Source organism: Dryocola boscaweniae, from assembly GCF_025215095.1.
Taxonomy (GTDB): Bacteria; Pseudomonadota; Gammaproteobacteria; order Enterobacterales; family Enterobacteriaceae; genus Dryocola; species Dryocola boscaweniae.
In genome coordinates this window covers 1-57,671 of the sequence record NZ_JALHAP010000065.1, presented here as the reverse complement: position 1 = coordinate 57,671, position 57,671 = coordinate 1, and the positions used below count along the sequence as shown (strand labels likewise).

Here is a 57,671-nt window from a genome sequence, read left to right as displayed (position 1 = left end):
GCTGATTTATCCGGTGCAGCGTCAACGCCTGGATATCTGGCGGCATTTCCTGCAGCCGGCGGGCGTTAGCCCATCGCTGAAAAGCGTCGATAACACGCTATTGCTGATTCAAATGGTGTCGGCGCGCATGGGAATTGCCGCGCTGCCGCATTGGGTGGTGGAGAGTTTTGAACGCCAGGGCCTCGTAGTAACCAAAACCCTGGGCGAAGGATTATGGAGCCGGTTGTACGCCGCCGTACGCGATGGCGAGCAGCGTCAACCGGTAACTGAAGCGTTTATTCGCTCGACGCGCTTACATGCTTGCGAGCATCTTCCGTTTGTGCGGAACGCGGAGCGACCCAATGGCGATGTACCCATAGCGAGGCCATTATCACCGTCCCACCAATGATAAAGCTCGGCCAGTGGGGCTGCTCCTGCCAGATGGCGAGGTTAACCAGCAGCCCCGCGGGAACATGCACGTTATTCATGATGCCGAGCGTACCGGCATCTACCTGCGTCGCCCCGTAGTTCCACATAAAGTAGCCAAGCCCGGAAGCCACCACGCCCAGCCAGACCAGAATGCCCCATTGCAGGTTAGTGGTTGGCAGCTTCTGCGGATTACCCAATACAAACCAGGCGCTCACCGCCACCACTGCCGCCCCGAGGTAAAACCAGGAAAAGGCACACTTCTGCGGCATTGGACGGGTTTCCATCAGACGCTTGTAACCCACCATGCCGATTGCAAAGCAAATGTTCGCCGCCTGCACCAGCAGCAGACCAATCCAGAAGTGATCGCTTACTTTGTCGTAGCGAATAATTGCCGCACCAACTACCGCAAGCCCTGCGCTTAACGCGTAGCCCCAGCGCAAAGGCCTGTGGCTGAGCAAATCGTAAATCAGCGTGATGTAGAGCGGCGTGAGCACCGTAAACAGCAGGAATTCAGATACGGTGAGATAGAGATAGGCCTGGAAGCTGAACAGGTACATCACGCCCAACTGTAGCGCCCCCACCAGCATATACAACAATAACGTTTTCATGCTGTAGCCCTTAAATCGCAGAAACGGCAGAAATACCAGCGCCGCTAACCCTACGCGCATCAGCACGGAAAAATAACTGTCGACATGTCCGGCAAGGTATTCACCAATCAGGCTAAAGGAGAAGGCCCACAGAATGGTGGTGATGATAAGTAACGGCACGATGTTATCTCTACAACAGGCAATTTATTCGCCATTGTAGCGAAGCTTGTTGGCGGGATCTGAATTATTTGGTTGACGAGTGATTGATTAATGTACGGATACGTAGTGGATGGCGCCGATGCTTATCCACCCTACAATGCCGCAAATCCTGGAATCGTAGGGCGGGTAAGCACAGCGTCACCCGCCGAAAAATAAAGTATGGCGCTGACGCTTATGCGTTCGCCAAAGATCAATCCGCGCCGAGGAACATTTTGCGCAGGTAATGCGGCACAGCGTTGTCGGCGTTGGTGCCGATAACTTCCAGCTCCGGCAGCAGGTCTTTCAGGCGCTGGTGAGCGTTGCCCATAATACAACCTTTGCCCGCCATAGAGAGCATTTCAGCATCGTTCATGCCGTCGCCAAAGGAGATACATTCTTTCAGGCTATAACCCATAGCTTTGGATACGGCTTCCAGAGCGTGGCCTTTGGAAACGCCGCCCGCCATCACTTCCAGACAGGTGAGCGTAGAGAAACTGACGTTCACGCGATCGCCCCAGCGAGCGTTGATGGCCTGCTCCAGCGGCAGCAGCTTGTCATGGTCGTCGCAGGTAAAGAACACTTTGCTCACGCCGTCTGTTTCAAGCAGACCCGGCTCATAAAGCGAATAGTTAAATACTGCTTCTTTAAAATATTTCATCTCTTCCGGGCGATGGCGGTTCATAAACCATTCGTCGCCGCGGTAGACGTTGGTGACGATATCCGGGCTGGTGTGCATCACGCCAAACAGATCGGCTGCGATATCTCGGTCCAGATCGTGTGTGAACACCAGATTACCGTCGGTATCATGCACGCGCGCGCCGTTGGAGGTGATCATGTAGGCTTTGATTTCGAGGTTATCGCGGATCTGCGCAACGTCGATGTGGTGGCGTCCCGTAGCAAACACGAAATGAACGCCCTGAGCGGTGAGCAGTTTTAGCGTTTCTTTGGCATACGGAGAGAGCAGGTGATCGGGGGACAGCAACGTGCCATCTAAATCAGACGCAACGACATGGTACATAGGATTAGTAAACCTCTGGTGAAGAAAATTAACGATGCCGGTCGAAAAACTCGATGATGGCATTCAACGCTTCGGCTCGCATATCGTCCTTTTCGAACAGGATCTCATGATACGCGCCTTTTATGACGTAAGGTGTTTCCCCCTCACATGGATGGCCCGCCGCGGCACGAAGTTCGCAGAAGCGCTGGTGCGCGCGGTTATCCACCACTCGCTCCTCTTCTGCCTGGAGTATAAATATCGGCGTGGTAATGGCGGTGGCTCCCGCTAATACCTGAACTCCCGCTTGTATCCCTTCGCGTACCCAGTGCCATGTTGGCCCGCCTACCCGCAATGCCGGCTCATCAGCATAAAAACGCAGGTTGCGACGGTAACGCTCGCGGCTATGGGTCAGGACATTAACGCTAAACGGTAAAGCGCGCCAGCGGCCTGTTCCTATTGCATAACCTTCACGAATACGTTGATGGCCTTCGGCCCAGTCCAGAATATGGCGCACCATCCATTCCGGCCAGCGCAGCGTGATACCGAACATCGGCGCACAAAGGGCTACGGCATCAAACGCCTGTGAGTTTTTTTCCAGCCACAAAGAGGTAATTGCGCCTCCCATGGAATGGGCCAACACGTAGCGTTTTCGCCACGGACCCGGCGCGACCTCTTGCTGATAAAAACGGTCGAAATCATCAACGTAATCGCTAAATTTCACGACATGACCACGATGGGTGTCTGACAGCAAACGGCCCGAACGCCCCTGCCCACGATGATCGATAATCAGGATATCAAAGCCGCAATGGAACAAATCCCAGGCAAGTTCGGCATACTTCACGTAGCTTTCGATGCGCCCAGGACAGACGACTATCACGCGGTCATGATTTTTGGCGCGGAATCTGGCGTAGCGCACCGGTATATCGTCGACGCCCAGGAATTCACGTTCTTCACGCTCACGCCAGAAGTCCGTCAGCGGACCCATGGTGAAAGCAGCAAATGCGCCTTCACGCGCTAACCATCCATTTTTATGCTGAGTCATATGCTGTTTTTGCACCGTCTGACTGATTATTTGTGACCCATAGCACACCTATAAACAATAGCGTATTGTGGCACAAAAGTGTTCACTCGGGAATTTCGCATGACCTTCGAATGGTGGTTTACCTATCTTCTAACGACGCTGATTTTGAGCCTCTCGCCCGGGTCCGGAGCCATCAACACCATGACCACCGCCATCAGCCACGGCTATCGGGGCGCTGCGGCATCCATTGCCGGTTTGCAAACCGGGCTGGCGATTCATATCGTTCTGGTTGGCGTTGGCCTTGGCGCGTTATTTTCACGTTCGCTGCTGGCGTTTGAGGTGCTGAAATGGGCGGGGGTTGCTTATCTGATTTGGCTTGGCATCCAGCAATGGCGCGCCGCAGGCGCGATTGACCTTAATACGCTGGCGACCAGCCAGCCGCGCAGCCGTCTGTTTAAACGCGCCATATTTGTAAACCTCACTAACCCGAAAAGTATCGTCTTTCTCGCAGCACTTTTCCCGCAGTTTATCGCGCCACATCAGCCACTGGCGATGCAGTATTTGATTCTTGGCGTGACGACCGTGGTGGTCGATATCATGGTGATGATTGGCTATGCGACGCTTGCGACAAGGATTGCCGGCTGGATTAAGGGACCGCGTCAGATGAAAGCGTTAAACCGGGTGTTTGGTTCGCTGTTTGTGCTGGTAGGCGCGCTCCTTGCGGGAGCGCGACCTGGCTAATTAGCGAGAGATAATCAGGTGAATGCCGAAACCGGTGAACAAGGCGCCCGCCATGCCGTCAATCCATTTGGCGAGGCGCTGATAACCGCGACGCATTTTCGGTAAAGCAAACAGGCTGGCAACCACGGTAAACCAGGCAAAGGTTTCCAGCGCGATCATCACAAATAATCCCCATCGTTCGGCGCTGCCTACGTTATCGCCCACGAACAGCGAGAATACGCTCCCAAAGTAAATAATAGCTTTCGGGTTCGACAGGTTTGTCAGCAGGCCTTTCAGGAAGCTGCGCCCGCCGTGCGCCAGTTCCACCGCTGGCGACTCCTGCGTAACCGGCTCTTTTTTTAGCGCGCCGCGCAGCATCTGGTAGCCCATCCAGCACAAATATAATCCACCGCTGACCATGATGATGCTGTGCAGCCACGCCATTTTTTCAAGGATCAGATTCAGACCAAGCAGCGCCACGCCGGACCAGACCATAACGCCGCCGGTAATACCCAGTACGCCCATCATAGCTTCTTTGCGGGAGCGGCTAACGGCGGTCTGCGAAACGAAGAAAAAGTCGGGGCCGGGCGTGACCAGCGCAACGATATGCAGTACCGCTACGGTCAGAAAAAGCATCAACATAAGAAATAACTCGCGGGAAAATTATTCAGTGAGTGATTATCCTGCCACGTTCGGGCAGGACTGGCTACTACTCATCTTCGCCGTCGACGTGGCTGCGAATAAGCGACATAAATTCGCGACCAAAACGCTCCAGCTTGCGGGTGCCCACGCCGTTAATGCCAAGCATTTCGCCTGGAGAGATGGGCATCTGCTCGGCCATTTCGATAAGCGTCGCGTCGTTGAACACCACATACGGCGGGATATTTTCTTCGTCGGCAATCGCTTTACGCAGCTTGCGCAGCCTGGCGAACAGTTTACGGTCGTAATTACCGCCAAAGACTTTCTGATTAGCGCGAGGCTTGATAGCCACAACACGCGGCACCGCCAGCATCAGTGGCACTTCAGCTCGCAAATAAGGGCGCGCGGCTTCGGTAAGCTGCAAGGCGGAATGCTGAGCGATATTTTGCGTGACCACGCCGAGGTGGATCAATTGGCGAATCACGCTTACCCAGTGTTCCGTGGTGTGGTCGCGCCCTTCGCCGTAAATTTTGAGTTTGTCATGCCCCAGGTCGCGAATACGCTGGTTGTTCGCCCCGCGCAGCACTTCCACGACGTAGCCCATACCGAAACGCTGCCCTACGCGATAAATGCAGGAAAGCGCTTTTTGCGCGTCCACCAGCCCGTCGTAACGACGCGGCGGATCGAGGCACACATCGCAGTTGCCGCACGGCTGCTGACGGCCTTCACCGAAATAGTTCAGCAGTACCAGACGACGGCAGGTCTGCGCTTCGGCAAAGGCGCCCATCGCGTTGAGTTTATGGCGCTCAATATCCTGTAGCTGGCCGGCCGGCTTCTCTTCCAGGCATTTGCGCAGCCAGGCCATGTCCGCCGGATCGTAAAACAGCATCGCTTCCGCAGGCAGGCCATCGCGCCCGGCGCGCCCTGTTTCCTGATAGTAGGATTCGATGTTACGCGGGATATCAAAGTGCGCCACAAACCGCACGTTAGGCTTGTTGATGCCCATGCCAAACGCCACGGTAGCGACCACGATTTGCAGATCGTCGCGCTGGAATTTTTCCTGCACATCGGCGCGCACGTTATGCTCCAGACCCGCGTGATAAGCACCGGCGCTGATGCCTTTACTCTGCAAACGCGCAGCGGTGTCTTCCACTTTGGCGCGGCTGTTACAGTAAATAATGCCGGATTTGCCGCGCTGTTCCTGAATGTAGCGCATTAACTGATCGAGCGGTTTAAACTTCTCCATCAGCATGTAGCGGATGTTTGGGCGGTCAAAGCTGCTGATTTGAATCAGCGGGTCCTGCAAACCAAGCAAACGGACGATATCCAGCCGCGTGGTGTCATCGGCGGTGGCGGTAAGGGCGATAAACGGCACGGTTGGCAAGCGCTGGCGCAGTTGGCCTAGTGCGGCGTATTCCGGGCGGAAATCGTGCCCCCACTGGGAAATACAGTGCGCTTCGTCCACGGCCACCATTGAGAGATGCCAGTGGCTGATTTGGTCGATGAAGTTGTCCATCATCAACCTTTCCGGAGCGATATACAGCAGGCGGATTTGCCCGTTACGGCAGCCGGCCATTACTTCCTGTTGCTGCTCGCGGCTTTGGGTGGAATTAAGACAGGCCGCAGCGACGCCGTTCGCCAGTAGCTGATCGACCTGATCTTTCATCAGAGAAATCAGCGGCGAAACGACAACCGTCAGCCCGCCGAAGACCAGAGCGGGGATTTGATAACACAGGGATTTACCGCCGCCGGTAGGCATCACGACCAGGCAGTCGCGCCCGTCAAGCACCGTTTCGATGATGGTTTCCTGGCCCGGACGGAACTGCTGGTAGCCAAAGGTTTCTTGCAAAACCTGCCTTGCCAGCGCTGTCTGATTGATTACTTCCGCCTGTGTCACGCTCACTCCACCACCAAAAATTCAGGCGCCATTTTCAGCGCCTGCGTCAGAAACTGCAACTTTTTAGAACAGATCGTTGAGCATAACGCCTACGCCGAAGCGTGTCTGGTTAAAGTTGTAATCAATTAACGACTCACCGTAGCCGCTGTAGAGCTGAGTATACAGACGTACATGTTTGGTGACCGGATAGCTAAAGCCCATTTCTGCCCCACCGTAGCCGGTGTTCCAGTTGTACTGGCCTTTCACGCTCAGCACTGCGTCACCCAGCGAGTAACCAATTTTTAGCTGGTAATAACCCATATACTTGGTGATGTCCGGGTTGTCGTCGGTGCTGCCAAGTACGTACCACGGTTTCGCTTCAACCAGCCAGTTGCCGTTTTCCGCCATCAGACGAGCATACAGGCGGTTCCAGCTACGGGAAGTTGGATCGGATCGACCATTGGAGTTGTGATTATAGCCAAACTCCACGTCTCGCAGCGTCCAGCCTGCAAATGTATCGTCCATAGCAAACCCGAGAAAGAGCTGCGGCTCATAGTTGGTTTCGCGGAACGGAGAAGACTCACCGCGGTTAGAAAGCTGCCACCAGGATTTCTGCGTGTAAGACGCACCCAGCACAGAATTAGAACCAAGGATGCCGCGCCACAGCGGGAAAGCGAGGCTTAGCTGAAATTTCACTTCATCTTTGCGGGCGTTATCTGACCAGTTGTAGGAACCGATGGCTTCTTTGTTCAGGTCATCCGTCACCGTATAGAGCAGGTAGTTAGTATCGTACGGATAAAGCGTGAACGGGTTGTCATGTTCCTGAAGCAGGTTAGCAATGATGCTGCCGCGCACGGCGGGTTTGTCATGAACCTCTTTAATCGTGGCTTCCTGTGCGTAGGCCGTAAAAGGCAGCAAACACGCCGCCATCAAGTATCCCAGAAACTTGCGCATCGACAATGTTCTCCTGAACATGAAAATGAGTATCGAATTATTAGCTGCCGGACATTCTACATAGTTCCTGAGCGTCTCGCGCGGTCAACCTTTCTTAAAGTGGAAAGCAACAAATATGAAGCATAAAATGCACATTCAGTTAACTTATTCAGGCTTTTTTCGATCGAGGAACGATCCATGTCCGGCTCCATACTGACTCCCGAATCCGCACTTCAACTGGTTGGCGAAATTTTTGTGTATCACATGCCGTTTAACCGCGCGCTGGGCCTTGAGCTGGAGCGCTATGAAAAAACCTTTGCCCAGCTTGGATTTAATAATCAGCCGATGATGGTTGGCAACTGGGCGCAGAGCATTTTGCACGGCGGCGTCATTGCCTCCGCGCTGGATGTGGCGGCGGGCCTGGTTTGCGTAGGCAGCACGCTGACGCGCCATGACACCATCAGTGAAGAAGAACTGCGCCAGCGTTTATCGAAAATGGGCACTATCGATTTACGCGTGGACTATTTGCGCCCGGGCCGGGGACAGCGCTTTACCGCAAGCAGCAGTCTGCTGCGGGCCGGGAACAAAGTCGCGGTGGCGCGAGTGGAATTACATAATGAAGAGCAGGTCCATATCGCCAGCGCCACGGCCACCTATATGGTGGGGTGAGAAGATAAATCCTGAAACGGCTGACAAAGAAGGAAAAAGCGTGGTTTTTCCTCCTTTGTAGCTAAGTGGCGAAAATCAATTAATTGATTTTCCTTATTATTTTCTGGGGATCTTTTCGTCTCTCAATTTTGTGTGCTTTGTCATCAATCTGTAAATCCTGTTACTATTCGCTCACTATTCTTTCGACGAGTTTTTACATGGATGCGAAACAAACCCGCCAGGGCGTGCTGCTTGCCCTCGCGGCGTATTTAATTTGGGGCATCGCGCCTGCTTATTTCAAGCTGATTCACTACGTTCCAGCGGATGAAATCCTCACCCATCGCGTTATCTGGTCGTTCTTTTTTATGGTGGTGCTGATTAGCCTTAGCCGTCAGTGGCCGCAGGTGAAAAAGGCCTGTAAGAATCGCAAAAAGGTATGTGCGATGGCGCTCTCTGCGGTGCTTATCGGCGGCAACTGGCTGCTTTTCATCTGGGCGGTGAATAACAACCACATGCTCGAAGCGAGCCTCGGTTATTTCATTAACCCGCTGGTGAACGTCGTCTTAGGCATGATTTTCCTCGGCGAACGCTTTCGCGCAATGCAGTGGGTCGCGGTGGCGCTTGCCGCCTGCGGCGTACTGGTACAGCTTTGGACGTTCGGTTCGCTGCCGATAATCGCGCTGGGCCTGGCGTTCAGCTTTGCGTTCTACGGGCTGGTGCGTAAGAAAATCGCCGTGGACGCGCAAAGAAGATTGCGGAAAATCGGCTAGCGGTGGGTGTGATGATGTCGGGTGGCGCTACGCTTACCCGACCTACAATCATCACCAAAGAGATGTAGGTCGGATAAGCGCAGCGCCTCCGGCAAAGCTGCCGGCAAACTACAACCAGTTCTTGCGCTTAAAGTAGAGATAAGGCGCAAGCCCGGCAAGGATCATCACGATAATCGCCGCCGGATAACCGAAGCTCAGTTTCAGCTCGGGCATAAATTCGAAGTTCATCCCATAGCTTGACGCCACAAGCGTAGGCGGCAGGAACACAACCGAGACCACCGAGAAGATTTTGATGATGCGGTTCTGCTCGATGTTAATGAAGCCCATCGCCGCCTGCATCAGGAAGTTAACCTTCTGGAACAGGGATTCGTTGTGCGGCAGCAGGGATTCGATATCTCGCAGGATTTCACGCGCCTGCTCAAGCTGGCCGCCAGGCAAACGCGCTTTACGCACCAGGAAGTTCAACGCACGCTGGGTATCCATCAGGCACAGGCGAACCTTCCAGCCAATATCTTCCAGTTCGGCAAGCGTTGAGAGCGCGGCGTCATACTCATCGCCCTGTTGCCCTTCCATGATCACCCGGCTTAGCTTTTCCAGATCGCTATAGATGTTTTCGATTTCATCTGCCAGTTGCTCAATTTTGGTTTCAAACAGATCAAGCAGCAGTTCATAGGCGTTGCCGTCCACCATATTCTGGCTGCGGGCGCGCATACGATAGAGCCGAAAAGCAGGCAGTTCGCGTTCGCGCAGCGTATAAAGGCGGCCTTCGCGGATGGTAAACGCGACGGTGCTGTTGCCGGCGTGATCGTCTGCATCTTCGAAGAAGAAAAAGGAGTGAATGTGCAAACCGTCTTCGTCTTCAAAAAAACGCGCGGATGCTTCGATGTCTTCCAGCTCTGGTCGGGTTGCCAGGCTCTGGCCAAGTTCCGTTTGCACACGCTGCCGCTCACTCTCTTCGGGCTCGACCAGATCGACCCAGACAGAATTTGTCAGGTCATCGGTCTCATCCACTTCGAGACGGGACAGGCGATTGTTTTCCAGTTGAAATGCGCTCAGCATGACCGGGACTCCCAATGCAAAAAAATATCAGGGACAGCTCGGTTGGCACACAGACAGAAACATTACAGGTTTCAGACCATTAAACAGCCTGACTCATTGCGACGGGATAGAAAGATATGAGGTCGCCGACAACCACTAAGGCCATCAGCATAAGAGGATAGCCTTAGAAGTTGTACCTGGATGACAGGTAATTGAGCCAGTATCTACTGGGTGTGTCCAAGGCGAGTGTCCTCTTAAGCCGTTATCGTGCGCGCATGTTACGCCACCAAAAATATGGCGTCAACACGCAACGGGACACCGCAGACTAATAAATGCCAGTGAGGTTTAAAGGGTAGCAGCGCACGAAAAAATTGCGCGATATTTCTATAACTTACACCGTTTCGAGACGTGCATAAGCGGCCACCAGCCACTTAATTCCCTGCCCGGGGAACGCCACCTGCACGCGGCTATGCTCACCGCTTCCTTCCAGGTTGACGACGGTGCCTTCGCCAAACTTCGCATGGCGAACACGCTGCCCAAGACTGAAACCTGAATCGTTCTCAGAGATCGGCGTTCCCATACGCTGGTGGCTGACAGGCCGGCTGATGCTGGCTCGCAAACGCACCTCTTCCACGCAGTTTTCCGGCAGTTCGCCAACGAAACGCGACGGGCGATGATAAACTTCTTTACCGTACAGACGGCGGGTCTCCGCGTAGGTTAATGTCAATTTTTGCATCGCTCTCGTGACGCCAACGTAAGCCAGGCGGCGCTCTTCCTCCAGACGACCGCCTTCATCCAGCGACATCTGGCTTGGGAACATGCCCTCTTCCATGCCGACGATAAAGACCTGCGGGAACTCCAGCCCTTTTGCGGAATGCAGCGTCATTAACTGAACCGCGTCCTGCCAGGTATCCGCCTGCCCTTCGCCCGCTTCCAGCGCCGCATGCGACAGGAAAGCCTGCAGCGGCATGAGATCTTCGTCTTCGTCCTGATAGCTGAACTGGCGCGTTGCCGTCACCAGCTCCTCTAAGTTTTCGATACGCGTCTGGCCTTTCTCGCCTTTCTCCTGCTCGTACATCATCTTCAGGCCAGAATCTTTGATAACCCGGTCGGTCTGCACGTGCAGCGGCATATCGATAGTTTCATGGGCCAGCGCGTCGATAAGTTCCATAAAGCGTTGCAGAGCGGAAGCCGCGCGCCCGGCCAGCGCTTTCTCTTGCAGCAGCAGGCGGCAGGACTGCCAGAGCGTTAACTGCTTGTCACGGGAGGTCTGACGCACCACATCCAGCGTGCGATCGCCTATGCCACGCGTGGGCGTATTGACCACGCGTTCAAAAGCGGCATCATCGTTACGATTGGCAATCAGGCGCAGATAGGAGAGCGCGTCTTTGATTTCCTGACGCTCGAAGAAGCGCATTCCGCCGTAAATACGGTACGGCATGCCGACCTGCAGCAGCGCCTCTTCCAGCACACGCGACTGGGCGTTGCTACGGTAGAGAATGGCGCAATGTTCCAGCGCTCCGCCTTTCTCCTGCCAGGTTTTAATGCGGTTAACCACAAACCGCGCTTCATCCAGTTCGTTGAACGCGCAGTAAAGAGAAATGGGTTCGCCGTCGCTGCCGTCGGTCCACAGCTCTTTACCCAGGCGGCCAGCGTTGTTGGCGATCAGGGCATTAGCCGCATTCAGAATATTGTTCGTCGAGCGGTAGTTCTGCTCAAGACGAATGGTTTGCGCGCCGGAAAAGTCCGTCAGGAAGCGCTGAATGTTTTCTACCTGGGCGCCGCGCCAGCCGTAAATGGACTGATCGTCATCGCCCACGATCATCACCTTGCCGGTATCGCCCGCCAGCAGGCGTATCCACGCATACTGAATGCTGTTGGTGTCCTGAAATTCGTCCACCAGGATATTGGTGAAACGCTCGCGGTAATGATTGAGAATATGCGGCTTATTGAGCCAGAGTTCGTGGGCGCGCAGCAGCAGCTCGGCGAAATCCACCAGCCCCGCACGATCGCAGGCTTCCTGATAGGCCTGATACACTTTCTGCCAGGTTTGCTCAACCGGGTTGCCATAACTTTCAATGTGATGCGGGCGCAGGCCTTCGTCTTTTTTGCCGTTGATGTACCACATGGCCTGGCGCGGCGGCCACTGCTTCTCATCAAGGTTCAGCGCCTTAATCAGGCGCTTTAACAGACGCAGTTGATCTTCGCTATCCAGAATCTGAAAATCCTGCGGCAAATTAGCGTCCATATGGTGCGCGCGCAGCAAACGGTGCGCCAGGCCATGGAAGGTGCCGACCCACATGCCGCCCTGACTGGTCCCCATCAACTGGCCAATACGGTGGCGCATTTCTGCCGCAGCTTTGTTGGTAAAGGTCACCGCCATGATGGAGTAAGGCGAGCAGTTTTCAACCGTCATCAGCCACGCGATGCGGTGCACCAACACACGCGTCTTACCACTGCCTGCCCCGGCCAGCACCAGCATGTTGCTGCGCGAGGCCGCGACGGCTTCGCGCTGTTTATCATTGAGGCTATCGAGCAGGTAAGAAACGTCCATTGGCACCGCCATTTAAAGTGTATGAATACTCTAAATAATTCGAGTTACGGGAAGGCGGCAAGCTCGGGAATCCTCAGGAGCTTACATAAAGTAAGTGACTGAGGTGAGCGAGTGCAGCCAACGCATCTGTAGCTCGAAGTATGACGAGTATTTATACCTGGGATTTTATACAGAGTTCTGACGATTATATCAGCGCGGTGAGGGATGCCAACCGCGAAATTTCCAGATGTGGCAATAAGCGGCTGTCATTTATCTGCATCAGGTCGCCATCACGCAGGTTTATCCAGCATGCCTGCAAACCACTGCGCACCGCGCCTGCGACGTCGGTTGTGAGATCGTCTCCCACGTGAAGGATATGCTCCAGCGGCACTTCCAGCTTTTCGGCTGCAAGATAATACATATCGTTAAACGGCTTGGAACGCCCGTGCGGGCCAGCCCGCAGAATAAATTTAAAATACTTATCCAGCCCGAACAGATGCGGCTCCGCATTACCGTTGGTGATAGCCACCAGCGGCCATTTTTGCGCAAGCTTTGCCAGCGTATCGTGCGTTTCCTGCGGCACGTCGATGCGGCTGCGCCACTTAGCGAAATTCGCCATAGAAGCGGTGGCGCCCGTAGCGGCTTCTTCTGCGGTTAAGCCCGCGTCTAACATGGCCTGCTCAACGGCGCGGCGGCGCCATTCGGTCACATCGTGGTAGATGTCCGGCTCCGCCAGGCGGATAGCGTGACGCAGGCGCATAAAGTCTGGTTTTGTTAAGGCGCTAAGGCTCGGATGATAATTCTGCACAAAGCTCAGCGATTCCAGCTCGGTGCGTTCAATTACCGGGCGGTTGTCATACAGCGTATCGTCGAGATCGAAAGTGAGCGCGGCAATCGGCCCAATTGGGCGGTAAAAATGCATTACGATTTCCCCCGTTTGGCGCGTGGATGCGCGGCATCATACACCGAGGCTAAATGTTGAAAGTCTAAGTGAGTATAGATTTGTGTGGTGGACAGGTTCGCATGACCGAGCAGCTCCTGTACGCCGCGTAAATCTCCGCTTGATTCCAGCATATGCGTGGCAAAAGAGTGACGGAGTTTATGCGGATGAACGTGGCTGTTCAGCCCCTGTTTGATTCCCCACTCGCTAAAGCGTTTTTGTACGTTGCGGGCAGAGATACGTTTACCCTGCTTCGAGAGAAACAGCGCGTCGTCATCCGGGCCAAACAGCTCGCGCAGGCTGAGCCAGTGCTCAATCCAGATCACGGCAGATCTACCCACCGGCAAGCGACGCTCTTTGCTGCCTTTACCTGTCACCCATGCTTCACCGGTGGAGAGATCGATATGCCCGCAATCCATATTCACCAGTTCCGAAAGACGCAGGCCTGCGCCGTACATCACTTCAAGCATGGCGCGATCGCGTACGGCGAGCGGATCGTTAAGATCGATATCCAGCAGGCGATTAACATCGTCCACGTCGATATTTTTTGGCAGATGGCGCCCCGCTTTAGGCGCTGAAATTCCTTTTGCAGGATTGGCTTTCAGCTCGCCCTGGCTAATCAGCCAGTCGAAGAAGCTGCGCAAGGCGGAAAGACGCAGCGCAAGGCTTGATGGCCCAAGGCCCGCTTTACGGCTACGAACCGCCAGAGAACGCACGCCTGCCGCATCGCACTCCTGCCAGGCTTTCAGGCCCATCTCATCAAGCAGATGAATAATGGTTTCAAGCTGGCGGCCATAGTTAAGCAGAGTTAAGGGGCTGAGCTGACGCTCAACCTTCAGATATCTGAGAAAGCCATCAACGGACGGTTGCAGCGGTGAAACGGTCATACGCGTTCAATCCAGCGCTCCAGCAAATCCGGCAGCATCAGCGCCAGTTCGTGCAGCAACTGGGTGCCCTGCCCTTCGTGATAATGCTGTGCGTCACGGCTGCTAAAGAGCAGCACGCCAAGATCGGCATCGTTGCCCATCAGCGACATCGCTACCGAACCAATCGCTTTTGCCTGTGGCAACACCACCAGCAGCTCTGGCCCGTTTAACGGCCCCAGGTAGTGCTGATTATCGCCCAACCGCTGAATACGCAGCGCCTCGAAGGCCTGGCGGTTGAGCGCCAGATGGGTGAAATCAGAAGGCGCGCCAATGCGCCAGCGATCGGCAAAAAGACGCACGTTAGCGCCAGCCAACCCCATTTCACGCGCCCAGCGATGCAGTCGATTGAGCATCTCCTGCAAACTGGTGGCTGAGGCGAGGCGGCCCTGTAATTTCAGCAGCCGATAGAACAGCCCTTCATTGGCATTCGCCTGCTCCATCAGCAGGTTCATGTTTTCCTCAAGGCGATTGATGTGGTTACGGCTGCGTGCCATATGCCACTCCACCAGCGATACGGTGCCGCGTATCGGGTGCGGCACCTGCATTTGTTCTACCTGCTGGGCGTTGCGAATAAAGAAGTCGGGGTGGCGCAGCAGATATTCCGCCACGGCGTTATCATTGAGCTCCAGTACGGCTTCTTGCAGTTCCTCGGCGTTCTTCATAGATGTATGAATCCATCATAGACATGGGCCGCCGGGCCGGTCATAAACAACGGATTTCCCGGCCCTTTCCAGGCGATATCAAGGCGACCGCCGGGCAGTTCGACACGAACCTGCTCCGCCAGTAAACCTTGTTGAATGCCAACGGCCACGGCGCCACAGGCACCGCTGCCACAAGCTTGTGTTTCGCCCGCGCCACGCTCAAAGACGCGCAGGCGGATGTGTTCGCGGGTAACAACCTGCATGAAACCGATGTTCGCCCGCTCCGGGAAACGTTCGTGGTTTTCCATAACCGGCCCCAGGGTTTCAACAGCCGCGGTGGCTACGTCGTCCACCTGAATCACGCAATGCGGGTTTCCCATCGATACCACGCCGCACATAATCGTCTGTTCGGCCGCACGCATAATATAAGTTTTTTCCGCTTTGTTTGCGCGGAACGGCACATCTGACGGTTCGAAGTTTGGTTCGCCCATATTGACGCGCACCAGTTCATCATCGGTTACGCTCAGCACCATGCGTCCATTCGCCGTGCTTACGCGGATGTCACGTTTGTTGGTCAATCCTTTCAGGCGCACAAAACGGGCAAAACAGCGTGCGCCGTTACCGCACTGCGAAACTTCGCTGCCGTCGGCGTTGAAGATGCGGTAATGGAAATCGAGATCGGGATCGTAAGGCGGTTCAACCACCAGCAACTGATCGAAACCCACACCGAGATGACGATCCGATAAGCGACGGATCAGCTCGGGGGAGAAATAGACATTCTGTGTCACCGCGTCGACGACCATAAAGTCATTACCGAGGCCATGCATTTTAGAGAACTGCATCTTCTGCTCCATTTCCGCGGTTACTTATCTCTTATTGGCTAATAAATCACCTGAGTCGGCGCATCATCCGTACCGCGATTGTTGCGATCCGGCGTTGTTGATTGCGTCTGCGGTTGAGGCGCAGTGCTCTGGGTAGCAGGTTTGGTTTTACCGTCAGCGGGCGGAAAATAAAGAGGACCTTTCAGGCCGCAACCTGTCAGGCTAAACAGCGCCAGTACCACCGCCAGTGGGCAGAAAATTTTCTTCATTATTGAGTTGCCTGTGATTCAATATTCTGTTGTCTATCATCGCAGGTGAACCCCGAAAAGCAATACTCTTTTCTATTCACTCTGGTTGCTTTTATACTGCCGTGAAGACGGACAACCGGGAAGAAGAGATGAACGACAGCGAATTTCATCGCATATGTGATGGCTTGTGGATGACTATCGAAGAACGCCTGGATAGCTGGGACGGCGAGACGGATATCGATTGTGAGATCAACGGCGGCGTGCTGACGCTGAGTTTTGAAAACGGCAGCAAAATCATTATTAATCGCCAGGAGCCGCTGCATCAGGTATGGCTGGCGACTAAAAGCGGTGGTTATCACTTTGACCTGAAAGGCGATTTGTGGATTTGCGATCGTAGCGGCGCTGAATTCTGGCAGTTACTGGAAGAAGCTTGCACCCAGCAAGCGGGCGAGCCGGTAAGCTTTAGCTAATTACTGATACTGTTGCAGCAGCGGCGTTGCGTTATCGTCATGATTCGCCGACGTCGCAGGCAGAATGGTTTGGGTGCGGAAAGGAATGACCTGCATGCGCCCTTCTACCTTCACAATCTGATAGAACTGCGGCAGGTTGAAGTTGATGAAGCTTGAACCGTAGGTGAAGCGGTCATGAGATGACGAGTAGAAACGGCTGACGTCGCGCACCAGATCTTCTTTGCTTCCTTCGCAGTGGTGATACACCTCGGCCCGGTTGCTCTCATCAAGAATGTAGATGTTAAAGCCCTGCTCTTCGTTGGTCTCTTCGAAGAAGAATTGAATAATCCCTTCGCTGGCAAAACCATCCACCACCGGCGGCAATTGCACCTGGTTCGTTTCTACCTGAACCGACAGGCCGTGCAGCTTGTTATGGGAAATCGCCCCATAGAACTCCACCGCATTTTCCAGCTTCTGCACCGACACGCTCAGACGTTCGAAGAACAGACCCCAGGTTTGACCGGAAACGCGCAGCGCTTTGAAGCGTCCAGGCTCCTGGCGGGTGCTGGATAAACGGAATTCAATACATTCGGAAACCAACTGCTGGACGCGAGTACGGATCAGACCGCGTAAATGCTGGCTGTAGCAGAAGACTTCTACGCTATCCGGCGGCGCGGCATCCTGGTGCATTTTGCCGAGGATAGTCTTCAGCGCTTCGATCATCGCCTGTTCGCCGTTGAAATGCAAAGTACGTACTTCGTTCCACGAGTTGCGATAAAGCAGATCGACGCTGCCGACCAGACACTGCTGCTGCTGCCCGAAGCTGAAAACGTCCAGCTTGCGGAAATCGAAATGCACCACCTGATTGCGGAATGCCGCGGTCGGGTCATATTCGAGATTGACGATAATCGCCAGATGGCGAATTTCGCACGGGCTGTAGAGCGCTTTTGGCGTTGGCGCAGGCAGACGCAGCGGGAAGTGATGGGAAACATCCGCCACCATTTCCTGCAGCTTAGGCAGGTCGCAAATACCGTTGCCCTTAATAAACAGGCGGGTGCGCGAGGTCAGCAGGCCATTAAAATAGGCCCATGCCACCAGCTTATTAAGATAACGGTTATATTCCAGCGGTTGATGGCTGACGATGGAGTCCATGTTTGGCGCGCGGTTGTAAAGATACCAGCCGGAACGGTTGGCACGGCCCGGCGGCACATGGATAAAGGTAAGATTTGTCTCGGAGAGATCCGGCGAAATCTGCGGGTTCACCAGGGTGACTTTACCCGGCAGCGCTTCGAAGGCGGCGTAAAGTTTACGGGTCAACACGCCGATATCCTGCGGGCTGGCGCTGACGCTGAGGTTGTTGCGGCGCGCAAAGCGAATCAGGTTGCGGTAGCTTTGCATCATCGCATCCAGCAGTTCGTTGTGGGCATCGCGTACCTGGTCAATCTTCCAGTTGGCGCGGTTATCCAGCATTGCCAGACGCTCTTCGTCCCAGCCCCACTCTTTTACGAGCTGGCTTAAAACTTCACGGCGCCAGCCGACGCAGGCCCGCTCGCGTGAAAGTTTTTCGCACACTTTCAGATAGAAGCAGCGGCGCACCAGATCCAGACGCGCGGTATCTTCGATTTGCGTCAGATAGTGGGTTACGCGTTCCAGCATCATGCAGTAAGGATCGAGACCAAAGGAGACGATCTCGCCGTCGTGCAGGCGCTGTTTGATGTCTTTCGCCAGCAGGCGCGCGTTCGGATATTCCCAGGAATAGGCTTCCAGCAGCAGGGTTTTCAATACCGCTTTGTAGGGAGAATCGATACTTTTATAGAGCTGCCACAGGCTGGCGCCGAAGTATTCTTCAGCGGAGAGCGAGCTCAAGCCGCCGAGATCTAACCATTCATTTGGCGTCAGCACGCCCTGCGCATAGAGCGACATGACGTAATCGTCATAATGCTCTTCTTCATCGCCTGGCACCATATTCCACAGAATACGTTTGCCCGCGAGGCGCACAGCGGTACGGTAAAATTCGTCCAGCAAAAGAATGTGTTGCGTGGAACCGCAGTCTTCGCCGCCGAGGCTGCCGCTTTCGTTATGACGGAAACGGTTCTCATCGATCAGGAAGAAGCTAACTTCAACGCCCAGCGAGGCGGCCCAGCTTTCCAGCAGGTTACATTTACGCTGTAACAGTTGACGTTCGTCGTTATCAAGCCACGCCTGATGGCAAACCCAGATATCCAGGTCTGAAGAGCAGCTTTGGCCGACGGAGGAGGTACTGCCCATGGAATATAAACCGGTTATAGGCAACTCGCCCGAGACAGTTTCCTGCGGCGGCATGCCGCGCATCAATTCCAGTTCGTTAAGATAGTGGCGTTGGGTTTCATCAGGCGTGTAAATGCAAATGCCGTGTGGGACGTTACCGTCAAGATAACCAGGCATCAGCGGGTGATGATAATGTAACAACGTTGGCAGAAGACTGTAGACCTGTTGGAAAGCAGGCCCCATGGCAGCAAGCGCGCGATCTACACGCAGTTGGTTGATGGCATCCAGTCTCTGTTTAAGAGTCTCAATATAGAGGTACAAGACATATCGCCTGATGGTTTCAGTATTTCGAAAAAACCCGTTTCCTGATTGTTGCCTTTATGATTATAAACGAACGGGCAAACAATTGCTGGAAACGTGATCAATTTAACACCTTGCTGGTTGACCGTAAAGAAAGTTGCGCTATGCGCAAAGTTCAGCCTCGGTAAGCCGCTTTATATTCCATAATACGAGTCACGTCCCTCTTTTGCGCAAAAACCGTTGAAACTGACAGCCTTCCGTGAAGAGTGGTAGGATGGGCAGCAGACGACAATTACGGTAACAAGCATGTTAGACAAAGTATTAAGAATTGCCACTCGCCAAAGTCCATTAGCCCTTTGGCAAGCACAATATGTTAAACAGCGCCTGGAAGCGAGTCATCCTCAGCTCACCGTTGAGCTGGTGCCGATGGTCACGCGCGGCGATGTGATCCTTGATACACCGCTGGCAAAAGTGGGCGGAAAGGGTCTGTTTGTCAAAGAGTTAGAGATGGCTTTGCTTGAGGGGCGTGCGGATATCGCCGTGCATTCGATGAAAGATGTGCCCGTCGAATTCCCTGAAGGACTCGGTCTGGTGACCATCTGTGAGCGTGACGATCCGCGTGATGCTTTTGTCTCTAATCGGTTTGCAAGCCTGGACGATTTGCCTCAGGGCAGCGTCGTTGGCACCTCCAGCCTTCGCCGTCAGTGCCAGATAGCCGAACGCCGTCCGGATCTCATTATCCGTTCGCTGCGTGGCAACGTAGGCACGCGCCTCGGCAAACTCGACAACGGCGAATACGATGCAATCATCCTGGCTGTAGCCGGGCTCAATCGCCTTGGACTGCAGTCCCGTATTCGCTGCGCACTTCCTGCCGAAATTTCGCTGCCGGCCGTAGGCCAGGGCGCGGTTGGCATCGAGTGCCGAATTGACGACAAGCGCACCCGCGAGTTGCTCGCCCCGCTCAATCATGATGAAACGGCGATTCGTGTAGCCGCAGAACGCGCCATGAACATGCGGCTTGAAGGCGGTTGCCAGGTGCCAATCGGAAGCTACGCAGAGCTGAAAGACGGCGAGCTGTGGTTACGAGCGCTGGTCGGTGCTCCGGACGGTTCCTTTATGGTGCGCGGCGAACGTCGCGGAAAACCGGAAGATGCGGAAACGATGGGCGTTTCGCTGGCCGAAGAGCTGCTTAATAACGGCGCTCGTGAAGTGTTGGCCGCAGTCTATGATGGGGATGCACCCGCATGACAATCCTTGTCACCCGCCCCTCTCCCGCCGGGGATGAGTTAGTGAGCCGTCTGCGCGCACTCGGGCAGGTGGCGTACAGTTTTCCTCTTATCGAATTTTCCCCCGGCAGGCAGTTAGCATTACTCCCTGGTCTGCTTGCCGATCTCCGCGCAGGCGATCTGGTTTTCATTTTATCTCAGCATGTCGTGCAGTTCGCAAAGCCGCTGCTTAGCAAAAGCGACATCGGTTGGCCGGAAAAACCGAGCTGGTTTGCTATCGGAAGGACGACCGCTCTGGCATTTCATACGATCAGTCATTTGCCCGTTCGCTACCCGTTGGATCGGGAAACCAGCGAAGTCTTGCTACAATTACCTGAATTACAGAATATTGCCGATAAGCGCGCGCTGATCCTGCGTGGCAACGGCGGGCGCGAGCTGTTAGGCGAAACCCTCACGGCTCGCGGCGCTAAAGTTGAATTTTGCGAATGTTATCAACGCAATGCGAAAATTTATGACGGAACAGAGGAAGCCTTCCGCTGGCGCGAACGCGGGGTAACAGCCCTTGTCGTCACCAGCGGTGAAATGCTGCAACAGCTTTATACGCTGATTCCGGAGTGGTATCGCAATGACTGGTTACTCCACTGCCAACTGGTTGTTGTCAGTGAGCGTTTGGCGATTCTTGCCCGGGATTTGGGCTGGCAGGATATTCGGATCGCCGATAATGCAGACAATGACGCGCTGCTGCGCGCGTTACAATAAACCTAACAATATGGGAAGCCACAATGACGGAACAAAATACTTCCTCCGCCATGGTTGAAGAGACCAAACCCGCGGCGGAAAACACACCGCTACCGGAACAACCACCACAAAAGAATCGTAGCGGCGTGGCAGGGATTGCCCTGGGCGCCATCGCCATCGCTATTGCTCTGGCGTTAGGTGCTGGACTCTACAGCTACGGCAAACATCAAACCTCGGCGCAATCCGCCACCAACGATGCGCTGACCACTGAACTCGCTGCGCTGCAAAAACAGCAGGACCAGCAGAAAACCGAGCTTGAGAATACGATTAAACAGCAGGCAGCCGCGCTTGAAGAAGCCAACCGCCAGCAGGCGAATCTGGCTCGTCAGCTTGATGAAGTGCAGCAAAAAGTGGCAACCATTTCGGGCAGCGATGCGAAAACCTGGCTGCTTGCCCAGGCCGATTTCCTTGTGAAATTAGCCGGACGTAAGCTCTGGAGCGATCAGGATGTCACTACCGCCGCCGCGTTGTTAAAAAGCGCTGATGCAAGCCTTGCGGACATGAACGATCCAAGCCTGATTACCGCTCGTCGCGCTTTGACCGACGATATCGGTTCGCTTTCGGCGGTTACTCAGGTTGATTACGACGGCATCATCCTGAAATTAAATCAGCTTTCCAGCCAGGTCGATAACCTGCGCCTTGCGGATAACGACAACGACGATACGCCGATGGATTCCGATGACAGCGAGCTTTCCAGCACCGTCGCCGAATGGCGTCAGAATCTGGTGAAAAGCTGGCACAACTTTATGGATAGTTTCATTACCATTCGTCGCCGTGATGAAACGGCCGTGCCGCTGCTGGCGCCTAACCAGGATATTTATCTGCGTGAGAATATTCGCTCGCGCCTGCTGGTTGCCGCTCAGGCTGTGCCTCGTCATCAGGATGAAACCTACAAACAGTCGCTTGAAAACGTGTCTACCTGGGTTCGTGCTTATTACGACACCGAGGATGCCACTACCAAAGCTTTCCTGGATGAGTTAGAAGCGCTGAGCCAGCAAAGCATCAATATGGATATCCCGCAAACGCTGCAAAGCCAGCCGTTGCTGGAAAAATTAATGCAAACTCGCGTTCGCAATTTACTTGCTCAGCCGGCCGCTGCCAGCGCCACGCCTGCTGAAGCGCCGCCTGAACAGGCGCCTGCGGCAAATCAGGGAGAATAAGCATGATTAAGGTCTTATTACTCTTCCTGTTGTTGATCGCCGGGATCGTCCTTGGGCCAATGCTCGCGGGACACCAGGGCTACGTCCTGATCCAGACCGATAACTACAACGTGGAAACCAGCGTCACAGGCCTGGTTATCATTCTGATTCTGACTATGGTCGTGCTGTTCGTCATCGAATGGCTACTGCGTCGTATCTTCCACACCGGAGCACGTACTCGTGGTTGGTTCGTAGGACGTAAAAGCAGCCGCGCGCGTAAACAAACAAAAGCCGCATTGCTGAAACTGGCTGAAGGGGATTACCAGCAGGTTGAAAAGCTAATGGCGAAAAATGCCGATCATGCTGAACAACCTGTGGTGAATTACCTGCTGGCGGCCGAAGCGGCGCAACAGCGTGGCGATGAAATCCGCGCCAATCAGCATCTGGAAAGAGCGGCAGAGCTGGCGGATAACGACCAGTTGCCGGTAGAAATTACACGCGTTCGTCTGCAACTGGCACGCAACGAAAATCATGCCGCTCGTCATGGCGTGGACAAACTGCTGGAAATCGCTCCGCGTCATCCGGAAGTGCTGCGTCTCGCAGAGCAAGCATATGTGCGAACCGGCGCCTGGAGCTCCGTGCTGGATATCCTTCCTGCTATGCATAAAGTGCAGGTTGGTGACGAAGCCCATCTTGCAGCGCTGCAAGAACAGGCATGGATTGGGATGATGGATCAGGCGATGGCGGATCAGGGCAATGATGGTCTGAAAACCTGGTGGCGCAACCAGAATCGCAAAACACGCCATGAAACGACATTGCAGGTTGCGATGGCGGAGCATCTTATTGAGTGTGACGATCACGAAGCCGCGCAGGAAGTTGTGCTGGATGGCCTGAAACGGCAGTACGACGAGCGGTTAATTTTGCTGATGCCACGCCTGAAATCCGGTAATCCGGAACAACTGGAAAAAGCGCTGCGTCAGCAAATCAAAACTCAGGGCGACCGCCCTTTGCTGTACAGCACGCTGGGTCAGCTATTGATGAAGCGCGGCGAATGGCAACAGGCGAGCGAGGCTTTCCGTGAAGCGATTAAGCAGCGGCCGGATGCATTTGATTATGCCTGGCTTGCCGACTCGCTGGACAGACTGCATCAGCCGGAAGAAGCTGCGCTGATGCGCCGCGATGGTCTGCTGTTAACCCTGCAAAATAATCCTAATCCTTGAGCCTTCAGGGCGAACTCTTTCGCCCTTTTCCCTTCGCTTCATACATAAAAAAACACCTGCCAATTGGCAGGTGTTAAACAGGTCTGTTTGACAACTAAGTGGTGCTTCACTCAACGTTGTGTCCATGGTGTTGGATGAGGCCTGAGGCGACATCTGTCGGTGGACGATAAGCACCGTAATCGGCTCTGCGTCATTCCTGGGTTTATGAAGCCTAAGCGAACATAAGAAGTGGAATGAGCATCTACAGGTAAATTATTGCACGAAGCGTGCCAGGTTTGAATAAGCATTCCACGAATTAACGCAATATCTACAATTTCAGGTAGTTATTAACGCTTATAGTCCGCTGCGTGCGGGCGACTGAAGCAAGTATTAATCCGCTCCGTTTGTCTCTCACGGGAGACACTAAAACACCACGAATTAAAAATTCCATTTAATCAATAGGTTAAATGTCGCCAAAAAGCGACAAGAAAAAGCTTTTTGTCGCAAAATTACGACATTCAACCAAATAAAAAGAAGAGATGTGCAGGAGTAATAAAAGCAAAAACCCCGCCGAAGCGGGGTTTTCTGAATGTGGTCGGCGAGAGAGGATAACTCGTTTTTATAAAACAAGCCCTTCGGGCCGTTGCCGTAAGCAACGTTGTCTCGCTGCGCTCGGCTCAAACCTCCTTCGGAGGTTCTCATCCTCTTTAAACTCTGGATGCAAAAAGGCCAGCTCAAAGAGCTGGCCTTTTCTGAATGTGGTCGGCGAGAGAGGATTCGAACCTCCGACCCACTGGTCCCAAACCAGTTGCGCTACCAAGCTGCGCTACTCGCCGAAATACTGCTTTTTACTGCTTACTACCCGATTTACTTAACTTAGATGATTGGTGCGAAGAGAGGGACTTGAACCCTCACGTCCGTAAGAACACTAACACCTGAAGCTAGCGCGTCTACCAATTCCGCCACCTTCGCATCATAACCACTAAATTAATGGGGTGGCTAATGGGACTCGAACCCACGACAACTGGAATCACAATCCAGGGCTCTACCAACTGAGCTATAGCCACCACTGTAAAATCTTTCACGCGGTACGTTAATTACCACCGCAGCTCTAGCGCCATTTTTTAAATGGTGCGCCCGACAGGATTCGAACCTGAGACCTCTGCCTCCGGAGGGCAGCGCTCTATCCAGCTGAGCTACGGGCGCGTAGCGCCGTTGCGGGGTCGGATATTACGGGCTTCATGCTCAGCTGTCTAGTGCTTATTTAAATAAAATGCGCGTTTGGTTACGCTTTGTGCAGTCTGCTGCGAATCCATTCATATTTTATTAAGTTGGATGTTTATTCAGGCCAAAAACCTTATAAACCAGCGTCACCAGCAACAGAAATCCCGCCCCAACCGTCAGCGACAGACGCGTCTCTTCATTAAAGCCCATGCCGATTAACACGCAGCCCAGGAACGCCATCGTCAGATAGTTCGCCCAGGGGAACATGATCGACTTAAACGGGTGGCTGGCGATGGCTTCGCGGTGCGCCTTACGGAAACGAATCTGGCTAATCAGAATCACAAACCAGGGCATCATGCCAGGCAAAACGCTTGCGCTATAAACGTATACAAATACGCGCTGCGGATTAGGAATGATGTAGTTCAGACACGAACCCAGCAGCAGAATGGCGATTGAAACAGCAACGCCCGCCACCGGTACGCCATGACGGGAAACTTTTGCCATTGCAGCCGGAAGCTGACGGTTCTTCGCCAGGGCATATAACATACGACCACAGCTATACATGCCGCTGTTACAGCCAGAAAGCGCTGCCGTCAGTACAACAAAATTGATGATTCCTGCCGCCGCCGTGATACCAATTTTTGCGAAGGTCAGCACAAACGGGCTGCCGGCGCTGCCAGGCTGGTTCCACGGAAAGATAGTCACGATAACGAAAATCGCACCCACGTAAAAAATTAGAATTCGCCACAGCACTTTACCAACCGCGCTGCGCAAAGTGACCTGCGGATTTTTTGCTTCCCCGGCGGTAATGCCAATCAGCTCAACGCCTTGATATGACGCCACAACAATGCAGAGCGCGGTTAAGAAACCTTTCCAGCCGCCGGCAAAGAACCCACCGTGTTCGGTAAGATTGCCAAAGCCAATCGGCTGGCCATGATTACCAAAACCGAAGAAAATAACCCCAAGCCCAACCACAATCATCACGATAATGGTGGTGACTTTGATCATCGCAAACCAAAACTCAATCTCACCGTACAGCCGAACCGCGGCCAGATTTGCCATCGCCACCAGCCCGACGGCAAGCAGCGCCGGCAGCCACTGCGGCAAATCGGGGAACCAGTACTGAACGTAAAGCCCTATCGCGGTAATTTCCGATATTCCTACCGCCATCCACATAAACCAGTAAGACCAGGCGGTGAGATAGCCAAAAAATGGACTCATATAGCGGTGCGCATAGACGGCAAACGAGCCGGCTACCGGTTCCAGAAATAGCATTTCGCCCATGGAACGCATAATAAAGAACACGAACAGGCCTGCGATGATGTAAGCCAGCAATACTGAAGGTCCCGCCCATTTGAGCGTGCTTGCCGCGCCCATAAACAGACCGACGCCGATAGTACCGCCCAACGCGATAAGTTCGATGTGTCGAGCCTCCAACCCACGCTGAAGCTCCGCTTGTTTCTCCGCCATATAACCTCTGTATTGTCTTCGCAAAATGCCCGGTTTATACCGTTTCTTATTGTGGTATTAACCACTTAAAACCCCTGCATGCCATCGGGCGGGCGCAATGGTTTCGTATTTTTTGCGAAATTACAAATCAACCGTTAACAAATTTCGGCAGGCTGGCTGGAGATAAAAACAAAAACGCGCCCATTTGAGCGCGTTTGTTACTGATTACAGGCGGCCTGTGTAATGCCAGCTCAGGTAGCGCAGCAGCTTAAGCTGCCGGCCAAGGCGGCTTGGCTGGGATAGCAATCGATAAAGCCATTCCAGGCCCAGATTTTGCCAGATCTTCGGCGCACGTTTAACGTGACCGGTGAAGACATCATAGGTACCGCCAACGCCCATATACAGCGCCTGCGGGTAAACTTTACGGCAGTCGCGCATCAGGATCTCCTGGCGCGGCGACCCCATCGCCACGGTCACAATCGCCGCGCCGCTGTCACGAATACGTTCAAACATTGCCTGCCGCGCTTCCGGTTTGAAGTAACCGTCCTGGCTGCCCACGATGTTTAGGTTCCAGAGCTTGCGCAGTTTCGCTTCCGTCTGGGCCAGAATTTCAGGCTTACCGCCGACCAGAAATACCGGCGTACCTTCACGCCCGGCTTTTTCCATCAGCGCTTCCCAAAGGTCTGCTCCGGGCACGCGCGACACTTTCGCCGCAGGATATTTTTTACGAATTGAACGCACGACGCTTATGCCATCAGCATATTTAAACTCTGCCGCTTCAATAAGCTCGCGAACTTCGCGATCGCGTTCTGCCGTCAGGACTTTCTCGGCGTTGATCGCAACAAGCGTACCCGACCTCAGCGAGCCGCCAGCATAGAGATAATCCAGCGCATGCTGCATATCACGCCAGCCCAGCAACGCCAGGCCACGAATGGTATACGTAGGTGCAGTGATCGACTCGTTCATGTTGTTCCTTGTCATGCGTTTTAAGCTCCAGCTTCCACGCGCGGTATGCGACGCAGACGCTGATGTATCAGACCCGCACTGTCAAATAACCAGTAAAGAAGCTTAGCCAGCAGAAGGCAAATGCCGAACACCACAAGGAAGAAAACGACACGGGAAACAAAGGAATCCACGCCTTCGCGGGCCAGAACTATCATGTTAAAAATCGCACCGAAGCAGAAGCTGTGCAGAATAGCGGCTTTATAGCGATTGGTTTCCTGATTACCCAGTTCATAAAGCCAGTCAAACCATTTAATAATCAGCCCAACCACAACGGCGCCCAGCGGAATAAACCACACGCCGCCCATCACCACCAGCGAGCCGATAAGCGTCGGTGATATCGCAAGCCCCGAGTGGTTATTCAGGACTTCCCAGGTGAAGTAGTTAGCGCTGTTAAGCACAATACCTGGACGATCCGGCCATAGCCAGGTTGGAATGAACACATAGAAATCACGCACCACAGGCGCCAGACCCTGGAACTCGATTTTGTCGTAGTTTTGCAGCAGTAAGGCCAGGTTTTCCCACGGCGAAAACGTATCGCGCGTCAGATAAAGGAAGGTGTAAAAAGCCTCATCGCCGCTGACGTTCAGCCCGTAGCGTTTCAGCGCCAGCCAGAACATGCCGACAATGCCAAACACCCCTGCCGCGGCCAGCATCCACAGGGAAATCCAGCCGCGAATGATGCCGATAAACAGGAAGATGGCAAAGGCGATGATGATATTGGCGCGCGTTCCGCCAACAATCATATAAGTCAGCAGGCCAAAGGCCACCGTGCTGACCAGGAAGAACATCCACGCGCGGCCATCCTGCTTAAGGAAGTAAACCACCAGCATCGCCGGGATAAAGAAGTAGAAGAAGCGTTTAAGCGCCACGCCCGAAACTTCGCTTGAGAATATCTGGCTGTAGGAGTGCAGCTTAAACAGCAGGAAGCCGTTGTGCATAAAGAAAACGCCGACGCTCACCAGCGCGACCGCCGCCAGCATTACCCATGCAAGGTGAGTTTCAACGCGATTCATGGTGAATAACGGACGACGCCCAGCCGCTGTGGGTTGTTTAGCCCGTAGACGCGTTTTATAGGCGACGTAATAAATTCCATAGAAGCAGGTCGCTGCTAACTGCGCCTGCAGCAATACATCCGCAGGCACAACGTTCACCCCGAACCGGAAGACCAGCGTGCAGGTAAACGGAAAGCCGAAGAAAAAGGTCAGCAGATAAAGCAGCGAAAAGAAGACGTTAAAGTTGAAGCGTACCTTGCGGAACTCCTGGTATGTCAGCATGCCGATAAACATCACCGAAACAAACCACACCACAAACAGACCGCCAAATTCGAGCAAACTCATGCGGTTTCTCCTGATGCGATTGCTAGCGCCTGATGCCAGCCTTCAAGATAGTTAGGGCTGAAAAAAGCAATCTGCTGCTTATCGAGTAAGCGTAGCTGACGCTGCGCTTCGCGCACGACCGTTTCATCCAACGGATCGCCTGTGAACAACACGGGAACATGCTGTTCGACCATATCCTGCCAGAACGGGTTTTTACGACTCAGCACGCAGGGAATACCCGCCTGGATAAGCAGACAAAGGGTGCCGATGCCCTGCTGCCTGTCAAAAATGAAATAGCCCAAATCGCACTGGCGCAGCAGCGCCAGGTAATCATTAAATTCGATTTTTTCAGTCAGAACCTGCAGGTTTTCTTCGCTGAATAACGCACGGCCCGCCTGCTGCACTTCTTTGATATAAGCGCTGTTGTTCAGCGGGTAACCCATCGGCACCACAACACGCACGTTATCACCGAAACGAGCGTGAATCGCCTGCAACGCAGCGATGTGCTGATTGCTGCGATCGCCGGAGTTCCCGACCAGCAAAGTGAGTTTGCTACCCGTTTTTTCTTCGCCGCTCATTTCGTTAAGAGCGGCGTCCATACGCGTCGGGAAGTACAGCAGCTCTCCAGGCACTCGCGGATGACGCTGATAGAAATAATTAAGATCGCCACGCGTGGCGAACACCCGGCCAACGCGTCCCTGCGCGATACGGCGCAACAGGTAAAACAGGCGGAACTTAAGGCTCCGTGAGGCTTCATACAAATCCGCGCCCCAGATATGCCAGCTCACCTGCGCGGATTGGAGTCCGCCGGTCAGCAAGGCAATCCACAACGGGCTATTAAACTGGCCGTGGAAGAAAAACCGCTGCTGTCTGTTCGCGCGCGCTTTTTCTACCACCGCCTGAGCCAGCGCTTTTTTCGTCGGAAAAAGCGTAATCGCAAGCTCAGGAAAAGCAGACGGCAAGGAGCTGTCCTTTGAGACAACCAGAAACTTGCGCGCGTGCGGATGTGAGGCGGCCAGAGCGTCGTTAAAGAAACGCAGCACCGTCTGGTTATGATGCGGGATATCCGATCCCAGTACGTGAATCAGTGTCGTCATGCTCGTCTACGATAAATAAGAAACACGCCACAGCAGAGCGCGAAGTAAACAATATACGTCGCCATATAGGCCTGCGCGGCACCCAATGCGCCGTGGGCCGGGATCAACCAGCGCGAAAAGCCGGTTAATAAAGCAAACTGGCTGATTTCAGTCAAAATATAAAAGCGCAACGAGGCTTTAGCGATGACTAAATAGCCGAAAACATACGCTCCCACCTTCAGCACGTCGCCCACCAGTTGCCAGGCAAACAGATCGCGCATGGCGATAAATTTATGTGAGAACAGCAGCCAGATGGCAAAATCACGCAGCAACCACACGGTAAAGCTGGCGACAGCCACCGCTGGCAGCACGAATTTCAGCGAGCGCACGATTTCGCGAGAAATATCCTGCTTTGCCGTAAGCCTTGATAAGGTCGGCAACAGATAAACGCTGAATGACGCGGTAATGAACTGGAGGTAGGCATCCGAAATACTGCTGACGCCTTGCCAAATCCCCACCTCATCCCAGCTATAATGTTCGGCAAGCAGGTTACGCATCATCACATAAGCGACAGGCAGCGTGATGGAGGTGATCACCGCCATGATGGTAAATTTGCCCAGGCTGCTGGCGTAGACCTTATCCCACTGCGGTTTCAGATAGCCCAGCGGAACGTGTTCGCGTCGTACCAGCATGAATCCCGCAGGGATAAGCACCAAAGCCGGCACCAGCGCCAGGCCAAGCAGAGCGCCCTGGTAGCCGCCTGAGCGATAACAAAGGTAGTAAGCGGCCACGCCAATAACGCTGCCGCCGATCAGCGCCAGCGCATTGCCGGCCGCATCCCGGAAGCCTTTCATAACGGCCAGCGACAGGTTTGCCCAGGCAATACCCATCTGCACCAGCGCCACCAGCCGCACTAAACCCTGATAATGATCGTGGCCGAACAGACCGATGCTGATGGGCTTTGCGGCCAGCACAAAAATAACCGCCAGCAGCGTCGAAAATCCCAGCACCATGGCTGAAGATGTCCCGAGGACTTTGCGAAGCTCTTGTGGATTGTCATGATACTGGGCGACGTATTTGGTCACGCCGTTAAAAATGCCGGCGCCCGCCAGCACGCCCAGCACGGTAACCATCTGTCGGAAATTACCCGCAAGCCCCACGCCGCTTGGACCAAACGCGACCGCCAGAAGTTTTACCACCAGCAGGCCAGCCGCAATTTTTACCAGCGTGGACCCGGCGGTCCACGCTGAGGCTTTAGCCAGCGACATATCAGGAAAGGTAGCTTAACAACGTATTGATAACAGTACGTTGGTTAACCGGCGAGAGGTTATAAAACAGCGGCAGGCGCACCAGGCGTTCGCTCTCTTTAGTGGTGAAACGGTCTTCGCCGTGGAAGTAACCAAATTTCTCACCGGCCGGGCAGGCATGCAGCGGAATATAGTGGAACACGGCCATGATTTCGGCTTCTTTAAGATACGCAATCAGCGCGCTGCGGTCTTCCACGTCACGCAGTTTGATATAGAACATGTGCGCGTTTTGCACACAGTCTTTTGGCACCGAAGGCAACTCAATACGGCCAGCGCGAGCCAGCGGGGCCAGCGCGTCATGGTAGGTTTGCCAAAGCTTGAGGCGCTGCTGGTTAATCTTCTCAGCGGCTTCGAGCTGCGCCCATAAATAAGCTGCCTGCAGGTCAGCCATCAGATAGCTCGACCCAATATCGCGCCAGGTGTATTTATCCACCTGCCCGCGGAAGAACTGGCTGCGGTTAGTGCCCTTTTCGCGAATAATTTCAGCGCGGTCAATCAACGACGAATCGTTAATAAGCGTCGCACCGCCTTCGCCACCGGCGGTGTAGTTTTTGGTTTCGTGGAAGCTGAAGCAGCCGATATGGCCGATGGAGCCCAGCGCGCGGCCTTTGTAGGTCGACATCACGCCCTGCGCGGCATCTTCTACCACAAACAGATTGTGCTTCTTCGCCAGCGCCATAATGGCGTCCATTTCGCAAGCAACGCCCGCGTAGTGAACCGGCACGATAACGCGCGTGTTTTCGGTAATCGCCGCTTCAATCAACGTTTCGTCGATATTCATGGTGTCCGGACGCACGTCAACAAACACGATTTTTGCGCCGCGCAGTACGAAAGCATTAGCGGTTGAAACAAAGGTATAGCTTGGCATGATGACTTCGTCGCCAGGCTTGATATCCAGCAATAACGCGGCCATTTCCAGCGAGGCGGTGCAGGATGGCGTTAGCAGGACTTTTTTGCTGCCGAAGCGCTGTTCCATCCACTGCTGGCAACGGCGCGTAAAGCCGCCGTCGCCGCAAAGCTTGCCGCTTCCCATCGCAGCCTGCATGTATTCGATTTCCGTACCTACTACTGGCGGAGCATTAAATGGGATCATTTTTTCACCTGTATAACCAGAAGGCAGTGCTCTCTACAGTGGCACCGCTTTGAATATAACGTCGCAAAGCTGCGGTATTACTTATCTGCGTGGCTACACGCAGCGTTGTCAGCCTGTGCTGCTGACACCAGTAAAGTGCAGCGTTCATCAACTGTTCACCGACTCCGCGTCCCGCAAGCAAACCAATGCGTGCTTCCCGCTCGTTTAACTGACGCAGGCTAACGAAGCCCTGTATTTCATCGCCGTTTTTCAGCAACAGGCACTGATGGTCAAACGTGCCCAGCACTGCGTTTTCCACCCATTGAGCATAAAAACGGCCGCTATCGGCGGGTTGATACCAGGGCGCGCGGAAACGGCTTTGCGTAAAGACCCGAGCGGCCATTTCACGCAGAACAGGAATATCAGCGGCTTGTGCATCATCGGTAGATACAGCATTTTCCGTGCCAACTGGCAGCACCAGGTCGACTTCACCCTCAACCAGTTGAAAGCCGAACTGCTGTAAAGCATCGAGCAAATCAGTGCGATGGGCAGGAATTTTCGCCTGTACTCGCCCGTAAGCCTCAAGCCGCTTTACGGTCAGCGCTTGCGCATCTTCGGCAAAACGAACAATGGCGCTATTAACGCCAAAGAACTGATTTTCCCATTCTAGCGGGTCAAGCCGGGCGCGAAGCGGACTGTTCATGACGTAGCCTCGGTATGGCGCGTTAACGCCAGACGCCTTTGGTATCGACAACCCAGCGCTGCTGGATTTTCTCACCTGCAATGGCTTTGAATTCGTTATGGTCTACCAGCATGACCAGCACATCGGCCTGCTGCAAGGCATCATCAAGGTTCGCCAGTTGACAATGCCCTTCAAGCTTCTTCGGAAGCTGATGGATATTCGGCTCGACCACAAGCGTCTCACCGCTGTGCCAGTTGGCAATCATCCCGGCGATTTCCATCGCCGGACTTTCGCGTAGATCGTCAATATTCGGTTTGAATGCCAGACCAAAACAGGCGATTTTCAGTTCGCCGGCGCGCTTACCGCTTTCGGCCAGGCTATCGGCAACGGCAGCTTTGACCTGATTTATAACCCAGTGCGGCTTGCTATCGTTTACTTCGCGAGCGGTACGAATCAAACGCGCCTGCTGTGGGTTCTGAGCAACGATAAACCACGGATCGACCGCGATGCAGTGTCCGCCAACGCCTGGTCCAGGCTGAAGAATGTTCACGCGCGGGTGGCGGTTTGCCAGGCGTATAAGCTCCCAAACGTTGATCCCCTGATCGGCGCAGATCAGCGACAGTTCGTTAGCGAAGGCGATATTAACGTCGCGGAAGCTGTTTTCAGTCAGCTTGCACATTTCCGCCGTGCGGGAGTTAGTAATAACGCACTCGCCTTCCAGGAATATCTTATAGAGTTCGCTCGCGCGCGTTGAGCAAACCGGCGTCATGCCGCCGATTACACGGTCATTTTTAATCAGCTCAACCATAACCTGACCCGGCAATACGCGTTCCGGGCAGTAGGCGACATTAATATCCGCCGCTTCACCCGCCTGCTGCGGGAAAGAGAGGTCCGGACGCAGGTCCGCCAGCCATTCGGCCATTTGTTCGGTGGAACCTACCGGCGAGGTGGATTCCAGGATCACTAAGGCGCCCTTTTTCAGAACCGGCGCGATAGAAACCGCTGCGGCTTTCACAAAAGCCATATCGGGTTCATGGTCGCCCTGAAAAGGCGTTGGCACAGCAATCAGATAAGCGTCAGCCTCGACAGGCTGCGTGCTGGCGCGCAAAAAACCTGCTTCGACTGCCGTTTTAACGACCTTATCCAACTCCGGCTCAACAATATGAATGGCGCCACGATTAATGGTTTCCACTGCGTGCTGGTTGATATCGATGCCTACTACGTTTTTCTGACGGGAAGCAAATGCCGCCGCGGTGGGTAAACCAATGTAGCCAAGACCAATAACGGAGATGGTTGAAAAACTCATAGTTTCACCTGATTGTTCTTTAGTGCAGCCAAAATACGTTCACAAGCGGTGCCGTCCCCGTACGGGTTATGCGCACGGCTCATGATTTGATATTCGTTTTCATCACGCAGCAAGCGCGTTACTTCACGGACGATGGTTTGCGTATCGGTGCCCACCAGACGAACAGTCCCCGCTTTCACGGCTTCCGGGCGTTCCGTGGTGTCCCGCATGACCAGTACCGGTTTACCGAGCGATGGCGCTTCTTCCTGAATCCCGCCAGAGTCGGTCAGAATCAGATACGAGTGGTTCATCAGGTAGACAAACGGCAGGTATTCCTGCGGTTCAACAAGCACCACGTTTTCGACATGGCCGAGGATTCGTTTCACCGGCTCGCTAACGTTAGGGTTGAGGTGCACCGGATAAACGATCTGCACATCGCTGTTCTCTTTGGCGATTTCCGCAAGCGCGTGGCAGATACGCTCAAAGCCCTCTCCGAAGCTTTCGCGGCGGTGGCCGGTAACCAGAATGAGCTTTTTAGCGCTGTCTAAAAACGGATGGTATTGGGCAAGGCTGTTACGCAGTTCGTCATCAGCCAGTACGCGGTCACGCACGGAAATCAGCGCGTCAATGACCGTATTTCCCGTCACGAAGATTTTATTATCGTTGATATTTTCGCGCAGCAGATTCTGCCGTGAGTTCTCCGTCGGGGCAAAATGGTACATAGCGAGATGCCCGGTTAACGTACGGTTAGCCTCTTCTGGCCAGGGTGAGTAAAGATCGCCCGTGCGCAGACCCGCCTCAACGTGGCCTACGGGGATGCGCTGATAAAATGCGGCAAGGCTGGTGGCAACTGTCGTCGTGGTATCGCCATGAACCAGCACCACATCGGGTTTGAACGATTCAAGAATTGGCTTTAAACCTTCAAGGATGCGACAGGTTATTTCCGTAAGTCCCTGCCCCGGGCTCATGATGTTGAGATCGTAATCCGGTTCGATTGAAAATAAATTCAACACCTGATCGAGCATCTCGCGATGCTGGGCCGTCACGCATACCTTCGCGTCAAAAAACGCGTCTTTTGTCAACGCATGAACCAGCGGCGCCATTTTTATGGCTTCCGGACGCGTGCCAAAAACTGTTAACACTTTCACAGCGATTCTCTTTTGTTAAAAAAGGCGAAGGCCATCCATCAAGCCTTCGCCGGGCAAGGGCGTTATAACGCTTTAGGGCGGCGGGCTAACGCCACACCAGCGCCTATCAGGGCCCCAACCGCACCCCACATTACTAATAAGAACGCACGGCGAGGGCTGTCGCGCTTAACGGGTTCTTCCGGGGTACGTAAATAACGATAAGTCTGGAAACGCGGATCGAGCGTTGGGCCAACATTCAGCGTTGAAAGCATGGCGCGGTTTTGGTCGTAGTCGATATCATAATCAGGCCCTACCGCCTGCAGGCTTTCAAGCCTTGCCTGTAGCATTGGGCGGCCCAACATGAACATTTCGGAATCTGGTAATTCGTCAGCCGGAACTTCTGTTTCGCTTTTCGCAATATTTTGCTGTTCGGCAATTTTCAGCGCCTGCTCAACGCTTTTTACTTTGCGGTCATAAATGGATTTGGCGACGGCTTCTTGCCGTTTGACCTGAGCTTTCATCTGGATGGTACGAGCAGCCCATGCGCCAGCCAGCTCTTCATTCAGATGGCTTGCCGCGCGCTGGCTGGCAAACGCAACGTATTGCCGCAACAGATTATTTGCGTCCGCTGCCGTCTCAGCAATCAGCTTAACGCTGTCATTAAGATTATGGGTGATATCCCCTGCGGTGAACTGAATATTGTCCACCATTTCATCAAGCAGAGCGGCATCCGCTTTACTGTTTTTCACCTGGCGCTGCTTGTAGTAATCGGTCTGTAGCCAGAAATCGCGGCGGGTATCGTAAGCCGAGAGTTGCATAATGAACTCTTTATAGGCTTCGTCCATGACGGAGGGCTGGTCAACCGGGACCATATTGGCTTTGATATCAAGGTTACGAAGGAATTGCTGTTGAGAATAATATCCTCCCAGCATATTGACCGTCGGGCGATCGGTGATTGCGTTGGCGCTCCACTCCTGCCTGGCAAAAAAGGTATAGACCAATGCGATGATGGCGAATGCTGCCGCCATGCCCACAATCCAGAACTTCCCTCTCCACAGTGTCCGGAACAAACCACGAATGTCCAACTCGTTGTCCACCATTCCCGGGTTACTTCCTGGCACGTTTTGTCTCATCACTTCCCCAATTCAATTCAGGATTAAGAAATGCTGCTGTTTCTACGTTGACGACGCTTAAAACGTCTTATGAAGCGGGCCACTTTCCAGGCGCGCTTAATGCAATAATCATAGAGCACAAATGCTAGCAAGAATAATGCCAACATCACCCATTCAGGAATTGAGTGAATATATTCAGCGGCAACACCAATGCCTGCCAGCAACGCAGCAGCCAGAGTAATCAACACGAAAGCCTGACGGGAAGTGAAGCCGGCGCGCATAATCAAATGATGGATATGCTGACGGTCCGGGGAGAATGGACTCATCCCTTTGCGCAAACGGCGGTACATGATGGCGATCATATCCATCAGCGGAATGGCGATTATCCACAATGCCGTGACGGGGCTGATAGGATGGGTTTTACCCTGCGTGGTTTCGAGCAAAATCCAGATGACGGTAAAGCCGATAAGCGTACTTCCGGCATCTCCCATAAAGACTTTATAGCGTCGCCCTAACACGCCAAGGTTCAGCAGAATATAAGGCAGGATGGCCGCAATCATCGCAAAGCACCACATCGCTAAGCTTAATTGACCATCGAAATAAAGAATTAGCCCCATGGCGGCGAAGGAGACACATGAAAGGCCACCGAGGAGCCCATCAATACCGTCAACCATGTTGAAAGCATTTATTGCGGCCCAGACGGCAAACAGGGTGAGGAAATATCCAAACGGACCCAGCACCATCTCCCAGGAACCAAAAATATATCCCAGGCTGCTTAAGTAGAGTTTCCCGACGACCATCATCACAATGCCGATCAGCGCCTGAACCGAAGCCCTTATTTTCACGCTGATATCGTAACGATCGTCCAGCGCGCCAACAAAAACCAGTGCGCCCGCGCAAATCAGGTAAAGCCAGGCATGAGGGATATAGTAATTGGCTATCAGAAATGTAAAGCAGATCCCCGCATAGACAGAGATACCACCAACCAGAGGGATCAGCCCTTGATGACGTTTGCGGAAGTTTGGTTTATCAACCAGGCCGACTTTCTTAGCTACCTTGCGCGCGAAAAATAGAAAAATGGTAGTAAATAAAAAAATGCAAACCAGATCGGTACCAGCGGTGATTAAATTCACAGTGCAAGCTCTCTGCAAAATAAAGGATCAGGATGCTTATTATCCTGCCTGGTGGTTGTACGTGATTCATCCATGAACAATCTGATGGTTATTTAATCGAATGTATCACAACACGAATTTTTGGATATTAAGACTACACGGCATCCTTTGCCATCCTTAATGTGTCGCTGCGATAGTCGTTTCTATATCGTATATACCACTAAAGAAAAACGCCACGTCTAAGCGTGGCGTTCCCCGAGTTTTTGTTACTTACGAGCGCTTCATCATATCGAAGAATTCGTCATTGGTTTTGGTCATCGCCAACTTATTAATGAGGAATTCCATCGCGTCGATTTCGCCCATCGGGTGAATGATCTTACGCAGGATCCACATTTTCTGCAGTTCTTCCTGGGTCGTAAGAAGTTCTTCTTTACGCGTACCAGAACGGTTGTAGTCGATTGCAGGGAACACGCGTTTCTCAGCGATTTTACGCGCCAGATGCAGTTCCATGTTGCCGGTACCTTTAAATTCTTCGTAGATAACTTCATCCATTTTAGAACCGGTATCGACCAGCGCGGTAGCGATGATAGTCAGGCTACCGCCCTCCTCCACGTTACGTGCCGCACCGAAGAAGCGTTTTGGACGATGCAGGGCGTTAGCATCCACACCACCGGTCAATACTTTACCGGAAGCCGGAACCACGGTGTTGTAGGCGCGAGCCAGACGGGTAATGGAATCCAGCAGGATGATAACGTCTTTTTTATGCTCAACCAGGCGCTTCGCTTTCTCGATTACCATTTCGGCAACCTGAACGTGGCGGGACGCTGGCTCATCAAAGGTAGAAGCAACCACTTCACCTTTGACCAGACGCTGCATCTCGGTCACTTCTTCCGGACGTTCGTCGATAAGCAGAACCATCAGCACACAATCAGGATGGTTGTAAGCAATGCTCTGCGCGATGTTTTGCAGCAGCATGGTTTTACCGGCTTTTGGCGGCGCCACGATCAGGCCACGCTGGCCGCGACCGATTGGCGAAGCCAAATCCAGCACGCGTGCGGTTAAGTCTTCGGTAGAACCGTTACCACGTTCCATGCGCAAACGAGAGTTGGCATGCAGCGGGGTTAAGTTTTCAAACAGGATTTTGCTACGCGCGTTTTCCGGTTTGTCGTAGTTAACTTCGTTTACTTTCAGCAGGGCAAAGTAACGCTCGCCTTCTTTCGGCGGACGAATCTTACCGGAGATGGTATCCCCTGTGCGGAGGTTGAAACGACGGATTTGGCTGGGAGAAACGTAGATGTCATCGGGACCGGCGAGGTAGGAGCTGTCTGCGGAGCGGAGGAAACCAAATCCGTCCTGCAGTATCTCCAGCACACCATCGCCAAAGATATCTTCGCCACTCTTAGCATGTTGCTTCAGGATGGAGAAGATAATGTCCTGTTTGCGCATGCGGGCTTGGTTTTCCAGCCCCATATTTTCGCCGAGAGTAATCAGCTCAGAAACCGGCGTATTCTTTAATTCGGTAAGATTCATAATGGTGGGTTCTTAAACTCGGGGTAAATCTCGAACATGTTTCGTGAATGGTATGGCAGGGTCATCCATGCCTGTTTAATGGCCAGCACCACATGTCTTATCGCTGTCTGGTTCATAGGAAAAACGCAGAACTGAAACGACACGACGGAATGGGTGATACGCCCGAAATCGATTATGCAACCATGTGCTCACTGTGAAATTAGCGTCTTAGCGATAGCGAATGAGAAGCATTGGGTATTACAAAGGTTCAAACTTTAAGGCAAGTTCAAGGTGCAGTAAAAGTAACTTAGCATGACTGACGCCGGGCGTCCAGCGGCTCACAAAAAATAGCGAGCCGAGCACGCGCCGGCTGAGATTCCATTACGCCAGATTAGCGTCCAGGAACTCTTTTAACTGGCCTTTGGACAACGCACCGACTTTGGTGGCAGCCACTTCACCGTTCTTAAACAGCAGCAGAGTCGGAATGCCGCGAATGCCGTATTTCGGCGCGGTGCCCGGGTTCTGATCGATGTTCAGTTTAGCAACGGTTAATTTGCCCTGATATTCATCAGCGATTTCATCAAGAATCGGGGCGATCATTTTGCACGGACCACACCACTCTGCCCAGAAATCAACGAGGATCAACCCGTCAGCTTTAAGTACGTCCGTGTCGAAACTGTCGTCAGTCAGGTGAATAATTTTATCGCTCATGTTCTACTCCACAGGATTATGTCTACCTTGTTGGTGTAGCATTAACCAACTTAAGGTTGACTTTATTTCACCGGATACGCTTTCGTAAAGCAATAGTTAGCTGATATTCTACCACACTATGAGCAAAACACATTTGACCGAACAGAAGTTTTCCGACTTCGCCCTGCACCCTAAGGTGATTGAAGCCCTTGAAACAAAAGGGTTCCATAACTGCACCCCAATTCAGGCACTCGCACTTCCGCTGACGCTGGCGAATCGTGATGTTGCAGGTCAGGCGCAAACCGGTACTGGCAAAACGATGGCGTTTTTAACGTCAACGTTCCATTATTTACTCTCTCACCCTGTTCCGGAGAACCGTCAGGTGAACCAGCCGCGTGCCTTAATTATGGCGCCGACTCGTGAACTGGCAGTCCAGATTCACTCCGATGCAGAACCACTGGCACAGGCCACGGGTTTGAAACTCGGTCTGGCTTACGGTGGCGACGGCTACGACAAACAGCTTAAAGTGCTGGAAAGCGGCGTCGACATCCTGATTGGCACAACCGGTCGCTTAATCGACTACGCCAAGCAAAATCATATCAACTTAGGTTCTATTCAGGTCGTGGTGCTGGATGAAGCCGATCGCATGTACGATCTGGGCTTTATTAAAGACATCCGCTGGTTATTCCGTCGCATGCCGCCGGTGACTCAACGCCTGAACATGCTGTTCTCCGCAACCCTTTCTTACCGCGTGCGCGAGCTGGCTTTCGAGCAGATGAACAACGCGGAATACGTGGAAGTGGAACCCGAGCAGAAAACTGGCCACCGCATTAAAGAAGAGCTGTTCTATCCTTCAAACGATGAAAAAATGCGCTTGCTGCAAACGCTTATTGAAGAAGAATGGCCAGATCGCGCAATCATCTTTGCGAACACCAAACATCGCTGTGAAGACATCTGGGGCCACCTGGCCGCCGATGGGCACCGCGTTGGCCTGCTGACCGGCGATGTCGCTCAGAAAAAACGTTTGCGCATCCTTGATGAGTTTACCCGTGGCGATCTTGATATCCTCGTTGCCACAGACGTTGCTGCTCGTGGTCTACATATTCCGGCCGTAACGCACGTGTTCAACTACGATCTTCCGGACGACTGCGAAGATTACGTTCACCGTATTGGCCGTACCGGTCGTGCCGGTGCAAGCGGGCACTCAATCAGCCTCGCATGTGAAGATTACGCGTTAAACCTGTCAGCAATCGAAACCTATATTGGTCACTCGATTCCGGTCAGCAAGTACAAGACCGAAGCACTGTTAAGCGAGCTTCCGCCGCCAAAACGTCTGACCCGCCCGCGTACCGGCAACGGTCCTCGCCGTGGTGGCAGTGCATCCCGTGGTAATCGTCGTCGCGCAGGTTAATTATCTATGCTCAGCTCCACCTCACTGTATGCAGCTATTGATTTAGGTTCTAACAGTTTTCATATGTTAGTAGTACGTGAGGTGGCTGGGACGATACAAACCCTGGCCCGCATCAAACGTAAAGTCCGCCTTGCGGCCGGATTAAACAGCGAAAACGAGCTTTCTCCGGAAGCCATGGAGCGCGGATGGCAATGCCTGCGCTTATTCGCGGAACGCCTGCAGGATATTCCCCAGGCGCAAATCCGTGTTGTCGCCACCGCAACGCTACGTCTTGCCACCAATGCCCAACAATTCATCCAGCAAGCCGAAAAAATCCTCGGGTGTCCAATCCAGGTAATTCGCGGTGAAGAAGAAGCTCGTCTTATATATCAAGGCGTTGCACATACAACCGGCGGTGCGGATCAGCGACTGGTCGTGGATATCGGCGGAGCCAGTACAGAATTAGTCACGGGTAGCGGCGCACAAACCACAGCGTTATTTAGCCTTTCGATGGGCTGCGTAACCTGGCTTGAACGTTTCTTTAGCGATCGTAATCTGACAAAAGAAAATTTTGATGCGGCACAAGCTGCGGCAAGCGAAGTTTTAAAGCCGGTTATTGATGAGTTAAGGCATCATGGCTGGAAGGTTTGCGTCGGAGCTTCAGGCACCGTGCAGGCTTTGCAGGAAATTATGATGGCGCAGGGTATGGATGAACGTATCACCCTCGCGAAGCTTCAGCAATTAAAGCAGCGAGCCATCCAGTGTGGCCGCCTTGAAGAGCTGGAAATCGAAGGCTTAACGCTCGAAAGAGCGCTGGTTTTCCCAAGCGGCCTGGCCATTTTAATCGCTATTTTTGAACAGCTAAGCATTGATTGTATGACGCTTGCCGGCGGCGCGCTGCGTGAAGGCCTGGTTTACGGCATGCTGCATCTGACCGTCGACCAGGAAATCCGTAGCCGCACCATTCGCAATGTTCAGCGGCGTTTTATGGTCGATATTGCGCAGGCTGAGCGAGTTCAGCAGTTGGCGCACGCTTTTGCCAGCCATGTTGCGGATGAATGGGATCTCGATACGTTAAGCAAAGACATGTTGAAAAGCGCAGCGCTGCTCCATGAAATTGGTCTGAGCGTCGATTTTAAACAGGCTCCGCTTCATGCAGCCTATCTGGTACGCAATCTGGATCTGCCAGGCTACACGCCGGCACAGAAAAAACTGCTGGCTACGCTTTTGCTCAATCAGACCAACCCGGTCGATCTCTCTTCGCTCCACCAGCAGAACGCCGTGCCGCCGCGTATCGCGGAACGTCTTTGTCGCCTGTTACGCTTAGCGATTATTTTCGCCAGCCGCCGTCGGGACGATATTCTTCCCGCGATTATGCTTGAGGCTGAAGGGGAAGCGCTGCATCTTACCCTCCCTGAAAACTGGCTTGCCTGCCACCCGCTTGGCGCGGAATTACTCGCACAGGAAAGCCTGTGGCAAAGCTACGTTCACTGGCCGCTTACCGTTAAATAGCCTAACTTTTTCGCGCTTTCGCCAGCATTTCACGGATATTGGCGACATTACTTTGCCCTTTATGCATTCGCTCTTCGGCAGAAATCACTTTGCGCTCCTGCTCCCACTGCAAATCATCCTGCGGTAATTCAAGCAAGAATCGGCTCGGTTCCGGACGCACCAGTTCGCCATACTGCCGGCGTTCTTTGCACAGCGTAAAAGTCAGCTCTTTTTGTGCACGAGTGATCCCGACATAAGCCAGACGCCGTTCTTCTTCGATATTATCTTCGTCAATGCTGCTTTGGTGCGGCAAAAGCCCCTCTTCCATGCCGACTAAAAAGACATAGGGAAACTCCAGCCCTTTGGAGGCATGAAGGGTCATTAGCTGAACCTGATCGGCCTCTTCGTCGCTTTCGCCACGCTCCATCATGTCACGCAGCGTGAAACGAGTCACAACCTGAGTCAGCGTCATTGGTTCATCAATATCCGAACCTTCAAGCATCTCCGTCATCCAGCTAAAAAGCTGATTGACGTTTTTCATGCGCATTTCGGCCGCTTTCGGGCTTGGCGACGTTTCGTATAACCAGCTTTCGTAGTCCACGCCATGTATCAAATCACGCACGGCCGCCACAGGTTCACGCTCGGCAAGCGTTGCAACATCGCGCAGCCAATGGGTGAAACGCCCTAAAGCCTCCAGCCCGCGCCCGCTTAGCGTCTGACTGAGGCCAAAATCAAAGCTGGCGGTGAAAAGGCTCTTGTTACGCTGCATGGCCCATTCGCCTAATTTCTGCAGCGTTGCCGGGCCGATTTCACGCTTTGGCGTATTCACAATACGCAGGAAGGCGCTGTCGTCATCCTGGTTGGTCAGCACGCGCAGATACGCCAGCAGGTCTTTAATTTCCGGGCGCGAGAAGAACGACGTGCCGCCAGAGATGCGATACGGAATGCGGTTTTGCATCAGCATCTTTTCAAACACGCGCGACTGATGGTTTCCGCGGTAGAGAATGGCGTAATCTTTGTAGTTCGTTTTATTAATAAAGTGATGAGCGATAAGCTCGCCGGTAACGCGCTCCGCCTCATGATCTTCGCTGTTGGCCGTCACCACTTTTAATTCGGTACCATAACCCAGTTCGGAAAAAAGGCGTTTTTCAAACACGTGCGGATTATTAGCGATCAGAATATTGGCCGCTTTCAGGATGCGTCCGGAGGAACGATAGTTCTGCTCAAGCTTGATGACCTGCAAGGCCGGAAAATCCTGGCTTAACAGCACAAGGTTTTGCGGGCGGGCGCCACGCCAGGAATAGATCGACTGGTCGTCGTCGCCTACCACGGTGAAACGAGCACGCGCTCCCACCAGCAGCTTCACCAGCTCGTACTGGCTGGTATTGGTATCCTGATATTCGTCCACCAGCAGATAGCGGATGCGATTTTGCCAGCGCTCGCGTACTTCCTCATTGCGCTGTAAAAGCAGCGTCGGCAGCAAAATCAAATCATCGAAATCCAGCACGTTGCAGGATTTCAGATGGGTATCGTACAGGCTGTAGCAGTGCGCAAAGATCCTGTCCCGCTCGCCTTTTGCCTGGCTCGCTGCCTGAGAAGGCGTCAACAGATCGTTTTTCCAATTTGAGATCGTCGAGATTAGCTGTTGCAGTAAGGTCTTATCGTCTTCAAGCAGCCCTTCTGTCAGTTCTTTAAGCAATGCGGTCTGATCGGTATCGTCGAACAGCGAAAAGTTAGATTTCATCCCCAGCGCGACATACTCACGCTTGATAATCTCAAGGCCCAGCGTATGAAACGTGGAAATCAGTAAACCACGAGCTTCTTTGCGCCCCAGCGTTTGCGCCACACGTTCTTTCATCTCGCGCGCGGCCTTGTTGGTAAAGGTCACCGCGGCGATATGGCGCGCCTGATAGCCGCACTCGCGAATCAGATATGCCATTTTATTGGTGATCACTCGCGTTTTACCCGAGCCTGCACCCGCCAGGACCAGGCAGGGTCCGGTAACAAATTCGACGGCTTGTTGTTGGCCAGGGTTCAAACGCATAAGGTCACTCAATGAAAGTCAGGAGGGGAGAAAAACAGCGTGGTAGTATAGCCAGCGTAATCCATACGACTCAAGGCACGATCATGGCAAAAACCGCGGCAGCATTGCATATCCTTGTTAAGGAAGAAAAACTGGCCCAAGAAATTCTCGAACAGCTGAAAAACGGCGGCGACTTCGAAAAACTGGCGAAAAAGCACTCCACCTGCCCGTCAGGCAAAAAAGGCGGCCACTTAGGTGAATTCCGCCAGGGCCAGATGGTACCGGCTTTCGATAAAGTGGTGTTCTCCTGCCCGCTACTGGAGCCGGTTGGCCCGCTGCACACGCAGTTTGGCTACCATGTTATTAAAGTTCTGTACCGCAACTAATAAAAAAGGCCGGGAATTTCCCGGCCTTTTTACATCAGACGACTCGATTAGCCCGCAACGGCGATACGCTTCATATCTGTCATATAGCCACGCAGTTTCTGGCCGACCTTCTCGATTTCGTGGTTACGGATAGCTTCGTTAACGTCACGCAGTTGCGCGTTATCAACAGAAGCGGCCGGAATCTCTTTACCTAAATCGCCTGGCTGCAAAGTGGTCATGAACTCTTTTAACAACGGTACAGCCGCATAAGAGAACAGATAATTGCCGTATTCCGCAGTATCGGAGATAACCACGTTCATTTCGTACAGGCGCTTACGTGCGATGGTGTTCGCAATCAGCGGCAGCTCGTGCAGTGATTCGTAATAAGCAGACTCTTCGATAATGCCCGCATCCACCATAGTTTCGAATGCCAGCTCAACGCCTGCTTTCACCATCGCGATCATCAGAACGCCTTTATCGAAGTATTCCTGCTCGGAAATTTTGCCTTCAAACTGAGGAGCGGTTTCGAACGCGGTTTTACCGGTCTCTTCACGCCAGGTCAGCAAGTTCTTATCGTCATTCGCCCAGTCAGCCATCATGCCGGAAGAGAATTCACCGGAGATGATATCGTCCATATGTTTCTGGAACAGCGGCGCCATAATTGTTTTCAGTTGTTCAGACAGCGCATAAGCGCGGATTTTCGCCGGGTTGGACAGACGGTCCATCATCAGCGTGATACCGCCCTGTTTCAGCGCTTCGGTGATGGTTTCCCAGCCGAACTGAATCAGTTTTTCTGCATAGGCCGGGTCGGTGCCTTCTTCCACCAGCTTGTCAAAGCACAGCAGAGAGCCCGCCTGCAGCATGCCGCACAGAATAGTTTGCTCGCCCATCAGGTCGGATTTAACTTCCGCAACGAAAGAGGATTCCAGAACACCCGCACGGTGGCCGCCGGTGGCCGCAGCCCAAGCTTTAGCAATCGCCATGCCTTCGCCTTTCGGATCGTTTTCCGGGTGCACCGCAATCAGGGTTGGAACGCCGAAGCCGCGCTTGTATTCTTCGCGCACTTCAGTTCCCGGGCACTTCGGCGCCACCATCACTACGGTGATGTCTTTACGGATCTGCTCGCCAACTTCAACCACGTTGAAACCGTGGGAGTAGCCCAGCGCCGCGCCATCTTTCATCATCGGCTGAACAGCCTTAACTACCGCGGAGTGCTGTTTGTCCGGAGTCAGGTTAACCACCAGGTCAGCCTGTGGGATCAGTTCTTCGTAAGTCCCTACTTTGAAGCCGTTTTCGGTCGCTTTACGCCAGGAAGCGCGCTTTTCAGCAATCGCTTCTGCACGCAGAGCGTAAGCAACATCCAGACCGGAATCACGCATGTTCAGGCCCTGGTTAAGGCCCTGGGCACCACAGCCGACGATGACGACTTTTTTGCCTTTGAGGTAGCTTGCTTCATCGGCGAATTCGCTGCGCGCCATGAAGCGACATTTACCCAGTTGCGCCAACTGCTGACGCAGGTTCAAGGTGTTGAAATAATTAGCCATCGTAGGACTCCGTGATTGTCGTGTTGTGTTTCTTGTAAGGGTCGTAAGCCGTGTCGTGCTTGCGAGAATGAACCCACTATATGACAGGAAATGCGTTGCTTAAATTGATATATTAACAACGTGACGTTGCAATAATTGCAACATGAAAATAAGGGTTGATGACCATGGATTTACGCGATTTAAAAACGTTTCTCCACCTCGCGGAAAGCCGCCATTTTGGCCGTAGCGCGCGGGCGATGCACGTCAGCCCTTCAACGCTTTCACGCCAGATCCAGCGTCTCGAAGACGATTTGGGGCAGCCGTTGTTTTTGCGTGATAACCGCACCGTCACGCTGACCGAGGCCGGAGAGCAGTTGCGCCAGTTCGCCCAGCATACACTTTTGCAGTATCAGCAGATGCGCCACACCATCGGCCAGGAAGGCCCCTCTTTGTCTGGCGAGCTGCATCTGTTCTGCTCGGTAACGGCGGCCTACAGCCATTTACCGCCGATTCTGGACCGTTTCCGCGCGGAGCATCCCAATGTCGAAATCAAACTAACGACGGGCGATGCGGCGGATGCGGTGGAAAAAGTAGATTCTGATGAAGCAGACCTGGCAATTGCCGGCAAGCCAGAATCCCTGCCGCCGGGTATTGCTTTCTCGATGCTGGAAAATTTAGCCGTTGTGCTCATCGCTCCTGCCCTGCCCTGCCCGGTTCGCACAATGGTGAGTGTCCCCGCGCCGGACTGGAACAAAGTGCCGTTTATTATGGCGGACCAGGGCCCGGTGCGCCGCCGCATCGAGCTATGGTTCCGCCGTCAGAAAATCAGCAACCCCTTTATTTACGCGACGGTGGCCGGGCATGAGGCAATGGTATCCATGGTTGCGCTGGGCTGCGGCGTGGCAATAATTCCGGAAATTGTGCTGGAAAACAGCCCGGAGCCCGTGCGTAACCGAGTTCAAATTCTGGAGCGTAGCGATGAAGACGCGCCGTTTGAACTTGGCGTCTGCGCACAAAAAAAGCGGCTCAATGAGCCGCTTGTGAACGCTTTCTGGAAGCTACTGCCCGGCAGTCATTAACCTGCCAGGAAGAAGCGGAACGCCGGATTGTTGGTTTCGTCGTGACAGTCGTAGCCAAGTTCGTTGAGGCGGGTTTCGAAATCCGGCTCGTTATCGCCCAGCTCAAACGCCGCCAGCACGCGGCCATAATCTGTTCCGTGGCTGCGATAGTGGAAAAGCGAGATATTCCAGTGCGTACCGAGCGTTTGCAGGAACTTCAGCAAAGCGCCGGGAGACTCCGGGAATTCAAAGCTGTAGAGACGTTCACGCAGCGGTTTGGAAGGTCGACCGCCCACCATATAACGCACGTGCAGTTTCGCCATTTCGTCATCGGAAAGATCGACAACGCCGTAACCGCCTTCGTTAAGTTGAGCAAGGATCTCCTGCCGCTCTTCAACCCCGCGAGTTAGCCGCACGCCAACAAAAATGCAGGCATTATCCGAGCTGGCATAGCGGTAGTTAAATTCCGTTACCGCACGCCCGCCGAGCAGTTGGCAGAATTTCAGGAAGCTGCCTTTTTGCTCCGGAATCGTCACCGCCAGAAGCGCTTCTCGCTGTTCGCCCAGTTCGCAACGCTCAGAAACATAGCGCAGGCCGTGGAAGTTTACGTTTGCTCCGGACAGCACATGAGCGAGGCGTTCGCCGCGGATCTGATGCTGTTGGATATATTTTTTCATTCCTGCCAGCGCCAGCGCGCCGGAAGGTTCCGCCACAGCGCGGACATCCTCGAACAAATCTTTCATCGCCGCACAGATTGCATCGCTATCTACGGTAACGATATCATCGAGATATTCCTGACAAACGCGGAATGTCTCGTCACCAATACGTTTGACCGCCACACCTTCAGCGAACAAACCTACGCGCGCCAGATCAACCGGCTTGCCTGCATCCAAAGCGGCCTTCAGACAGGCTGAGTCTTCTGCCTCGACTGCGATGACTTTGATCTGCGGCATAAGCTGTTTGATGAGCACCGCCACACCCGCAGCCAGACCGCCGCCGCCAACCGGGACAAACACCCGATCGATATGCGCATCCTGCTGCAACAGCTCCAGCGCCAGCGTACCTTGTCCGGCAATCACCGCCGGGTGATCAAACGGCGGCACATAGGTGAAACCCTGCTGCTGCGAAAGCTCGATTGCTCGCGCCTTCGCTTCGTCAAAATTTGCACCGTGGAGCAGCACTTCGCCACCAAACGCTCTTACCGCATCCACTTTGATGTCTGCCGTGGCAACCGGCATGACGATCAGAGATTTAATGCCCAAACGCGTTGAAGAAAGCGCCACGCCCTGCGCGTGGTTGCCTGCCGATGCGGTAATCACCCCGCTGGCTTTCTGTTCGTTGTTCAGCCCCGCAATCATGGCATATGCGCCACGCAGCTTGAAACTGTGTACCGGCTGCCTGTCTTCACGCTTCACCAGAATGACGTTATCCAGCCGCGAAGAGAGTTTTTCCATCTTCTGTAACGGAGTGACCTGCGCCACTTCGTAAACCGGAGAACGCAGCACGGCACGCAGATATTCCGCCCCGCAAGGGGCGTCGGGTAGCGGTTGTGACTCGGCCATTATCAGCCTCCCAGCTTGCTTTTATCGCGTACCGCGCCTTTATCGGCGCTGGTAGCAAGGCTTGCGTAAGCGCGCAATGCGAAGGAAACCACGCGTTCACGATTTTTCGGCGTCCACGCTTTGTCGCCGCGAGCAAGCTCAGCTTCATGGCGCGCAGCCAGCTCAGCAGCAGGGACGTCCAGCACCATGCTGCGATTCGGAATATCGATGTCGATCATGTCGCCATCTTCAACCAGCGCAATCAGACCGCCGCTGCCCGCTTCCGGAGAGACATGTCCGATAGACAGGCCGGAAGTACCGCCGGAGAAACGTCCGTCGGTTATCAGCGCGCACTCTTTGCCCAGCCCCATTGATTTCAGGTAGGTGGTTGGATAAAGCATTTCCTGCATGCCCGGCCCGCCTTTTGGCCCTTCGTAGCGAATAACTACGACATCGCCGGAGACCACTTTCCCGCCCAGAATCGCTTCCACGGCGCTGTCCTGGCTTTCATACACTTTCGCCGGGCCACGGAATGTGAGGTTGGATTTATCCACACCGGCGGTTTTTACGATACTGCCTGCTTCCGCAATATTGCCGTACAGCACGGCCAGACCGCCGTCTTTGCTGAATGCATGCTCCAGCGAACGAATGCAGCCTTCCGCACGGTCATCGTCCAGCGTGTCCCAACGGCAATCCTGAGAGAACGCCTGAGTAGTACGGATACCCGCAGGGCCGGCGCGGAACATTTTTTTCACCGCTTCATCCTGCGTCAGCATGATGTCGTATTTATCCAGCGTCTCTGACAATGTCAGACCAAGGATGTTTTTTACGTCACGATGCAGCAGGCCGGCACGATCGAGCTCGCCCAGAATCGCCAGTACGCCACCGGCGCGGTGAACATCTTCCATATGATATTTCTGGGTGCTCGGCGCGACTTTACACAGATGCGGCACTTTGCGTGACAGACGGTCGATATCCGTCATATCGAATTCGATTTCGCCTTCCTGCGCGGCAGCGAGCAGGTGCAGAACGGTGTTGGTTGAGCCCCCCATTGCGATATCAAGCGTCATGGCATTTTCGAATGCCGCTTTGCTGGCGATGCTGCGTGGCAATGCGCTGATATCGTCCTGTTCGTAATAACGTTTAGTTAGCTCAACAATACGTTTACCGGCGTTCAGGAACAGGTCCTTACGATCGGCATGAGTCGCCAGCAGCGAGCCGTTCCCCGGCTGCGACAGGCCCAGCGCTTCGGTCAGGCAGTTCATTGAGTTGGCGGTAAACATGCCGGAACAGGAGCCGCAGGTCGGACAGGCGGAACGTTCGATTTGTTCGCTGTCCGCATCGCTGACGTTAGGGTTTGCGCCCTGAATCATCGCGTCCACCAGGTCGAGCTTGATTATCTGGTTAGACAGCTTGGTTTTGCCCGCTTCCATCGGGCCGCCGGAAACAAAAATAACCGGGATGTTCAGGCGCAGCGATGCCATTAGCATCCCCGGGGTGATTTTGTCGCAGTTAGAGATACAGACCATGGCGTCCGCGCAGTGTGCGTTAACCATGTATTCCACAGAGTCGGCAATCAGCTCGCGGGACGGCAAAGAATAAAGCATACCGCCGTGGCCCATAGCGATGCCGTCATCCACGGCAATGGTGTTGAATTCTTTAGCCACGCCGCCGGAAGCTTCAATTTGTTCGGCGACCAGCTTGCCCAAATCGCGCAGGTGAACGTGACCCGGCACAAATTGAGTAAAGGAGTTCACTACAGCAATAATTGGCTTGCCGAAATCATCATCGGTCATCCCGGTTGCGCGCCACAAAGCGCGGGCACCCGCCATATTACGGCCGTGGGTTGTGGTGGCTGAACGGTACTTAGGCATGCTTATTTACTCCAGTCTGTCGTGTTACGAGCGGTCAGTTGCCGCTCGCCTGGTTATAATTTTTACTGTGGGTTTACTGGGTCTAACCAGCCCCATTTGTCTTCGGTTTCACCCGTGAACAGGCCAAAGAATGCCTGTTGAATACGTTTGGTCACCGGGCCGCAACGCCCTTCGCCTACCTGAATGCTATCAACGCTGCGTACCGGCGTGATTTCAGCCGCTGTACCAGACATAAATACTTCGTCCGACAGATAAAGCGATTCGCGAGAAAGCACCTGCTCACGCACCTCGATCCCCAAATCTTTCGCAAGCTTGATGATGGCGTCACGAGTGATGCCCGGCAGCGCGGAGGAGGTGAACGGCGGGGTAAACAGAATGCCGTCTTTAACCTCAAAGAGGTTTTCGCCAGCGCCTTCTGACAGGAAGCCCTGCACGTCTAATGCAATACCTTCCTGATAACCATGACGACGCGCTTCACTGCCAACCAACAAGGAAGAAAGATAATTACCGCCGGCTTTTGCAGCAGTAGGAATGGTGTTTGGCGCAGCACGGTTCCATGAGGAAACCATTGCGTCGATCCCTTGGTCCAGCGCTTCTGCGCCCAGATATGCACCCCATGGGAAGGCTGCGATGATCACATCGGTGGTATAACCGTCTGGCGGGTTTACGCCCATGCCCACATCACCCACAAAGACCAAAGGTCGAATGTAGGCGCTGGTCAGGTTGTTTTTACGAATAACGGCGCGGCAGGCCTCCATCAACTCATCAACGCTTTGCGAAACCGGGAAGCGATAAATCTTTGCTGAGTCACGCAGACGCTGCATATGTTCGCGATGACGGAACACCACCGGCCCTTTATGAGAATCGTAGCAACGAATACCTTCGAATACAGATGTACCGTAATGCAGCGCGTGGGACATAACATGGACTTTCGCCTCGCCCCACGGCGTCATCTCACCATTGAACCAGATATAATCAGCTTTCTTCGTTGTCATTGTTCTCTTCCTTTGCGCTCAGGCGCGGATTTGTTGTGATGTCTGTTGCTGGATTTCGACGCGGCCAACGTCAACCAGTTTGCTTAATTGACTAAACAGTAATTCGACAGGACGCAGGCTGGCAACGGTCAATTCAATATTAATGTTGTCGGTATTTCCTACAGCGACCATGTTCATTGAGCAGATCTGAAAACCGCGATGGCGTACCACGCGTAACACACGCTCAAGCGTTTCCGGGCGAAAGCGAGCCTGCACGGCGAGTTGATGTTGCATCATGATAATTTCTCCAGCATTTGCGAATTACTGGCACCAGGCGGTACCAACGGCCAGACGTTTTCGTACTCATCGATTGAAACATGCAGCATGTATGGCCCGTTGCTGTTTAGCAGCGCGTCGATGGCACCTTCTACCTGGTCTTTACGGGTGATGTGCTGGCCTGGGATACCAAAGGCGCTGGCCAACGTGAGGAAATCGGGGTTATCGGAGAGGTTTGTTTCACTGTAACGCTCGGAGAAAAACATCTGCTGCCACTGGCGAACCATGCCTAACCGTTGGTTATCCAGTAAAACGATTTTCAGCGGCAACTGTTTTCGTTTTACGGTGCCCAGCTCCTGCACGTTCATCATGAAGGAGCCGTCACCCGAGATACAGATAACCATATCATTCGGTCGGGCAACCTGAGCGCCGACGGCGGCTGGCAGGCCAAAACCCATCGTTCCCAGCCCACTGGAAGTAATGAAGTTTTCCGGACGCGTGAAGGACATATGTTGCGCCGTCCACATCTGGTGCTGGCCCACATCGGTCGTTATCACGCACTCTTGCGGCTTACGGTCGGAGAGTTGTTTCAGCAGCAACGGAGCAAAGATCGCCTCGCCCGGATGATCGTAACGCCATGGATTTTCGGCTCGTAAAGCCGCCACTTCCTGCTGCCAAGCGGTGATTTCCAGAGGCTGCTGCAGGGCTTGCAGCATTTGAGTCAGATCGCCCGGCAAAGCAATATGTGCCTGACGCAGTTTTCCCAGTTCGGCTGGATCGATATCCAAGTGGATAACTTTGGCGTGAGGGGCAAAAGCATTGAGTTTGCCGGTTACGCGGTCGTCAAAACGAGCACCAACGGCAATCAGCAAATCACATTCCTGCACCGCGAGGTTGGCCGCCCTGGTGCCGTGCATGCCTAACATACCTGTATAAAACGGATGTTCCGCCGGAACCGCGCCCAGTCCCTTCAAGGTGACGGTAGAAGGTATATTGGTCGCTGCGATGAAGTCGCGAAGCGCAGGTACGGCCTGAGCCATACCCACTCCGCCTCCCACATACAGCATTGGTTTGCGGGCATTTGCCAACATTTCACGCGCTTGCTGCAATTCTGCGTGCGGCATCTCAAAATCGTCTTCAACGGTCGACAGCCACGGCTCCAGCTCGCCCTGTTCTAACTGAATGTCTTTAGGAATATCGACCAGAACCGGGCCGGGACGACCAGAGTTTGCAATTTCGAAGGCTTCCGCGAGGACACGGGGCAAATCTTCAAAAGACTCAACGAGGAAGCTGTGTTTGGTACAGGCCAGAGACAGCCCTAAAACGTCGATTTCCTGAAAAGCATCGGTGCCGATGAGCGGGGCTGCTACCTGGCCGGTGATAGCAACAACGGGGACGGAATCTAACAGCGCATCGGCAAGACCGGTGATGAGATTTGTGGCACCGGGCCCCGACGTTGCAATGCAAACGCCTGTTTTTCCTGTAGAACGTGCGTAACCAATGGCTGCCATTGCCGCCCCTTGCTCGTGGCGACAGAGTAAATGCTCTACGCCGCCGTCATACAAAGCATCGTAGACAGGCATTATCGCACCGCCGGGATAACCGAAAACCATCTCTACACCCTGCGCCCGCAAAGCATGTACCACCCACTGTGCACCATTCATAGTTAGTTCCCCGTCTCATTACCGGAGAAACAGCATTTTATTCTGCAACGTATCATCTGTTTCTCACTTGAATTTCTTTGCCCAACAAAAAACCCCCGGACCTTTCGGTGCGGGGGTTCTTTTCGATTCAGACTTGATTTTTAAGCCTTTCTTTCTCCAAGTGCAGCCCCGCACAGTGGGATAATAATCACCACCACGCTAATCACGACCAGGCTAATCACTCGTAGAAGGGCTTTCATTTTCTGTATGTTCTGACATCTAGTTCGAAGTAATGCCTACAGAGTTATCACAGAGATTGGTGAAAGCACAAGATTTTTTTATAAAGGAGCCGACAGTTTAAAAATTAAAAAAAGTAAAACTCATTTATTTTCATGGGATAAGTGAATCGTGAAAAAAATTCACCGCCGGCAATTTTCTTCCGCTTTTTATCGGATTCTGACAAAAATTATTTTTCTGCGGGATACGTTACAAATCACAAAGCGACAAATGAAAGAATGCCTGAAAGTCTGGAAGACGCTTCGACAGAGAAAGTTTTCTTTCTTAACCCTTCACCAGCTAACTGACACTATTGCCCGTCATCTAAGGGGGGAATATGTCACTGGCAGTTATTAATACGAGAGCGGCTCTGGGTATTGCCGCCCCTCTGGTTACCGTTGAAGTGCATCTTAGCCAGGGTTTGCCCGGCTTAACGCTCGTTGGTTTGCCAGAAACTACCGTCAGGGAAGCCAGGGATCGTGTACGTAGCGCCATTATCAATAGCGGCTATACGTTTCCCGCAAGGAAAATTACCATCAACCTTGCACCAGCGGACCTTCCGAAAGAAGGAGGAAGATATGATCTGCCAATCGCTTTAGCCTTACTCGCTGCCTCTGAGCAGCTCTCAATAGATAAACTGAGTTCAATATGAGTTCGTGGGTGAACTCGCCCTCACAGGCGCTTTACGTGGCGTTCCAGGCGCTATTTCATCTGCAATGGAGGCTCTGAAAGCTGGCAGGAATATTATTGTGGCAGAAGAAAATTCCAGCGAACTGGGGCTAATCAAACAACCTGGCTGCCTTGTCGCAAATCATCTCACTCAAGTTTGCGCTTTCCTGGAGAACAAGGGCGAGCTTTCTGCGCCTGCATTGCAACAAGACTGGCACATAGAAAACCGACAGGATCTCAATGAAATCATTGGCCAGCCGCAGGGGAAACGCGCTTTAGAAATCGCAGCCGCTGGCGGTCATAATTTATTGCTTATCGGGCCACCAGGCACAGGTAAAACCATGCTGGCCAGTCGCCTGACAACTCTCTTACCTCCCTTAAATGATGTGGAAGCTCTCGACAGCGCGGCTATTCTCAGCCTGGTCAATCCTCACGATCTACAGAAAAAATGGCGTCAGCGCCCATTCAGGGCGCCTCACCATAGCGCTTCGCTGACGGCTTTAGTCGGCGGCGGCGGTATTCCCAGGCCTGGCGAGATATCACTGGCTCACAATGGCGTGCTTTTTTTAGATGAGCTGCCAGAATTTGAACGCCGTGTACTGGACGCATTGCGTGAACCTATCGAATCAGGAGAGATCCATATATCTCGTACACGGGCCAAAATTACCTACCCCGCACGTTTTCAGTTATTAGCAGCCATGAATCCCAGCCCAACAGGGCATTATCAGGGTAAACACAACCGCTGCACGCCAGAACAGACTTTACGCTATCTGAGCCGGTTATCGGGACCATTTCTGGATCGCTTTGACCTGTCGGTTGAAATTCCTCTGCCGCCTTCGGGGATGCTCAGTAATCCCGCTCAGCAAAGTGAAAGCAGTGCGGATATCAGGGCAAGGGTGTTACAAAGCCAACAACGGCAGTATTTACGTCAAAATAAGCTTAATGCAAGGCTTGATAACCACGAAATCCGGGAACATTGCGCTATTGAACAACCTGATGCGATATGGCTGGAAGAGGCGTTGGTGAAGCTGGGTTTATCTATAAGGGCGTGGCAGCGGTTACTAAAAGTCGCGCGGACAATTGCTGATATGCAACAGCATGAAAAAATCAGGCGGGAACATCTTGTCGAAGCATTAGGATATCGTGCAATAGATCGCTTGCTGGCTCATCTACAACAATTGGCAGGATAAAAAATGGGGCCAGAGCCCTGAGGGATCCCCAGAAAAAAGAAGGATAAACGGGACAGACATAGCCCAATGTGATCTACAGATTTTCCAACAAATTCAACAGGATCATTGCTGTGCCTGTCCGCCGCTTATGCCAGGACTTTTTCAGAGATGCTCTGGGGTCATTTCACAAATACCGCCAGAATGCCCTGATAGATGCAACCACAGCCCTGGTTAACGGCGCATCTCTTACTCTGACCAGCATTGGGCGCTTTCTGCCTGGCGGGACTCAGGTGAAAAACAAGATTAAACACGTTGACCGTCTGCCAGGCAACGAATCTCTTCAGCAAGAATCTCATTTCTGACGTTAGCGGAAAATGTCCTGCGACACTCCCCGCTAATTTTAAGACGAATATTACTGAGTGATGTTCTTATCCATTTAACACGGGTCTACCGCAATATGGTGCTGGTTTATTAGCTCCAGTTTGTGGGGATCCCTCAGGGCTCTGGCCCCATTTTTTATTAGTCGTCGCTGTCGGTAAAGTCTTCTACCGTATCCATCTGCGGTTTACCACCGGAGAGGGTGTGGAAGCGCTTAGGACGCTTGATACGCGTCATGTACTTGCTCCATACACGTTCAGCTTCGGTGACTGGCTCACGCTCACCACGGCATACTGCTACGAACAGCACTTCTTCTTCAGTTCCTGGTTCACGCTTACCGAGATCCAGCTCGTTGAACGCAAAACCATGACGTTCCAGCAACTGTGCCTCTTTGATGGTGAAATCACCATGGCGAGCGAACCCGCGCGGATAATGTTTATTGTCGAAAAACCGATTAGTCGTCGTAAAGCTTTCCGCCATCCTACACGCTCCTAATTCTCTTGGCCGAGCTATTTATGGCGCGGAGTATTAGTTACGCTTGACAGAGCGTCAAACAAAACATTTAAATCATAACGACAAATTTTTTTTGGGAGCAAGCTGTGGATACCGAATTACTGAAAACCTTTTTAGAAGTAAGCAGAACCCGCCATTTTGGGCGCGCGGCAGAAGCACTTTATTTGACGCAGTCTGCCGTCAGTTTTCGTATTCGCCAACTCGAGAACCAACTGGGTGTAAATCTTTTTACGAGGCATCGCAACAACATACGGCTTACTAACGCTGGCGAGCGCCTGCTTCCCTATGCTGAAAATTTAATGAGTATCTGGCTCGCGGCCAAGAAAGAAGTGTCCCATACATCACAGCATAACCAGTTGACCATCGGTGCAAGTGCTTCTCTGTGGGAGTGTATGCTTTCGGAATGGCTAATAGCGCTTTATCAGCAACATAGCGGCCTACAATTTGAAGCACGTATTGCACAACGTCAATCGTTAGTAAAACAGCTACATGAGCGTCAACTGGACTTATTGATCACTACCGAAGCACCCAAGATGGATGAATTCTCAAGCCAGTTACTGGGACACTTCAACCTGGCGCTTTTTGCTTCCCAACAAAGCAATACAGGAGATCTGACTTATTTACGACTGGAATGGGGACCTGATTTCCAGCAGCATGAAGCTGGTTTGATCAGCAATGATGATATTCCCGTTTTGACAACCAGCTCCGCACAGATAGCCGGTAACCTGCTTAAAGAGCTTAACGGATATACTTTTTTACCCGTTGAATGGGCGAAGAAGCAGAAAGGATTATGGCAAGTTGCGGACACAAAAACGCTTTCTCGCCCCCTGTATGCAATCTGGCTACAGAACAGCGATAAACAAAATACGATTAAAGAGTTATTAAAGACATCTCTCGTAGCGCAGTAATGCGCTTTTGAGGACAAAAAGGAAGGAGACTAGCGGAATTTTAGGCAAAAAAAATCCTTTGCCGAAGCAAAGGATCATTATATGGCAGGGGCGGAGAGACTCGAACTCGCGACACCCGGTTTTGGAGACCGGTGCTCTACCAACTGAGCTACGCCCCTAAATAACGCTTATTATTAAGCCCGCTAATTTAGCAGGCTTAATTTTCTAATAAGTGGCGGAACGGACGGGACTCGAACCCGCGACCCCCTGCGTGACAGGCAGGTATTCTAACCGACTGAACTACCGCTCCACCGAATTTCTTACAGCATCAGGGTTCACCCTGATTTTACTTC

At 53.2% G+C, this 57,671-nt stretch carries 50 protein-coding genes, 6 tRNA genes, 1 other RNA gene and 3 pseudogenes (1 of these 60 running past the window's edge); 16 read left to right on the top strand and 44 right to left on the bottom strand.

Going from position 1 to position 57,671, the window contains the following annotated elements; translation table 11 throughout:
* A protein-coding gene (gene metR / locus MUA00_RS01375) for an HTH-type transcriptional regulator MetR (protein WP_271121344.1) crosses the window boundary here: on the top strand, positions 1-388 show its 3' end. It extends 566 nt beyond the left edge of the window; only the last 388 of its 954 coding nucleotides appear in the window; its start codon lies off the left edge, out of view; the stop codon is at positions 386-388.
* Here metR and MUA00_RS01370 read toward each other — a convergent pair.
* From MUA00_RS01370 to pldB, 3 genes are all read right to left on the bottom strand, one after another.
* Complete coding sequence (locus tag MUA00_RS01370) at positions 276-1,175, bottom strand: carboxylate/amino acid/amine transporter (RefSeq protein ID WP_271121343.1); 900 nt, start codon at positions 1,173-1,175, stop codon at positions 276-278. The genes metR and MUA00_RS01370 overlap by 113 nt on opposite strands.
* Positions 1,176-1,404: 229 nt before the next feature.
* Positions 1,405-2,211: a sugar/pyridoxal phosphate phosphatase YigL gene (yigL, locus tag MUA00_RS01365; RefSeq protein WP_271121342.1), complete on the bottom strand. Its 807-nt coding sequence runs from the start codon at positions 2,209-2,211 to the stop codon at positions 1,405-1,407.
* Positions 2,212-2,239: 28 nt separating this feature from the next.
* A complete protein-coding gene (gene pldB / locus MUA00_RS01360; protein WP_271121341.1) occupies positions 2,240-3,232 on the bottom strand; it encodes a lysophospholipase L2 in 993 nt (330 codons plus the stop codon).
* 99 nt (positions 3,233-3,331) lie between these two features.
* Between pldB and rhtB the strand changes: the two genes are divergently transcribed.
* Positions 3,332-3,952: a homoserine/homoserine lactone efflux protein gene (rhtB, locus tag MUA00_RS01355; protein WP_271121340.1), complete on the top strand. Its 621-nt coding sequence runs from the start codon at positions 3,332-3,334 to the stop codon at positions 3,950-3,952.
* Here the strand turns inward: rhtB and rhtC are convergent, their stop codons facing one another.
* From rhtC to pldA, 3 genes are all read right to left on the bottom strand, one after another.
* The gene (gene rhtC, locus MUA00_RS01350) at positions 3,953-4,573 is read right to left on the bottom strand and encodes a threonine export protein RhtC (protein WP_271121339.1); all 621 of its coding nucleotides are present in this window, start codon (positions 4,571-4,573) and stop codon (positions 3,953-3,955) included.
* 67 nt (positions 4,574-4,640) lie between these two features.
* Positions 4,641-6,467 (bottom strand): ATP-dependent DNA helicase RecQ, encoded by a 1,827-nt coding sequence (gene recQ, locus MUA00_RS01345; RefSeq protein WP_271121338.1) that lies wholly within the window; start codon positions 6,465-6,467, stop codon positions 4,641-4,643.
* A 63-nt stretch (positions 6,468-6,530) separates the two neighbouring features.
* A complete protein-coding gene (gene pldA, locus MUA00_RS01340) occupies positions 6,531-7,400 on the bottom strand; it encodes a phospholipase A (RefSeq protein WP_271121337.1) in 870 nt (289 codons plus the stop codon).
* 177 nt (positions 7,401-7,577) lie between these two features.
* Between pldA and yigI the strand changes: the two genes are divergently transcribed.
* Together yigI and rarD are read left to right on the top strand one after the other, a co-directional pair.
* A complete protein-coding gene (gene yigI / locus MUA00_RS01335) occupies positions 7,578-8,048 on the top strand; it encodes an acyl-CoA thioesterase YigI (RefSeq protein ID WP_271121336.1) in 471 nt (156 codons plus the stop codon).
* 197 nt (positions 8,049-8,245) lie between these two features.
* Positions 8,246-8,773: pseudogene (gene rarD, locus MUA00_RS01330) on the top strand (EamA family transporter RarD); the annotation flags it as partial.
* A 132-nt stretch (positions 8,774-8,905) separates the two neighbouring features.
* Here rarD and corA read toward each other — a convergent pair.
* From corA to lptM, 8 genes are all read right to left on the bottom strand, one after another.
* On the bottom strand, positions 8,906-9,856 hold the full coding sequence (gene corA, locus MUA00_RS01325; protein ID WP_271121335.1) for a magnesium/cobalt transporter CorA: 951 nt from the start codon (positions 9,854-9,856) through the stop codon (positions 8,906-8,908).
* Between the two features lie 163 nt (positions 9,857-10,019).
* Complete coding sequence (ysgD, locus tag MUA00_RS01320) at positions 10,020-10,076, bottom strand: YsgD/CorL family protein (RefSeq protein ID WP_236127787.1); 57 nt, start codon at positions 10,074-10,076, stop codon at positions 10,020-10,022.
* A gap of 150 nt (positions 10,077-10,226) precedes the next feature.
* Positions 10,227-12,389, bottom strand: a complete 2,163-nt coding sequence (gene uvrD, locus MUA00_RS01315; RefSeq protein ID WP_271121334.1) for a DNA helicase II — start codon at positions 12,387-12,389, stop codon at positions 10,227-10,229.
* 184 nt (positions 12,390-12,573) lie between these two features.
* Positions 12,574-13,290 carry a 5-amino-6-(5-phospho-D-ribitylamino)uracil phosphatase YigB gene (gene yigB, locus MUA00_RS01310; protein ID WP_271121333.1) on the bottom strand — a complete coding sequence of 239 codons (717 nt, stop codon included), beginning with the start codon at positions 13,288-13,290 and terminating at the stop codon, positions 12,574-12,576.
* Positions 13,290-14,195 (bottom strand): tyrosine recombinase XerC, encoded by a 906-nt coding sequence (gene xerC, locus MUA00_RS01305; RefSeq protein ID WP_271121332.1) that lies wholly within the window; start codon positions 14,193-14,195, stop codon positions 13,290-13,292. The genes yigB and xerC overlap by 1 nt, the downstream gene beginning before the upstream one ends.
* Positions 14,192-14,896, bottom strand: a complete 705-nt coding sequence (locus MUA00_RS01300) for a DUF484 domain-containing protein (protein WP_271121331.1) — start codon at positions 14,894-14,896, stop codon at positions 14,192-14,194. The genes xerC and MUA00_RS01300 overlap by 4 nt, the downstream gene beginning before the upstream one ends.
* Positions 14,893-15,717: a diaminopimelate epimerase gene (dapF, locus tag MUA00_RS01295; RefSeq protein ID WP_271121330.1), complete on the bottom strand. Its 825-nt coding sequence runs from the start codon at positions 15,715-15,717 to the stop codon at positions 14,893-14,895. Before dapF ends, MUA00_RS01300 begins: the two co-directional genes overlap by 4 nt.
* A 38-nt stretch (positions 15,718-15,755) precedes the next feature.
* Positions 15,756-15,965, bottom strand: coding sequence for an LPS translocon maturation chaperone LptM (gene lptM, locus MUA00_RS01290; RefSeq protein WP_271121329.1), 210 nt, complete (start codon positions 15,963-15,965; stop codon positions 15,756-15,758).
* Positions 15,966-16,093: 128 nt separating this feature from the next.
* Between lptM and cyaY the strand changes: the two genes are divergently transcribed.
* The gene (gene cyaY, locus MUA00_RS01285; protein WP_271121328.1) at positions 16,094-16,414 is read left to right on the top strand and encodes an iron donor protein CyaY; all 321 of its coding nucleotides are present in this window, start codon (positions 16,094-16,096) and stop codon (positions 16,412-16,414) included.
* Here the strand turns inward: cyaY and cyaA are convergent, their stop codons facing one another.
* Complete coding sequence (gene cyaA / locus MUA00_RS01280; protein ID WP_271121327.1) at positions 16,415-18,961, bottom strand: class I adenylate cyclase; 2,547 nt, start codon at positions 18,959-18,961, stop codon at positions 16,415-16,417.
* 285 nt (positions 18,962-19,246) lie between these two features.
* Here cyaA and hemC point away from each other — a divergent pair, with 285 nt between their 5' ends.
* Genes hemC through hemY form a run of 4 tightly spaced genes read left to right on the top strand, consistent with a single transcriptional unit; the run spans position 19,247 to position 23,323 of the window.
* Positions 19,247-20,188, top strand: coding sequence for a hydroxymethylbilane synthase (gene hemC, locus MUA00_RS01275; RefSeq protein ID WP_271121326.1), 942 nt, complete (start codon positions 19,247-19,249; stop codon positions 20,186-20,188).
* Complete coding sequence (gene hemD, locus MUA00_RS01270) at positions 20,185-20,925, top strand: uroporphyrinogen-III synthase (RefSeq protein WP_271121325.1); 741 nt, start codon at positions 20,185-20,187, stop codon at positions 20,923-20,925. Before hemC ends, hemD begins: the two co-directional genes overlap by 4 nt.
* Positions 20,926-20,948: 23 nt before the next feature.
* A complete protein-coding gene (gene hemX, locus MUA00_RS01265; protein ID WP_271121324.1) occupies positions 20,949-22,124 on the top strand; it encodes a uroporphyrinogen-III C-methyltransferase in 1,176 nt (391 codons plus the stop codon).
* Between the two features lie 2 nt (positions 22,125-22,126).
* Entirely contained in the window at positions 22,127-23,323 is a 1,197-nt protein-coding gene (gene hemY / locus MUA00_RS01260) for a protoheme IX biogenesis protein HemY (RefSeq protein ID WP_271121323.1), read from the top strand.
* Positions 23,324-23,894: 571 nt separating this feature from the next.
* On the opposite strand, the gene MUA00_RS01255 is transcribed toward hemY, so the two are convergent.
* The 18 genes from MUA00_RS01255 to trxA form a co-directional block, all read right to left on the bottom strand.
* Positions 23,895-24,025: non-coding RNA, RtT sRNA (locus MUA00_RS01255), on the bottom strand.
* 36 nt (positions 24,026-24,061) lie between these two features.
* Positions 24,062-24,138: transfer RNA gene (locus MUA00_RS01250), tRNA-Pro, on the bottom strand.
* A 49-nt stretch (positions 24,139-24,187) separates the two neighbouring features.
* Positions 24,188-24,274: transfer RNA gene (locus MUA00_RS01245), tRNA-Leu, on the bottom strand.
* Between the two features lie 19 nt (positions 24,275-24,293).
* A tRNA-His gene (locus MUA00_RS01240) sits at positions 24,294-24,369 on the bottom strand.
* A gap of 62 nt (positions 24,370-24,431) precedes the next feature.
* Positions 24,432-24,508: transfer RNA gene (locus MUA00_RS01235), tRNA-Arg, on the bottom strand.
* Positions 24,509-24,628: 120 nt separating this feature from the next.
* Complete coding sequence (thrP, locus tag MUA00_RS01230) at positions 24,629-25,996, bottom strand: bifunctional threonine/serine APC transporter ThrP (RefSeq protein WP_271121322.1); 1,368 nt, start codon at positions 25,994-25,996, stop codon at positions 24,629-24,631.
* Between the two features lie 204 nt (positions 25,997-26,200).
* Entirely contained in the window at positions 26,201-26,941 is a 741-nt protein-coding gene (gene wecG, locus MUA00_RS01225) for a lipopolysaccharide N-acetylmannosaminouronosyltransferase (RefSeq protein WP_271121321.1), read from the bottom strand.
* A 20-nt stretch (positions 26,942-26,961) separates the two neighbouring features.
* The gene (wzyE, locus tag MUA00_RS01220) at positions 26,962-28,317 is read right to left on the bottom strand and encodes an ECA oligosaccharide polymerase (protein WP_271121320.1); all 1,356 of its coding nucleotides are present in this window, start codon (positions 28,315-28,317) and stop codon (positions 26,962-26,964) included.
* The gene (locus MUA00_RS01215) at positions 28,314-29,393 is read right to left on the bottom strand and encodes a TDP-N-acetylfucosamine:lipid II N-acetylfucosaminyltransferase (protein ID WP_271121319.1); all 1,080 of its coding nucleotides are present in this window, start codon (positions 29,391-29,393) and stop codon (positions 28,314-28,316) included. Before MUA00_RS01215 ends, wzyE begins: the two co-directional genes overlap by 4 nt.
* Positions 29,390-30,640 carry a lipid III flippase WzxE gene (gene wzxE / locus MUA00_RS01210; RefSeq protein WP_271121318.1) on the bottom strand — a complete coding sequence of 417 codons (1,251 nt, stop codon included), beginning with the start codon at positions 30,638-30,640 and terminating at the stop codon, positions 29,390-29,392. Before wzxE ends, MUA00_RS01215 begins: the two co-directional genes overlap by 4 nt.
* A 1-nt stretch (position 30,641) precedes the next feature.
* Positions 30,642-31,772 (bottom strand): dTDP-4-amino-4,6-dideoxygalactose transaminase, encoded by a 1,131-nt coding sequence (gene rffA / locus MUA00_RS01205; RefSeq protein WP_271121317.1) that lies wholly within the window; start codon positions 31,770-31,772, stop codon positions 30,642-30,644.
* 4 nt (positions 31,773-31,776) lie between these two features.
* Positions 31,777-32,454, bottom strand: a complete 678-nt coding sequence (gene rffC / locus MUA00_RS01200; protein ID WP_271121316.1) for a dTDP-4-amino-4,6-dideoxy-D-galactose acyltransferase — start codon at positions 32,452-32,454, stop codon at positions 31,777-31,779.
* Between the two features lie 22 nt (positions 32,455-32,476).
* Positions 32,477-33,739 carry a UDP-N-acetyl-D-mannosamine dehydrogenase gene (gene wecC, locus MUA00_RS01195; RefSeq protein ID WP_271121315.1) on the bottom strand — a complete coding sequence of 421 codons (1,263 nt, stop codon included), beginning with the start codon at positions 33,737-33,739 and terminating at the stop codon, positions 32,477-32,479.
* Positions 33,736-34,866, bottom strand: coding sequence for a non-hydrolyzing UDP-N-acetylglucosamine 2-epimerase (wecB, locus tag MUA00_RS01190; RefSeq protein WP_271121314.1), 1,131 nt, complete (start codon positions 34,864-34,866; stop codon positions 33,736-33,738). The genes wecC and wecB overlap by 4 nt, the downstream gene beginning before the upstream one ends.
* Positions 34,867-34,928: 62 nt before the next feature.
* Positions 34,929-35,978, bottom strand: a complete 1,050-nt coding sequence (gene wzzE / locus MUA00_RS01185) for an ECA polysaccharide chain length modulation protein (protein ID WP_271121313.1) — start codon at positions 35,976-35,978, stop codon at positions 34,929-34,931.
* 23 nt (positions 35,979-36,001) lie between these two features.
* Positions 36,002-37,090: a UDP-N-acetylglucosamine--undecaprenyl-phosphate N-acetylglucosaminephosphotransferase gene (wecA, locus tag MUA00_RS01180; RefSeq protein ID WP_271121312.1), complete on the bottom strand. Its 1,089-nt coding sequence runs from the start codon at positions 37,088-37,090 to the stop codon at positions 36,002-36,004.
* Between the two features lie 249 nt (positions 37,091-37,339).
* Positions 37,340-38,599, bottom strand: coding sequence for a transcription termination factor Rho (gene rho / locus MUA00_RS01175; protein WP_121266803.1), 1,260 nt, complete (start codon positions 38,597-38,599; stop codon positions 37,340-37,342).
* Between the two features lie 360 nt (positions 38,600-38,959).
* Positions 38,960-39,289 carry a thioredoxin TrxA gene (trxA, locus tag MUA00_RS01170; protein ID WP_006179218.1) on the bottom strand — a complete coding sequence of 110 codons (330 nt, stop codon included), beginning with the start codon at positions 39,287-39,289 and terminating at the stop codon, positions 38,960-38,962.
* Positions 39,290-39,407: 118 nt separating this feature from the next.
* Between trxA and rhlB the strand changes: the two genes are divergently transcribed.
* Both rhlB and ppx read left to right on the top strand, forming a co-directional pair.
* A complete protein-coding gene (gene rhlB / locus MUA00_RS01165) occupies positions 39,408-40,679 on the top strand; it encodes an ATP-dependent RNA helicase RhlB (RefSeq protein ID WP_271121311.1) in 1,272 nt (423 codons plus the stop codon).
* Between the two features lie 6 nt (positions 40,680-40,685).
* Positions 40,686-42,170: an exopolyphosphatase gene (gene ppx / locus MUA00_RS01160; RefSeq protein WP_271121310.1), complete on the top strand. Its 1,485-nt coding sequence runs from the start codon at positions 40,686-40,688 to the stop codon at positions 42,168-42,170.
* Position 42,171: 1 nt separating this feature from the next.
* On the opposite strand, the gene rep is transcribed toward ppx, so the two are convergent.
* Positions 42,172-44,193 (bottom strand): DNA helicase Rep, encoded by a 2,022-nt coding sequence (gene rep / locus MUA00_RS01155; protein ID WP_271121309.1) that lies wholly within the window; start codon positions 44,191-44,193, stop codon positions 42,172-42,174.
* 83 nt (positions 44,194-44,276) lie between these two features.
* On the opposite strand from rep, the gene ppiC reads away from it, so the two are divergent.
* Positions 44,277-44,558, top strand: coding sequence for a peptidylprolyl isomerase PpiC (gene ppiC, locus MUA00_RS01150; RefSeq protein WP_034461726.1), 282 nt, complete (start codon positions 44,277-44,279; stop codon positions 44,556-44,558).
* A gap of 47 nt (positions 44,559-44,605) precedes the next feature.
* Here the strand turns inward: ppiC and ilvC are convergent, their stop codons facing one another.
* Complete coding sequence (gene ilvC, locus MUA00_RS01145; protein WP_271121308.1) at positions 44,606-46,081, bottom strand: ketol-acid reductoisomerase; 1,476 nt, start codon at positions 46,079-46,081, stop codon at positions 44,606-44,608.
* A 164-nt stretch (positions 46,082-46,245) separates the two neighbouring features.
* Between ilvC and ilvY the strand changes: the two genes are divergently transcribed.
* Entirely contained in the window at positions 46,246-47,139 is an 894-nt protein-coding gene (gene ilvY, locus MUA00_RS01140; protein WP_271121307.1) for an HTH-type transcriptional activator IlvY, read from the top strand.
* Here the strand turns inward: ilvY and ilvA are convergent.
* The 6 genes from ilvA to ilvL form a co-directional block, all read right to left on the bottom strand.
* The gene (gene ilvA / locus MUA00_RS01135; RefSeq protein ID WP_271121306.1) at positions 47,136-48,680 is read right to left on the bottom strand and encodes a threonine ammonia-lyase, biosynthetic; all 1,545 of its coding nucleotides are present in this window, start codon (positions 48,678-48,680) and stop codon (positions 47,136-47,138) included. The two genes, ilvY and ilvA, sit on opposite strands and share 4 nt — an antisense overlap.
* A 2-nt stretch (positions 48,681-48,682) precedes the next feature.
* On the bottom strand, positions 48,683-50,533 hold the full coding sequence (gene ilvD / locus MUA00_RS01130) for a dihydroxy-acid dehydratase (protein ID WP_271121305.1): 1,851 nt from the start codon (positions 50,531-50,533) through the stop codon (positions 48,683-48,685).
* 62 nt (positions 50,534-50,595) lie between these two features.
* Positions 50,596-51,528, bottom strand: a complete 933-nt coding sequence (locus MUA00_RS01125) for a branched-chain amino acid transaminase (protein WP_271121304.1) — start codon at positions 51,526-51,528, stop codon at positions 50,596-50,598.
* Between the two features lie 18 nt (positions 51,529-51,546).
* Positions 51,547-51,804, bottom strand: a complete 258-nt coding sequence (gene ilvM, locus MUA00_RS01120) for an acetolactate synthase 2 small subunit (RefSeq protein ID WP_121266811.1) — start codon at positions 51,802-51,804, stop codon at positions 51,547-51,549.
* Entirely contained in the window at positions 51,801-53,447 is a 1,647-nt protein-coding gene (gene ilvG, locus MUA00_RS01115; RefSeq protein ID WP_271121303.1) for an acetolactate synthase 2 catalytic subunit, read from the bottom strand. Before ilvG ends, ilvM begins: the two co-directional genes overlap by 4 nt.
* Before the next feature lie 140 nt (positions 53,448-53,587).
* Positions 53,588-53,686, bottom strand: coding sequence for an ilv operon leader peptide (ilvL, locus tag MUA00_RS01110; protein ID WP_271121302.1), 99 nt, complete (start codon positions 53,684-53,686; stop codon positions 53,588-53,590).
* A gap of 353 nt (positions 53,687-54,039) precedes the next feature.
* On the opposite strand from ilvL, the pseudogene MUA00_RS01105 reads away from it, so the two are divergent.
* Positions 54,040-55,561, top strand: a pseudogene (locus MUA00_RS01105) (YifB family Mg chelatase-like AAA ATPase).
* Positions 55,562-55,671: 110 nt separating this feature from the next.
* A pseudogene (locus tag MUA00_RS01100) lies at positions 55,672-55,890 on the top strand (IS4 family transposase); the annotation flags it as partial.
* A 169-nt stretch (positions 55,891-56,059) separates the two neighbouring features.
* On the opposite strand, the gene MUA00_RS01095 reads toward MUA00_RS01100, so the two are convergent.
* Positions 56,060-56,398: a DUF413 domain-containing protein gene (locus MUA00_RS01095; protein WP_121266815.1), complete on the bottom strand. Its 339-nt coding sequence runs from the start codon at positions 56,396-56,398 to the stop codon at positions 56,060-56,062.
* 119 nt (positions 56,399-56,517) lie between these two features.
* Between MUA00_RS01095 and hdfR the strand changes: the two genes are divergently transcribed.
* Positions 56,518-57,339, top strand: a complete 822-nt coding sequence (gene hdfR / locus MUA00_RS01090; protein ID WP_271121301.1) for an HTH-type transcriptional regulator HdfR — start codon at positions 56,518-56,520, stop codon at positions 57,337-57,339.
* Positions 57,340-57,421: 82 nt separating this feature from the next.
* On the opposite strand, the gene MUA00_RS01085 is transcribed toward hdfR, so the two are convergent.
* Positions 57,422-57,497, bottom strand: a tRNA-Trp gene (locus MUA00_RS01085).
* A 54-nt stretch (positions 57,498-57,551) separates the two neighbouring features.
* Positions 57,552-57,628 (bottom strand) — tRNA-Asp (locus MUA00_RS01080).
* Positions 57,629-57,671: the final 43 nt, after the last annotated feature.

Excerpts from the sequence above, each read along its gene's own strand:
- uvrD (WP_271121334.1), bottom strand. The coding sequence starts at position 12,389 with ATGGACGTTTCTTACCTGCTCGATAGCCTCAATGATAAACAGCGCGAA.
- wzxE (WP_271121318.1), bottom strand. The coding sequence starts at position 30,640 with ATGTCGCTGGCTAAAGCCTCAGCGTGGACCGCCGGGTCCACGCTGGTA.
- cyaY (WP_271121328.1), top strand. The coding sequence starts at position 16,094 with ATGAACGACAGCGAATTTCATCGCATATGTGATGGCTTGTGGATGACT.
- rhtB (WP_271121340.1), top strand. The coding sequence starts at position 3,332 with ATGACCTTCGAATGGTGGTTTACCTATCTTCTAACGACGCTGATTTTG.
- MUA00_RS01095 (WP_121266815.1), bottom strand. The coding sequence starts at position 56,398 with ATGGCGGAAAGCTTTACGACGACTAATCGGTTTTTCGACAATAAACAT.
- pldB (WP_271121341.1), bottom strand. The coding sequence starts at position 3,232 with ATGACTCAGCATAAAAATGGATGGTTAGCGCGTGAAGGCGCATTTGCT.
- xerC (WP_271121332.1), bottom strand. The coding sequence starts at position 14,195 with ATGACCGTTTCACCGCTGCAACCGTCCGTTGATGGCTTTCTCAGATAT.
- hemC (WP_271121326.1), top strand. The coding sequence starts at position 19,247 with ATGTTAGACAAAGTATTAAGAATTGCCACTCGCCAAAGTCCATTAGCC.
- yigB (WP_271121333.1), bottom strand. The coding sequence starts at position 13,290 with ATGCATTTTTACCGCCCAATTGGGCCGATTGCCGCGCTCACTTTCGAT.
- hemY (WP_271121323.1), top strand. The coding sequence starts at position 22,127 with ATGATTAAGGTCTTATTACTCTTCCTGTTGTTGATCGCCGGGATCGTC.
- hemD (WP_271121325.1), top strand. The coding sequence starts at position 20,185 with ATGACAATCCTTGTCACCCGCCCCTCTCCCGCCGGGGATGAGTTAGTG.
- MUA00_RS01125 (WP_271121304.1), bottom strand. The coding sequence starts at position 51,528 with ATGACAACGAAGAAAGCTGATTATATCTGGTTCAATGGTGAGATGACG.
- yigI (WP_271121336.1), top strand. The coding sequence starts at position 7,578 with ATGTCCGGCTCCATACTGACTCCCGAATCCGCACTTCAACTGGTTGGC.
- rffC (WP_271121316.1), bottom strand. The coding sequence starts at position 32,454 with ATGAACAGTCCGCTTCGCGCCCGGCTTGACCCGCTAGAATGGGAAAAT.
- ilvA (WP_271121306.1), bottom strand. The coding sequence starts at position 48,680 with ATGGCCGAGTCACAACCGCTACCCGACGCCCCTTGCGGGGCGGAATAT.
- trxA (WP_006179218.1), bottom strand. The coding sequence starts at position 39,289 with ATGAGCGATAAAATTATTCACCTGACTGACGACAGTTTCGACACGGAC.
- wecC (WP_271121315.1), bottom strand. The coding sequence starts at position 33,739 with ATGAGTTTTTCAACCATCTCCGTTATTGGTCTTGGCTACATTGGTTTA.
- rhtC (WP_271121339.1), bottom strand. The coding sequence starts at position 4,573 with ATGTTGATGCTTTTTCTGACCGTAGCGGTACTGCATATCGTTGCGCTG.
- rep (WP_271121309.1), bottom strand. The coding sequence starts at position 44,193 with ATGCGTTTGAACCCTGGCCAACAACAAGCCGTCGAATTTGTTACCGGA.
- yigL (WP_271121342.1), bottom strand. The coding sequence starts at position 2,211 with ATGTACCATGTCGTTGCGTCTGATTTAGATGGCACGTTGCTGTCCCCC.
- ppx (WP_271121310.1), top strand. The coding sequence starts at position 40,686 with ATGCTCAGCTCCACCTCACTGTATGCAGCTATTGATTTAGGTTCTAAC.
- rhlB (WP_271121311.1), top strand. The coding sequence starts at position 39,408 with ATGAGCAAAACACATTTGACCGAACAGAAGTTTTCCGACTTCGCCCTG.
- ppiC (WP_034461726.1), top strand. The coding sequence starts at position 44,277 with ATGGCAAAAACCGCGGCAGCATTGCATATCCTTGTTAAGGAAGAAAAA.
- corA (WP_271121335.1), bottom strand. The coding sequence starts at position 9,856 with ATGCTGAGCGCATTTCAACTGGAAAACAATCGCCTGTCCCGTCTCGAA.
- rffA (WP_271121317.1), bottom strand. The coding sequence starts at position 31,772 with ATGATCCCATTTAATGCTCCGCCAGTAGTAGGTACGGAAATCGAATAC.
- ilvD (WP_271121305.1), bottom strand. The coding sequence starts at position 50,533 with ATGCCTAAGTACCGTTCAGCCACCACAACCCACGGCCGTAATATGGCG.
- wecG (WP_271121321.1), bottom strand. The coding sequence starts at position 26,941 with ATGAACGAGTCGATCACTGCACCTACGTATACCATTCGTGGCCTGGCG.
- wzzE (WP_271121313.1), bottom strand. The coding sequence starts at position 35,978 with ATGAGACAAAACGTGCCAGGAAGTAACCCGGGAATGGTGGACAACGAG.
- ilvG (WP_271121303.1), bottom strand. The coding sequence starts at position 53,447 with ATGAATGGTGCACAGTGGGTGGTACATGCTTTGCGGGCGCAGGGTGTA.
- ilvM (WP_121266811.1), bottom strand. The coding sequence starts at position 51,804 with ATGATGCAACATCAACTCGCCGTGCAGGCTCGCTTTCGCCCGGAAACG.
- MUA00_RS01300 (WP_271121331.1), bottom strand. The coding sequence starts at position 14,896 with ATGAAGAACGCCGAGGAACTGCAAGAAGCCGTACTGGAGCTCAATGAT.
- rho (WP_121266803.1), bottom strand. The coding sequence starts at position 38,599 with ATGAATCTTACCGAATTAAAGAATACGCCGGTTTCTGAGCTGATTACT.
- MUA00_RS01215 (WP_271121319.1), bottom strand. The coding sequence starts at position 29,393 with ATGACGACACTGATTCACGTACTGGGATCGGATATCCCGCATCATAAC.
- hemX (WP_271121324.1), top strand. The coding sequence starts at position 20,949 with ATGACGGAACAAAATACTTCCTCCGCCATGGTTGAAGAGACCAAACCC.
- lptM (WP_271121329.1), bottom strand. The coding sequence starts at position 15,965 with ATGAAGAAAATTTTCTGCCCACTGGCGGTGGTACTGGCGCTGTTTAGC.
- dapF (WP_271121330.1), bottom strand. The coding sequence starts at position 15,717 with ATGCAGTTCTCTAAAATGCATGGCCTCGGTAATGACTTTATGGTCGTC.
- wzyE (WP_271121320.1), bottom strand. The coding sequence starts at position 28,317 with ATGAGTTTGCTCGAATTTGGCGGTCTGTTTGTGGTGTGGTTTGTTTCG.
- ilvL (WP_271121302.1), bottom strand. The coding sequence starts at position 53,686 with ATGAAAGCCCTTCTACGAGTGATTAGCCTGGTCGTGATTAGCGTGGTG.
- ilvY (WP_271121307.1), top strand. The coding sequence starts at position 46,246 with ATGGATTTACGCGATTTAAAAACGTTTCTCCACCTCGCGGAAAGCCGC.
- thrP (WP_271121322.1), bottom strand. The coding sequence starts at position 25,996 with ATGGCGGAGAAACAAGCGGAGCTTCAGCGTGGGTTGGAGGCTCGACAC.
- pldA (WP_271121337.1), bottom strand. The coding sequence starts at position 7,400 with ATGCGCAAGTTTCTGGGATACTTGATGGCGGCGTGTTTGCTGCCTTTT.
- ilvC (WP_271121308.1), bottom strand. The coding sequence starts at position 46,081 with ATGGCTAATTATTTCAACACCTTGAACCTGCGTCAGCAGTTGGCGCAA.